Below are 54631 nucleotides of genomic sequence, written 5' to 3' on the forward strand. Positions count from 1 at the left end.
AACCAACAGCTTATACATCTGATTTTAATGGCATAGATACCAATTCAGGAGCATCCCGCCAGTCTGTTACAAGTGTATCGACCTACGCTGAACAAGAGGATACTGAGGGTAAAACATTCAGCCTGGATTTTGATTTGTAAATTTTTGAGGCTAAACTTCTAAGACAATAAAATTGCCTAAACCAACTACCTCTAAATCCTTTCTTATTTTGTAGAGCTTGGGGTAGCAACTCGCTCGTTAAGTTGGAGAAGTTGTTGGTTTAATTGCCTTTGTCGTTGAAGTAAAATCTCTAAATCTTCCTTTGTAGCTAAATCTGCTCTGTTAGCAGGAAGAACTTGATTTAGCTGATTTAAGCACGTATTCAAACCAGCCGCAAACTCATTGCGTATCAGCGGGCGCGAACCTCGATAAGTGTTATCAGGATACCCAGATAGGCAACCTGTCTTGTGAATTGGGGTGCGCCCGTTGCTTGATGTTTGTGACAAAGTTTTTGATGGATAGGCAATAATTGTTGCCAGTACCAAGGTAGTTGTCACAGTGGCAAATGGAACCAAGCCAGCAATTGATCGCATCCTAAACATTGGTCGCAGATCCCAGCTATTTACCTTATCTGTAATCTTCACTAAAATTAGCTTTCTAGAATCGGCAATTTCTAATCAAGATCGGTGTTTCGAGAAACCGAAATTAATCGTCTGGTTCTAAAAGCTTGCCGAGAGCTTCAACAGACTGCCGCCAGCCAGCTTCCATACCGCTTTTCACCATGCCGTCACGGTCTGACTGGCTCATTGCTGTGCTGTGTGTCCGAATTTGGGTTGTCTGTTCGTCAATGGCAACAAACTCAGCTTTTTCCAACATGACATGACCACGTTCCGGCATTCCCAAAAATTCAAATGTCTGGACAATGCGTTCATGGGGGGCGACTTCATGAAAACATCCTCTAAACTCATACTCGTTACCATCTTCTGATTGTTCAGCAATGTGCCAACTGCCGCCGTCTTGACAATCAAAGTGATATACTTTCATTTTGTTACCGCGACACCACCAACTGGCAAACAGTTTCTCTTGGGTATATGCTTCAAATACCTTTTCTAAGGCAGCCTTGATTGTAACCGTACCGAAGATATTTTGTGAATTTTCTGGAACTGTAACTGTAAGATGTGCCATACCTGAATCCTCCTACTTTTTCATTTGTCTTCTAGTAGTTTTTCCAGAGCATCAAAGCGCTCACTCCAGATTTTTTCATACTCGCTCAGATACGCTGCCGCCACTCTGATAGTTTTCGGCTGAATCTGAAGCACTTTCTCCTTACCAGTTCGACGCTTAGTAATGAGTCCAGCTTTCTCCAACACACTGACGTGCTTGGCGATCGCTGCTAAGGACATCGCATAAGATTGTGCTAAGGAGCTAATAGTATGTTCTGCTGTTGAAACTCGCTGGAGTATGTCTCGCCGCGTCACATCAGCCAGAGCCGCAAAAATTTGATCGAGGATCAGATTTGATTCAACCATTTGGTTGAATGATAACCAAGGCTACAGTTTGTGTCAAGTGTTCTTTTGGAGTTTATAGTATTTGTGTACTAGAATAAATCCACTTTTAGGTTTAAGATAATGTGCGGCATTTTGAACCACCAATGTCCACGCCCTTAAATACTACTCAAGCACAAGTAAATGCCACCCCGCACTACGAAAGCATCACAGGGGTAGTCGAACGCCTGACGTTTCATTCCGAAGAATCAGGCTACACCGTAGCGCGTTTAAAAAGTTCGCGTTCTACGGATCTCACCACAATCGTCGGCAGTTTTGCTAATATCCAACCAGGGCAAACACTTCAGCTAACGGGCTTCTGGCGAGAACATCCGCAATATGGCCCACAATTCCAAGTCACCAATTACAAAGAAACTAAACCAGCAACACTTACAGGAATTGAGAAATACTTGGGTAGTGGACTGATCAAAGGAGTCGGGCCGGTCAGTGCCAAACGCATTGTTGCACATTTCGGGCTAGAAACACTCGACATCATCGAGAACCAGATTGACCGACTAATCGAAGTTCAAGGCATTGCAAAAAAGCGGATCAAGCTAATCAAAAATGCTTGGGAGACACAGAAAGCCATTAAAGAGGTGATGGTGTTTCTCCAAACCCACGGCGTTTCAACAACTTATGCAGTGAAGATTTACAAGCAGTACCAGGACAATGCGATCGCCACAGTTACTTCTAACCCATACCAACTAGCAACGGATATTTACGGGATTGGCTTCCTGAGTGCCGACAAGATTGCGCGGAACTTAGGCGTACCAACGGACTCCTCTTTTAGATATTGTGCTGGTATCATCCACGCATTGAGTGAAGCAGCCGAAGATGGCCACTGTTACCTACCACAGCCAGAACTGATCGAGAAAGTCGCAAAATTGCTAACAACAGATGACCATCAGCCGACAGAGTTAGCGATCGCTGACATTATTAAACAGATGGGGGCAAAAGAAGAATTAATCAGAGAAATCGTGCAGGGCAATGATGGAGAGAAACTGCTACTGTGCTTTAAACCAACGTTCTTCCACACGGAGACGAATTTAGCACAAATGATATCCCGACGCTTAAGCCAGCCGATAGTACAGGATATGCCTCGTGTTCGAGCTTGGATAGAGCGTTTTACAACTAGTCGCAAAATTCAACTATCGCCACAACAGCAGCAAGCGGTAGAGAAGGCGGCTTATTCTCCAGTTATGGTTCTCACTGGTGGGCCGGGAGTTGGCAAGACCTTCACTACACATACCATCGTCAGTTTGTGGAAAGCAATGGGGAAATCCATTGCCTTGGCTGCGCCAACAGGCAGAGCAGCACAGCGATTAGCCGAGATGACGGGATTAGAAGCGAAAACCATACACCGCCTGCTGGAATTCGATCCAAAGACAATGGGCTTCAAGCGCGACCATGAAAATCCGTTGCCACACAACGCAATTATCGCTGATGAAGCATCGATGCTGGATCTCTTCCTGGCACATTCACTGGTGAAAGCCGTAGCCGAAGGAGCGCAACTATTATTAGTAGGTGATATTGACCAACTACCATCAGTTGGCCCTGGGAAAGTGCTGGCTGACCTAATTAATTCGCTTCAAGTACCAGTAGTACGGTTAACGCAAGTATTTCGCCAAGCCCAGCAGAGCGCAATTGTCATCGCCGCACACCAAATTAACCAGGGCGATTATCCAACTCTGGAGCCGATTAGCGACAAGCCCGTGTCAGATTGCTTGTGGCATGGTGGAGGTTATCAGCCAGAGCATGGGGTACAGGCAATTTGTGAATTGATTACTGATTTCATACTTCGGTTGGGTTTTAATCCTTTATATGATGATGTACAAGTGCTTTGCCCAATGTCACGAGGTTTAGTGGGAACTCGCAACTTGAATGCCGTGTTGCAACAGCTAATCAATCCCTTTGCGTCGGGAAAGGTAGAGATTAACCGAGGGGGGATGATTCTGCGGGAGGGCGATCGCGTCATCCAGCAGATGAATGACTACGACCGGGAAGTATTCAATGGGGACTTGGGAACCATCCTGAGTATCGACACGGAAGAACAGGAGGTCACTGTTGAGTATAGCGGACGACCTGTGGTTTACGACTATGGGGATTTGAATGAAATTACGCTAGCGTGGAGTATGAGTATACATAAAAGCCAGGGCAGTGAATACCCTGTAGCCATACTTCCACTGTATATGCAGCATTTTATAATGTTATCACGTAACTTGTTTTATACAGGGCTGACTCGTGCTAAAAAGTTGGCGATCGTAATTGGCTCAAACAAAGCGATATCTCTAGCTGTGCGGACTACAAACGATCGGCAGCGTTACACAAGGTTGTGGCAGAGGCTAATATTACCAACAATGTCAGTAAATATTTAATATTTATAAGGTACCTTATTAGCTCGACTTTATCCAAAATTAAGAACTCGGTTTTCTTAATCCGGCAAAAACTCTGGCTTTTTGGCAAATACTTTTTCCACATCACATATTATCGATGAAGCTAAAAAAGTAAAACTACTGCCCCATAAAGGTTTCAGCTTAGGTTTTCACGTTGCTACAAAAATGGATAAAGTCGAGATTAGGAAATATACAGAATCTTAATTAATAACCCAATGAAATATAATTTTAATTCCAAGATAAATTAATTAAAATTAAGTAGGTAGTGATGTGAAATAAATAAATTAAATACGCCATGAATAAAAAGTGGGCAGTCAAGCGGATTACGATTAATCTTGCGACTAGTGAAATGGAAAAGTTACAAGAATATTGTCAAAAAACAGGAAGACCCGCAACAGATGTCATCCGGGAGCTGATTCGTTCCTTAGAAACAAACTTCTCTATCGATCTAGCTGAAAATGCTATTCAACCAGAAAAATTGACTACCCACTATGGGAAGTTGTTAAATTGCCTTAAGTAGACTCTTGTAAATCCAAAAATTGCTGCACTAGTTGTTGAATGACTTCATCGTAAGTGTAACCAGTTTGCTGACAGTAATTGTCGATAATTTGGGCTTCATCAAAGTCTAAATATAACTCAACGGTGTTTTGAAGCAATAACGAAGACTGGGGCAAATTGCTATTAACAGGTATCATCATTGTACTAAGCTGCTAAATTCGAGAATGCTGAGAAAGAACAACTATTGAAAAAGTGCAACAGCACCAATAAAAGAGAACAAAATTTTATTCTCAATCCCAAGTTGTCAGTGTTGTGTGTTTGAAAATAAGTTCTCTAAACCTGTATTGAAAAATTCACTGTTATTTTTATTGTTAGAAAACTTTACATAGCTAAATAACTAATTGAGATTTTTCTCTTAACATAGAATAAGTAATATTAGTGTAATACTCAACTGAAAAACCTGATATTAATAGTGAAGTTAAGTGTTGGGCAAAATAGCTTAACTTTACGATTAAATGAAGTTGCTGATTTTAAGCCTCAAGCCAGCTGCATAGAAAACTAAAAGGAAAATCATAGATAAATATCTATAATACTGGCGAGATACTGCTTGTAAGTAAAAATAATAGAGAAATGAGAGAAATAACGATAAAGAAGCGATGGCTGCGCCAACGCACAAGAGCGAACGCACTGCAAATGTGCGGATGAATGAAGATAGCTCGTTAACAAGTACCGCACAAACACGGATTGATTCAATGGTAAGTTTCGGTAAAACTGCATTGTACAAGTTGTGAAGGCACATTTATGGTTGATATTGCAATGCTGCATATCCGTGAAAATAAGCAGATAAATTTTGAACCAATAGAAACAACAGTAGCCGCGACAGAAGAAGAGTCAGTAATATTAGCTGAAAAACTTACCCAAGTTGCAATTCCTTTAGAGGTTTTATTACAAGCTCTAAATATAGCAAAATACGATAAAGCAGCAGCTTTTCGCTATGCCGATAACTATTTAAACAAAGGTAAAAAGCTAAAAATGGTATTAATAAAATCCTTGTCCGCTGTCGAGAAAAGGAGCTTCAATAAAAATATTAAAAATACTTACCGTAATTTCTTAATGAAGCATTGTGATTATTATAGGTAGCCAGGATATTTAGCTAACAATGGCTAATTACATCTAGCCAAAGCATTAATAATTTTTCATCAAAAAATATGTAATTATTAGGAGAACTTAAATGAGACAGTTTAATCATAATCAAGAAAACCAAGAAAGCTTTATTTATACTCGGTATCGTTATTACGGAAGGGTTAAGCCGGAAAACCTAGCATTTAATGCTAATTTACAAGAATTCTCGCAAAAAGTTGCCTATATTGTTAATCTTGAAACAAATGGAAAGCTACCTCCTGAGGACGCTTTTAACCAAATTCAAGAACTTTGGGAGCAGTTAACACGTAGTAAAGATGGACTAATGATTGGGATAGATAACAAGTATTAGACAGATATTAAAATATTCAGCTACTTGCTTTTTTATTTTGAGCTTGCCGTAAAATCTGAGATTGATATTTCTGAATTTTCTCTAAAATCTCTTTGCGTTGTGGATGCCCTTTTAGAGATTTACTAATAGCAGCAAATTCGTCTAATATAATTACTCTTGGCTGCTCACTAGGATTGTTTGCGGCTGGGTCTTGGGAGTTCATGCTTTCTTCTTTTAAGGATGTTATTTCAGTAAAGTTAATAAAGATATTTTACTGATTATGTATTCGCTTGTTTTCACTCCAAATAACAAAACCAATACCTAAAATTACACTCAACCCTACTATAAATGCTGAAGCTCGACCACCAGTTATCAACAGCATAACTAAAAAGCCAAGCCCAACATAAGCTGTTAGCTTAAGCAGAAGAGCAAATTTATTTTTAACCTCAAAAATTTTCATAATTACCCAACCCAAGGACGACTACCAGCCCGATGAAGTTCTACAGCAATGTCAAATGCTGCGAACTTGTGCGGACATGAAATTACTTCTGGGAAATCTTTTTTAGTGTTGGGATTGACCCGGAAATGAGGGTTTGCGATTAAAGCTAATTGCCTAAAATAATATTTGATTAACTCAGGTTTCTGCATGGTTATACCTCAAAATATGCGATCGCCCTTCCATTGACCCACCGCAGCCGCGTCAAAGAACGCCACTACCCAACCCCGGAAACAACCGTCTCCAAACAGACCCTTTGCGACCTTCATCAGCAACCTCAAACACGCTACTCAAACCCTGACGATGGGCTTGCGTTTCCAGGGTATTGATGTCGTGAACCATCTGAGCTAATTCAGGGTTTTCGCTAATCAGTTCATCTTCTAAATCCAACTCTTGCTGTAACAGTTGAGCATTCCGACGCAAGAAGCGCCGCCGATCGTGCCGGCGGCGGATTTGTTCTTCTGTGAGCAGCAGTTCTTCTTCAAAGTTCAGGTCGTCGTACATTTGTCCTCCTCAATCAATCCAAAGTATTCGGCTGATATCTCCATCAGGTAGGTAAGAGCTAGACAGTTGCCGTAGTGGGTGTAGATTTGGGCTAAAGCTTTCAAAACTTCGGGCAAATTTTCGGGTGTGACTTGTTGGAACCGCGCAGCCAAGTGGTATACTGAGTGTTCGTTTTCGGGTTCCACAACTGGTACATCTTCTGCCCAGATTATGAGTTGGCGTCTGTTTAGCTCTGCCAAGCTTTCTGCATTGATAGTATCAACAATTGAGTCGGGTAGACAGCGAATTAAACAAGTCGGAAGTCGGAAGTCGGAAGTCGGAAGTCGGAAGTATAGTTTTGTAATGGGGATTTAGACCCCACCACAAAACTGACCGGTTATAGAACCGGGGGACTTAAACCCACCAAATTTGGTTAATAATTTAACTACCAAACTATACCCCCATATAAAAGCTCAAAACCAAGTTGTAAACGCTTGATATATTCTTCAGTATTTCGATTGCCCCACACTGGGTTAGTTCTACTTTTAATCCAGTTATTTGGAGAATGTGCAACTTCGTGGTGACATTTTTCGCATAGTGGGAACCAGTTAATTCCAAACTTATCGTTTTTGGTGTACTCGGTATGGTGCATTTGGGTGGCTTCTGCTCTTAAACAGCAACAACATTTACTATGGGCTTGTCGATGTTGTTTGTGAGCGATCGCCACCTTCTTCTTATACTTTTTGATATCACCATACCGCGCATTCCAGCCTAATTGTCTGAATCGGGAAAGCCGAGATTTTCTAGCAGTAAAGTCACTCCCTTCTCGTTGAGTTCTTGTCCTGTTAGTTCTTGCCATTTTTGCTTGATTTCTTGATCGCTTGGTTTGCGCCCTAGTTGTTGAAGCCACAGCTTAATTTCTTCATACCAATCAATATCAACACCTATCGAATTATCGGCACTGCTTTCATCTAGGGGCTGTTGTTTTTGCTCCATACCCTGAATATCAAATTCAGGAATTAGAGCGATGAATGGATTACCACGAGTTGGAATCACCAGCGCATACCTAACACCAGCCTTGTCCAACAACTCGCAAGCTTGGCGTAACATTTCCAAAACGTCTTTCTTCAGATTCACGAAATCTTGGGGATGCTCCAGAATGTAAGCAGATGTCTGACCCAGAGCCAAAAAGCAGACGTTTTTCAGTGAGGGACGGCTAAATCCAGTTTCCCCTGAAAGTGGGGACTGACCCATGAACACGCCATGTCCTTTAAGTCCAGCGGTAAATTTGATGATGTAGTTCCAAAATCCTTGCAGGTCTTTGGCAGTGTCAGGAGTGACCATTCCCGGTAGCCCTTTGCCACCACCGTAGACACTATCTACTTCATCCTGCAACAAGAATAATTCTGGTACGCCAACACAAGAACCACCAACAACAGCGACTCGCTTTTTTTGCTGATCGATCTGCTGTGTGGCAAAAGTAATCCAATTCGATAATTTCTCCATGCCATCAAACTTCTTGGTGAATCGACACAGCCACCGCGTCACTTCATCCTTTGGATCGCTCCCCAGTACAATTGCTGGTAACTGGGATTTAGCTGCAATCTTATTGACGATTACACCAGCCAAAGTAGATTTACCAGATTGTGTCCCGCCACTAATATAAAAATGGTGGTTAGCACGTTTAGTCATATCGTGGTTGACCGCAGCATCGCATAATTCATCAAGCCATGCAGCATCCAACCGAATATACTCAGGATACTGTTGTGCGATCGCCCTTAAAACTTGCAATGCGCCAGGATTGACTACCTGTTGCACGACATCTTCATCAATGTCGGCAATCTCTGGGTTAGGGATACCAGGACGTGGAGGTAATTGTTGTGCTGGTGGTGAGGGAAGAGTTACCAAACCTTGCAACTGATATTCAGCTATCCACCTGGGGCGCTCAGCAACAGGGAGACGATTCACATATTCTGCGACTCGCCGCTTGGCAGCGATCGCTGTAGTCACATAATTGTATGCTGCCTGACCTTGCAAATGTTGTTTGAGTGCTTTGAGGTCAGCTTCTAGCAAAGACTTGTAAACTTTTTCCTTACTTTCGCTGATTTGAGCGGATACTCCAAACAAGCCAGCACTGAGTGTCCCAGCGCCGAGTAAGATTCCGGTTGTTACTCGGTCAGTATTTAAGAAAAAAGGAGCAGACAGACATAAGACTGCACTCGCCCCTAAACCGCATAAGATAGTCCGTTCTGCATGAATTACACTACTGGCAGTTAGTCGTTCGAGTTCAAAGCTCATAATTTATCGCACCCCTAACGCAACACCAGCACAAACTAAAGTTAGAAAGGCAAGCAGAAATATTACCCCAGGCATCAAGCCGATGGTGAAAGTCTTGCGGTTAAATCCAAAACCTTTAACAACTAATCCACCAAAGTTGAATAACCCCAGAAATATACAACAAATCGAGATTATGCCGATAAACCAAAGAACATACCTACTGACTGGGCTGGCAACGGATAAATAACCCATTAGCATTGATAGCCCAACTCCACACACTGCATATCCAATGAAAGATAATTTTAGTTGCATATTTTAAGGAAGGTTTGGTTTTTTACCTTGTTTGATTGGGCAACCACGAGCAATAATGAATTGTTCTGAATTTTTCAGTTGATAACACAGATTATCGTACAGACCATAACAATAATTATTGAGGTCTGTGACTTGGTTAGAGCGCGTATTCAAGCCAGGAATAACGTGATTAATCACTAAGTAAAATTCGTGAGTCATAGTCAAAATCGGAATGAATCTCCCACTTCATCAAATGCTTTTTCGTAACCCCCAAGTTGCCGTTGTTGTTCAACAGAACCGAAAGCATGACGGATCACCGCCTCCCCATGTAGTGCCCTAGTTCGCTGCAAATCTTCCTCAACCTTCATGGCTTCTTGCGAATATGCCAATTGATTTTTATACATCTCTGCCAAAGACTGCAACTGCTTGAGCTTGTGGCGGGAGAACTTTGTATGTAGCCACTTCTGTGCTTTCAAATTGCCAGCCACTTCTGCTTGATCCAGAACCTGCTGTGCTGTAGTGTAAGCGGGTAATGTGTAGCGTTCGCGGATAGATGAAGGTAAATCACTTTCAATTTGGGTAGCATCCCCAACTCTTAAATCCGTTGATACTACTCCATCACCTTTACTACCAAATAAACCAGGAAGCCATTTACCTAACATTCTTTTCTCCTCTCTAACTACTAATTAAAGAATTCAGAAGCCAGAAGTCAGGAGCCAGAATAAAGAATTGTAGTACTGAATGAACAGGCTATAAAATATTGAATTTTCACTTTTCAAATCTACCTATTCAGTTCTCCTGAATTCTGACCCCTAACTCCTGACTCCTGTGTATAACTCTCCTGAACTTGTTGAACTTGTGAGCTGATATATCGGGTTATGCCATATATCCCTATGAATGAAAACATCAACACACTTATTGCTGCGATCGCAGTTTGAGCGATCATTCCCCTCTGCATCAATTCCTCAATCTGTCTATTGGAGTGCGATCGCGCTTTTGATTCATCAATAAGTTGCTGGACGACTAAGAACTCTTCTGTTGTCAGGTTTTCGAGTGTTAAGCCGGACAGGTTCAACTCGCCGTCCTTCTTCAGGTGAATATTGAATTGTTTGTGACGAGTTTGAGTTTGTTCTTGTTGTTGCTCCATGTATAGCCACGCCCAATACGAGAATTAATAGCAGCAGATTTAGTACTGCTGCTAATCCAATCAATTTATTCGGTCGCATCTGCATTGCTAGCAGAGAGATAGAACGATGCAATCTCCTGACCGAAACGAAAAAAGGCTTCTGGCTCCCCCTTGTAATCTCTGGCGTACTCCGCGATTTCTGCAAGATATTCGTTGGTTACACCATCTAAATCTTCAATAGTTTTTTGCGCCTCCCTATGGGCAAACTCTCTGACCCCTTGGCTAATGCCAGTGCTGAAAGCAGAAATTTCTTCTAACTTCTGTTTTGCTTGGTTGGCAAGAGCGATTTTGTAATCGTCCATACTCTCTTGCGCTTTCTTGGTTTTGGCTTTTGCTCTTTTAGCTGCTTTCCCATTCCTGCCATTAGTAGTAGCAAGTGTACCAGATTGTCCGCGCTCAAGAATTATTTGATCGGCGACAGACATAGCATCATCATCAGCTAATGCATCCCAATCAAGACCGCGCTTTTTTAACTCTGCCAATAACTCTTCATCTGACAGATTAATATCATTACCTTGCAATAAAGAACGTAAAACTTCCATCATTGACTCCTAGTTACGAATGTTCTGATTTTCCGGAAATCTAAATCTGGTCTGAGAAACTAATTTGACAATCCACTTTTGAATTTCATAACTTGTGTAAACTCTATCAACGCTAAAAGGGCATTTTATCTCCTGCCCCCAACGGTAAATAGTTGCTATAGAAGGATGTGGCTTTAATCGCTGGAGCGCAAGTCGTAACTCATCACCTTTACAAACTAACTTAGGAAGATTATCCAGAAAGAAACGATAGCGATTTACATCAGCGATTCTAATAGCTTTATAAGGATTGCGTTTCCTTAATTCCCCATAAGCCTTGACTTGCGACATAAAAGAGATATCGTTTTCGTCTTTGATGTTCAAGCGCTTTTTAACTCTTTGCCAAGTCCGGTCACATACCTTTGTGCCAAGCGATCTCTGGTACTCCAACCTCAATTTAGATGCCATTTCCTCCTCTTTTGCGACAAACAAGATTTTTTTTCTTAATCGCTTCTATCCCTTGGTCAATCAGGAATAGGACTCGCCGTGAGAACCTCTAATTGGATTTAATGATGAGAATTTTATTGGTCATAACCCCAAAACCCCTTTAATGCCATAAAATTTTGGTTAGTTTCGGCGACAAATTCTCATGGCTTGTCGCTTCATACATATAAAAATACCCGCTTTTGTTGGGCGGGTCATTACTTGATTAACTAATAGTTAATAAATAGGAGTTAGGAGTTAGAATTCAGTAATCAGAATGGTATTAGAGGTGGATTCAGACCTGCACTTTTCTTGTTGACCATACTTCCAACTTGTTTTGTTACCACCAACTTTTCTTATTTTGTGGATTGCTAGAATATCGGTTATTCATCTGTTCTTTGGTTAGAAGACCCAACTTACTTCTTTCTGACTTCTGACTTCTGACTTCTGACTTCTGGCTCGTGACTTCTGACTCCTATTTCGACAATTAAGCAACAAAATTTCGTTTAAGTTCATAGAGCCGAGCTATTAAAACAAACTTAAGCATATTCCGTGTTCTCTCAGGCATCTGAGGAAATTTAATGCCGGGCCCCCATTTGATCTGCACTGTTTTGAACGGTACATCCAATTCTCTTGAAAGAATTGAACAGTACTCTTTGAAAATTCCGCGTTCGCTCTCAAGGCATTCTACTGACTCCAGAGACATTCCAGTATAAGCAGATTTAATTTGTCTACAAAAAGTTAATGGAGATATATCTGGAATGCGCGTTTTTGGTAACATCTATAAATCCTCCAAGGTTTGTTGGGGGTAGTGCTTCGGCATGAGCGATCGCAGTCTTAACGCTACGGCGATCGCTTAATAAATTTATCGAAATAGAATTCAGCAATCAGGAGCCAGGAACTAGAAGTCAGAATACGATTCTGTGTTCCGACCGAAAAAGCTCATTTTTGACCCTCAGTAAAAAAAAACATATTTAGTGGTCAACTTTCCCATCTGTGGGGCTGAATTCTCTCTGCCTAATTCTGACTCCTGATTACTGACTCCTATTTTATTACCATACTGTACCATACGAAAATTTGCATCTATGACGTAAACTACCGTACCATCAGAAAACTAATTGCTCTGCCGAATATGCCGAAACCAGGATTTAAAACCATAACAGTTCCTGATTGGATTATTGAGGAAATTAAGAGACAGCCTGACTATAAAGGGAATCAAGCTGCCACTTTGGGGGCACTCGTTAGGGATGGTGTTGCGGCTCGTGGCGGGGAATTAGAAAACCCAGCCATATTCCTTGCAAAAGTACTGAATCACTTACCTAATTGGGAGCGGCGCGAATCCTGGGAGTTAGCGCTGACTATTTTAAGTTGGTTGCAAGAAACAGAGCGTCCTTCTAGTTAGGGCTTGCTGATATTACAGAGGTTTTCAATTGTATGATTTTGCTTTTACGCGAGCGCGCGACCCCGGAGCAACTTGAACTTATGCTGCAACAGCACAAGTTCTACATCAAAGCCGCAGTGGATATCGAGCGTCGGGTGCTGGTTGGTGGTGGTAGTCTACACGCTGATTGTGAAGAAAAATTGCTAGATGACGGCAGTAGACAACAAGATATTTGGGCTGCCAGTTTTATGCCAATAACTGGAAAAATTATTTATGAGTCGATGGTTAATCTTCGTCCCCGGCAAAATCGTTCAATGGAACTTTTAGACCCTAAAATTAGAGAAAGGGTAGCTCAACTGATTAACGAGTTCCTAGGAAATTTATGATCGAAGTGACACCAAAGCAAGAAATTTTTATGCAAGATGATGTGACTACACGTTTACGTCGTCTAGCTACACACTTGTCACAAATTCAATCTTTGTGGACTCAAGGCTCATCAAAGGATTTAATACTGGCTTTGGTTGATGAAAGCCGATACTTTATTGAGTGGACTGTACCAGATATGGTAAAGGCAGATGATATTGATCGAGCCTGTGAATTAGTTGATTTAGTTCGTCTTCTGACTCGTTGGCTATTCCATTGGGACGATATCTGGACTGATGCTGAACAAAAGCAATCTGCATCTGCTCAAATTTCGTATTGGTTAGAGCGAGTTTTAGAAATATCACGTACAGAACCGGAATCATTGACCGCATGACCCGCTCAGTGACGGGTAGTTTCCGCAGGCTCTTTTTGTTGTATGTGAGTTGGTTTTTGTTTGGTTTTGAGCGGAGTCACATATGCTACTGCACCAACTCCAATCATTCCACCGCCTATGATATACATAATATTTTTAGTCAAGTATTGAGAGCCAATGTATCCAAAGGTGATTGCTAAAACTATTGTGACGATCATTTGAGGTACTTTCATATCTAAACTGCCGTCGCTTGCTTATTAAATAAAGGAACGAGTAATTGCTACTGTGTGCAATTGATACTGTACTATTCATTAGTTTGTCGCTGAGGCTTTTCACCAAAAGAGGCACTAGCAACAAAGCTGGAAAACCCAATAAGCGTCCAGCCCAAGCAGATATGTTTTCGTATCTGCCATTCATATTGCTTGCTCTGGGAAACTGATTTTGTGTTCGCCTCAATAATCTCTAAGCCCCAACAAGAAAGTGTGCCTATACCAAACAAGCAACTACTGGCAATAGAGGCAATCCCTATTGTGTTTAGAATCCGATCGCTAAAATTCGGATTTCTTACAAGAGGCTTCGGTTGACGGCGAGTATGAACTAGGGCTAATTCATCTGTACCTAGACGTTTTATATGCTCTTGTTGAATCAGAGGGTAAGCAATTTGTTGGTTATTAGTCATTTGTCGTTACTAGTATGTAGTTTTAATTGCATCTATATCAGTGAACGTATGATAAGCCTCCGTTATAGGTTGCACTACATTCCACAGAGGGGTATCAAATTTTCTTTGGTAATAATTTAATTCCTGAATGCTGAATTCTTCTTCACAAAGCCTTCTTTTGCTTCATCAGCACGCCCGCCACCACCGATACTCCCCCTCTCCCCGATAGTTCAGAATCCGCAGCGCCTCTATTTATTGCATCGGAGAAACGTTTACTTTTGAGTCATCTGCTCCACACCATCAATTGCATTCAAGATTTCTCCTAAAATATTGGTTGCATCGTTTAAAACAACATCATCCGAAGTAGTAAAGTACTCGGAGGATTGGATTTGGCGATAATCCTGGCTACTTCCCACAAGCCGCAAAGTATATCATAACCCTGCAATATAGCCCGAATTTTTGATGTAGTTAGTCTCATTTTCATAGCTTATCTTCCTAAAATTTGTCCTGATGAATACTGAAACTTGCTCCAACCAAGGCAGTACCCAAAAAGGCGGAAAAACTCACCAGCATGACTCCCAAGCAAATATTTTTCTGCTGTTGCCAACCAGAGATGATTATGTTGGGATTAGCATTTGTCTCAATAATCTCCATACCCCAACAACCTATTGCTCCTACTCCTGAAAAAGCGGTGAAGAGTAACGATACAATTGCAAATATTTCTATAGTGCGGTCGATGAAAATCCTGGGGCTAAATCTTTTTCGAGTCCGACGAAGAATTAACTTATTTTGATTAGTTGAAGGCGTGGATGATTGGTAAACTATCTTTGGAGTTTTCATATCTCTTGCGTGGATTGATTGAAGAATCTACCTATTTATTAAGGCATTAAATCTATACAAAAGCGGTAGATTAATTAAAAATCTACCGCTTTTGTATCTGAAGTTTCTATTTTTTACTTAGCCAAGAACTAATTTTCTTGCATACTCTTGTGCTTCATCTGGGGATAAAGATTGAAAATTTTTAATTAGCGTTGCCGCACGAGTTCCTCGCGCACTAAGAAGCAGGCAATAGCAATGAGGTTCAGGCAGTGCGGGGTTTTTCATCTCTGCTATCCACAACCAACATGATTCTTCGCCTTCTTCAAATTCACGGCCATAATCGTAATGTAGTTTTTCTGCATTAGGCATTGTTTTTTGCTCCTACTTTTACCAAAAGTTTATATCTGCACCTTTACAATCACAAATGCCGCCAGAAGTTCTTGCTGATAGCCTTGAGACTGACTACTTTGGGTTCTGCTGTCGCTTCAGGGGCATGGCCAGCAGCCACCGCAGCAACTCGTGGTGCAGGTGTCGCTAATAGGGAATTGAGTAATTCCATTTGATAATCAACATCTTCTACTGAGCGATATACCCTGTATGGTTCGATTTGCATACCTAAAGGTGTTGTTACAATCTTTAGATATTGATTTAGGGCATTGATATAGGCAACTGAAAAATTTCTCTGCTCTACATAAGGACGAATAATCTCTAGCAATTCAATCGCTCTGTTAATTTCAGAAACTTCACAATTACTATCGATTTGTGACTGGCTTCTTCTGTAGCCTTTCATTATCTTTTCGGCTACCAGATTGTTGAATTTGCTAACGGCTCTCTGATGATTACCTAATGTGTGGACTTTAGTCTGCGCCTGATAACCGATTCTGCCCCACTGCACTGTTAAATTACCATCTTCGACAATGGCCGACCAGAATTTATTGCTGTTTCGGATAGTATCAACAAAGACTAAATAGATTTCCATGTTTTTAAATCCAATTAACTCGCAAGCTTTTGGGCATTGCCCCATCTAATTTGATGTTGTAGTGCTTCAAGTAATGTTTCAGCTTCGTCTGCCGTTAGTCCTTCTAGGACAGAGCAGACATTGGATAAATCTTTGGGAATAAAATCAGAGCGAAATCTCACGAACAATGCTTCTTTCAAAGCATCAGTTAGTGTATATCCACCAGAGTTACTCTTTTGCTCTTGTATGAAAACAAAGTGAGCTAAAGTCATTCGCAGTAACAGTTTGGTTCCTCTGTCTAACTTCTCTAGATAAGCACCATAATTATCAACCAGTTCGTTAATTTTTTCAGTTTGCCCGTAATAAGTCACTAAATCTGTTGTCATGTTTATTTGCCTTATTAACTATTAAAAAACTGCTGATATTACTAAAACAGCGATCGCCCTCCATAGGACGACCGCTATCAGCATCAGTTCATGTTGCGAAACTTAGCAGTACGCAAAGATTGAGTTTTCGCTGCGACAACAGGACTACTAGCTCTTCGGGCAGTGCTAGCCCACGCCTGCATTCGCTCAACTGCCGCCGCATCTTGGATCGCAAGCGGGGTAATGGTTTGACAGCAAGCTTCTAGGTCAGCAAGCGTTACCTGCTGCGGTCTATCCTCATCGAATGCCAGCAGTGCAGCTTCCGAAGCAAGGGTTTCCAGTTCTGCTCCTGAAAACTTTGCGGTGTTGGCAGCGATCGCTTCGAGATATTCGGATTCCAGGTAAATGCCAAAGCGTTGCAGATGAATACTTAGGATTTGTACTCGCTCTGGCTCAGATGGTAAATCGACGAAAAAGTTTTCATCGAATCTTCCCTTCCTCTTTAGCTCACTTGGCAGCGCAGAGGGGTCATTACAAGTTGCCACGACAAACACACCACACTGAGATTCCGACATAAACGTAAGAATATTGCCCAGAATCCTCTGTGAGACTCCACTAGTATCACCAGTCCCCGAAAGTGCTTTTTCTATCTCGTCCACCCATAAGACGCAGGGTGCGATCGCAGAGGCAGTTTTCAAAGCACGTCTGACATTCCCCTCAGACTCACCTACCAGACTGCCTAAGAGGGACGCAATGTCTAGCTGGAGTAGTGGTAAATTGAGAATGTTAGCAATATTCTTGGCTAGTAAAGTTTTTCCAGTACCGGGCGGCCCTGCAAGCAACACACCTTTTGGTTGAGGCAGGTGTAGCTCACGCGCGTCTTGTGTGAACAGCCGCCGCCGCCTCATCAGCCACTCGCGCAGAAGATCCAAACCGCCGAACGGGATTATCGCAGGTTTACCCAACTCGATACCCATTTGAGACAGTAGCCGAGTTTTGTACTCGACGGCTTTGGGGATGAAATCAGCACCGACAACGACACCACCATTAGTTAAGTTTTCTTTGACACTTAAGCGCAGAAAATCACTGATTTCTTCTAAAGTTAAACCCAGTGCTGCACGAGAAAGGGTTTCTTTTTGTGCATGTTCTAAGGAAATAGTAAAAGTCAGTTCCTGTTCAATAGCTGACTGTTGTAAGTCATGCAAGTAAGAATTGAGATGAAGTAGTATTTGGTCAATACTCGGTAAAGGGACTTCGCAATAAGGAATCAATCTGACTAGGGATTCGTGTAGTTGTATGTTCTGACCCAACAAGACAATGCGTTTATCTGTGGGTTTTAACCTGTAGTAAAGGTTTTTGACCTTGCTTAAAATCTCCCATGATAATTGTGGTGAGTTCTTAGCAATAAAGGGGTGAATATCTCCAAGGATAAATACACCATTTCCACTAAAGTTAGCAATGTAGTCGAATACGAATAGTAGTGGATCGGACTGTAGAGGTCTTTTGTACTCTGCAACTGGCTTAAACACCAATCCCCCATCTGCTGCAATTAAACATTGCTCCAGGGTTGATACCCCCAGATTCCAGAAGAACACTGGACATAAAAGCTTATTGTTAGCTTCAGTAGTCAGCCATTGAATAATCGTTGCTTCGTCGGGCGACAGAACATCAAGTGCTGCAATAGGGATTTGTGAATCGAGTGTAGAGAGCAGATTATATAGTTTCATTGTTTTTGAATTTGATAAGGAACTGGAGATAATTCGTCGTGTGTGTTTACGACTTTTACGATCGCCTCATAGGCTTCGGCATTGCCGTCAAAAACTTCTGCCATACCATTGCTCTCAGGCTGGGCGATCGCGCTGACAATAGCATTGAGTAGTACACACAAGCCTTCAATGTTGCCTTTGATAACTACGGGTTGCCTTAATTTTTGTTGGGCGTAAATGTGAATAAACGGGTATTCTTTGTGCAGTTCTGGCATAATTTAGCGGTAGGGGATTTGAATCAGTGAATAGTAAACAGTTATCAGTTACCACCGGAATTCTCTTAATTGGTCACTGATAACTGGTCACTGGTAACTGTTCACTGATTTAATTACTGACGCAAACGTATTTGACTGCTATTAGTAGTCCGAAGCTGCGGTGCTGATTCTTCCTTGAAAGTGCGTGAGCCCTCCACAACTCCCAAAGCTTCTTCAAATGGCTGAGTAGCTGATAAACAAGTTAGCCCTTCAAAACCTTCTGCTTCTACTTTCACTTCACCTGTAGCTGAATCAAAATGAATCAAAACTGAACGTTCCATATTTATCTGCGTGCATATTGTTGTATTTCTTGATGTCCAGCAAAAGTCAGCCGTAGAGTTTGTACAGTTCCGTTGGTTGATTGTGCGATCGCGCATTCCCCAAATTTCTCTTGTAATTTAAGAGCTTTAGCTCTCACCATGTGTTGTCCGTATGCAAGCATTAGTTTATTGCTGAAAAAGTCTTTGCCCAACTTTGGAACTGTCTCATAGCTGTCGTGTATTACCTCGTACGCGCCGCTTGATTGATTCCATTTGAAACCGATGTCTGCACGGGCTTTTATCGTGCGACCAGATACAATAATTTCAGCGCTTTGTCCTTGAGAACCACCGTAGTATCCTTTTAGTGATTGTGCTGTTTCATGTACTTGCGGATTCAGCTTCAAATCTTGTAAAGCTTGTACCAGGCATTCACGGTTAGCAAGCTTGGTTTTAACGGTTGAGAAGTGTGACATGAGAATTTTGTCCCTATATTAGGAGTGCGGTATTCTTTTTTGAAATGAATATTGCATTTTTCGTTAAGTACTTAGTCTTGGGCGAATGCACTCCGCCCAAGACTGTTTTTTACCTAAATTTGAATGACATAACGGTAGCTTTCGACAAGCCCACATCACCAGTTGCAAGCTGTTGCAGATTGCGCTGTTCATCTAGTAGCTTGGTGCGAATTTCTTGCATCTTTTGCTGCAAAAGGCTTTGCCCCTCACTACCAAGATTCTTCGACTCAATTGCCGGATCGTTAACAATCGAGTCAATGTGCGCCATCATCGCTTCTAAGTTACTACCAGCTTGGGGGTCAGCATTCGCTAGTAGTACCTGAACCTTCATTAGATGGCGTTCCATCTTCTTTTTAAATTGCACAGGCTTTCGTCCGGGTTCCCAGTCAGCCAACTCTTCAAGTAACTGTGCGGCGAGTTGTTCACCGCCAGCTACAGCCGCTTCCTTCAATCTTTGTTCCAAGTTTTGGTCGTACTGGTTGATGAACTGAGTGATTTGATTGAGGCAAAGAGCTTGTTGCTGCGACAGTTGTTCGGACAGTGCCGGGATAATCACTGGTCTTGATATTACCACTTGCAAACAGTCTTCCAATTCACCCAAAGTTGGGAATGCCTTCAGGAGATTAGTTTTTACTGATTCTTGCTTATCTTGTGGCAGTTCCCAAGTATTCAACGAGATGAAGTTTTCGATTCGCTGTTGATAATCTTCCAAGCCTTGCTCGTACTCATCTAGTAGTTTGGCGCGTAGTGTTGGTGCGATCGCATCTCTAATGTTGAGCAATTGACTCCACACTAGGGGTGCAAGGTCTATCGGACAAATCCAATCACCATTATCAGATGTCATCCATTCCTGAACAGATGCGATTTCTTGTCTGAGTTGACTTGCGGCTTCATTTAAAGCTTTGAATACTTTGATGCCACGTAGCCCAACCTCAGAATTCGTTACTTTGATGAGGTCGGATTCTGTGCCACTATCTTCAGCATGAAGTACATCTGCCCATTTTGGTGCTGCGCTTATGGTGCTGTTTTTAATTCGGATACTAAAGCGAATCCGGGTTTTATTTAATTTCGAGAAATTGATTGTTTCAACAGTTGCATTCTGCAAGAATGTTTCGTCTGGAGCAATTGTCTGTATCATTTTTTAGTACCTCAAATTTTCGCTTTCAATTAAGCGAAGCTTTTTATTAATCGGGTGAAACTTCGCTTGATAAAATTGGAATCACACTTAAACAACGACCCAATAAATACCTTCTTGCCGAACCATAAGACATTGTTTATTGATTCTGGTTGTTACCACTGCTTGATGAGTTTTGACTTGTTGAATATTTCTGATAGTTCGATAAACTATCTTTTGTGAATTTCCCCTCTGAACCTTAACAGGATATTTAACAACAGGTGGTTTGTGGATAGACATACTACAACAACCCCATCTGCACAACAGTTTGCTCTTTTGGCGGTTCGTAAGTTATTCCTTTTATCTCCTGACATCTAATCCCCAATTTTGTGGAATTAAAGGAAATCTCAGATGTCTTCCTTTGGTTTGGCAGGGGCGAAAATACATACTTGATATTTTTTCCACTACCATCACTTCGTACATATCTATAACGTGTACCCTCAATCATGTTTACTTTCGATTGGGTTAGGGTTTTTGGGTCATAAACAGGATTTAGTTCCATGACTTTTGCTCTAATTCCAAGTAAAAACCTGCGCCTGTATTTGCAACTTTAGCCAAGTTGCTATCCACTAATTTCTGAATTACGTCCCTACTAAAATTCAGTTGCGATAACTTAGCTCTTCCACCGCATCTCTGGAGATAGCGTAAGCAGGGATAATAAGAAGAAGCTGATTGAACACGTTTTTTTGACATACTTTTCTAGCTGAATACTTTGAGACACTGCGCTTTGCGCTTCAAATTCCCTTTACCATCATCACCATTGGTTGTAATAGTCGGCTGTTGAGAGCATTGGGAGCGATTACAAGTGAACTCCCAATGGTTAATTTGCGTTTTCTGCCGATGTTCTACTAGTACAATCTTGCCTTTGTAATTTGGGTCTTTTGCACTGATTAAATATGCATCACCCAAAGCATAAAACCCAGTGGCTACATAATGCCGTTTATCTAGCCCCATCAGTGCATTCCAAGCCTCTTGAAGCTGCTGTAGTTTACTCATTTGTTGTGTCCCAATTTTTTCCAATCATCCAATCCAAGCGCAGCATCAAAAACAATTCGCAATGGGCTACGCCCCGCTACGCTAACGCAATTCGCAGTTCGCAATTGAGTACAAGTAATTTTTTATTTTCTTTGCTAGACGCAACAGTTGTTATCTGTGCCATAATTTACCATTGAGTCGATTTTTCTCTACAGTTACACTTGATTTTGAGTAACTGTAGAGTTTTTCATACATCATCTGATCCTTTATTAAGCAGCAGCTTTTTCTTTAACTGGTTTAGATAACCTAGATGCACCGCTATTTGTGCGTTTGCGTTTAGACTTTGAAATCGCTGGATTGACTTTACCAAATGGAGTTTGAATCTTCAGATCGGCATTTAACTCTTCTTGCAGTAATACTAACTGAGTTAAATACCAATCAACTTCTTCCATGATTTCTGCTTCAACTTCTTTTGGTGAAAGCAGCGTAATCTGATGCGATTCGAGGTATTTCACGTCCTCAGAAAACCGAGAATTCATCACTAAATATCGATAGCCACTGCCACAGCTTTCAGCTAAGGCGCTATCAAGTGGTAGCACTTCAAAACCAATGATCTTACCTTGCTGCGTCCGTTGTCCTACGTTAAACTTTGGTTTTCCGTAGCCGATTGGTAGACTGATTGTTGGTTGCATTTTTGTTTCCTCTAATGAATAAAACGAGCAGAATTACTACAGATAAAAATGCTCGAAGATTTGATTTAACTTTGACTTCTCTTCATCTGGCAGTGCTTTAAAATTAAACTCTTTGGAGTCCCAAACTTCATCAACACTCGTGGACTCGTCAACAATGCTTGCAATCAAACAAGCCTCATCGTCGTAATCCCAACCGTTAGCCAAAAGCCACGGCAGAATTCCATTAGATTTGAGCAGCTTGGACAAGTCGAAATAGCCAGAAAACTGTTGTAAGTTCTCGACAGTTGGTTGAACAATCGTTGTGGTCATTCTTTTTATTGGTAGTAGTAAATTTACAGCACAGCAAGCTGTAGATAAGGCTGAAACAATTGATAGTAGAATTCGTTACAAGCCCTGCTTACAGCTAACTGATACATTCATACTTAAGACATACCTTTAAGCAAGCTTGTCAACTAATCTGCAATAATTGGTTTTTACCAAACTTTTGACTCAAAAGGCGGATTATTTCCGCCCTTTCTTGATTAGGATTTTCTGGTTAAAATACGATTTCATTCGCAGCCTTGGTTACAGCTATTGCTTGCTTACTGGTTTCTCGCCAGTCTGTTTGTTCATTATAGTTAGCCATAACTAACTCGCTTCCTATCCACACTCGACAGAACAACACGCTCTCGTCTGTCCCCGGCTGCGGTTGAATTGTAACTGGAGAATAAAGCTGTTGTGGTGTCAGTAGAGCGATCGCCGCTAACAACCCTTTTGCAAAGTGAGTATCATGACCAGACTCAAGGATGTATGTTCTGTCAGCGAGTATAGTAGCCAACAGTTTGTAAACTTCTTTCCCTCTGCGTTCACACTTCTCGAATTTGATTTCTCGCAGATATCCTGTTAAGGCAGTTTGGGCGATCGCACTTGGTTCACCATTACTGAGGGTGTACCACAGTGAACCGTTGTGGCGATTGCAGTAGATTTTGCAACTGCCAGCCTCAGAGTGCAATCCCAATTTCGGCTTATTGATTGCTGCAACTAACTGCTTGAGTAGTTCTTCTTGGCGCATTAAAGCAGCAAGTAATTCTGCATTATTTTCTTGAGAGGTCATTTGCTTATCCAATACATTTCACTGTCTCATTGGCGAAGCCGTTAATTTCAGATGTATCAAGTGCAGAGCAAATAAAACAGCGCTCTTGTTTGAACAAAAGCGCTTTTTCTTACTAATTATTTACAGTTACAGATTATTGATGTGAATTAAATCTTGCTAGCAAATCTTCACGAGATAATTCAAGAGATAGGGGAGTAAATTCTTCTGGTGTTAACTGCAACAAATTATCGACCACTCTTGAGAGTTCTTCATCCACAGAACCAAACCGGAATCTTAACAGGTTTTCTACGACTTGGCGTTGTCCTTCTAATCTTGCCTGTTGTTTAGTGGTATCTTCCCACTGCTGATAAGCTTGCGACAAATTCATAATCAGTTCCTGCTCATCCTCGGTTAAATTTTCTTGTTGAACTACAATGATCCGCAAATCAGTAATTAATTTCAGGGTATTTTGTCTTAATTGATTGCTTTCTGGTAGCCCTAACAATTCATTAACAGCAGTACGTTGTGTTTCGCCTCTACCCAAAATCCTTAGCCACAATGTTTCTTCTGTTATCGGTAGCTTATCAACTGCTACTATGGCAAGCCTAAAAATTTCAGGCAGAAAGTATATTCCAGTAGGCCAGTTCTCTAACTCTAATCTTGCGCCAAAATTGTTGAGTAGCTCATCTGAAGCTGATGGTACTACAATCCACGAACGCGGTAAATCATTTTCATCTAAAGTTTTACCTTCTGCTTGTGCCTGAGAATTTAAAGTGGAAAATACACTCAAAAGTTTGCGAAGACAGTTTCGGACATCTGTTTCATCAATTGGCTCACAATAAACTTCTATTGAACAATCACCCTGAGCAACTTTAGTGAGTAATCTAAGCGAGTGTTCTTCTGTTTGAGTTACTTCCTGCGGTAAAAACAGAACGATTCCTCGGCGTTCCTCATCAGTTAGTAAACCACTAACTGCTACAGTACCCAATGGTGAAAGTAGCTGTTCAAGGTAATGTTCAACAAATTGACTGTAGAATCTTTGGGTCATGTTTTAGCAAACTGCTAATCTGCGTCATCTCAATAAAATAATTTGCACCCATCCTGAACTATGTTTAAGAACTACTACCACCACGTAGTAACCTCAAAACTTCTTCTAACCCCGCGTTTAAATTCCGAATCTCAGATTTCATTTCTCGAATATCTGCTTTGACTTCACGCATATCAGATGCTAGTCCAGTAGCCAAGCTCAAGGTTCGAGCAACTGCTACTTGTGATGTGCCAATCGTTCCCGCTTGTATTTTTAGATTAGCCACGTCCTCTGTCAGTTCATTCAGGCGCAGGTAAATATCATCGAATCTGCTGTCGTCAGTCATCTGCTTACCTTTTTGAATTGGTTGGTCAATCACTTACTGTTTTTTTGTGTCTACTGAATATTTTAAGCTGTCAAAGATTGCCTTTTGGCATTGCTCCTAATTTTGTAACCCATGCTGATTGCTGGAAATCTCAGTGTAAGGTAATGTGTACTAATTCAGTAGTTGAAGTTGTGTTTATGACATTTGAAGAACTTAAAACAGGCGACTACTTCCGTATTCTAGGCATGACTATTGGTTACGTCTACAGAAAACCAGCGATGACTATTGCAGCTTGAACAATACTTTGCAGCCGATTCGCCGCCACACATCAGTTAAAAAGCTAACTGGGGATGAACTTATTGAACATTTGGCACAACAGACGACTGCTGCTGAACATAAGCCCAAACCCGTAGTTAGGTTAAAATCCCGACCTGTTCCCTCAAGAGAAAAAGCAGGCAGCACAAAATATGGCATTATCAACTAATTGGTAATCTCGTGTTACGGGCAAGTGTTTGTTCTTTCAATCCTTGCCTTTTTCACACAAAAACGAAATTAGTAGCCCCACATCTATCGACTAAAGCCTCACACAAATCAGTCGCCTTCACCCCAACAACCCCCGGCTGAATTTCACTAGTCAATCCATTGACGAGCGATTGAAAGTTGGGGTGGCTGTCGTTAATTTCTAGCTCTATCAAGTTTGGGGTTTGTGATGTGATTGTTGCCCAAGGGGGAAGATTTGGAGAAGCACTCGTCAAGTAAAGTTTCACTTTGCACCCTCTGATCAGTAGTAGTTTCTATAAACGGCTCGATACAGTCCATCGCTTCACCCAGATAATGCAGTACATCGCCCAAATGCGTTTTCATCTCTGGAGAGACATCATCACGATTTGCTAGTGCCAGCCATTGACTATCTTGAGCAATCGCTTGAAGTTGGATGTAGCAGAAGAGTGAATGTCTTGAGTATTTCACTCAGTTCCATTGTTCATGTTCCTTTGACAATTTCAGGAAAATCCGCAGGCTGTATTTGAAACTTGAACTAATTTGGGATCTAGCAAAGACTGAATAACTGTTATGTTCCATTGGTTGAATTTGGCACAAGTCGGAGTGACCAGTATCTGAGGCGATCGCCATAACAATTCGCAATTTCCAATTCGCTGCTTTTCGCAATTGAATTGAGGGTTTATCATGTAACAACCTTGTCTTTTTTGAGTTAGAAATGCTGTCTGAATAAGCTTTCTAGGTATTAAATTGTAAAAAGTTGTTTTTTGACAGACTCTAACTGCGAATTGCGAATTGCGAATTGCGAATTGCGAATTGGTATTACGCCGCTACAACTGGTCGCACTCCCAGATAAGCAATTGCCCTATCCGCAGTATCAGCCACTTGATTTCTTCCATACAGTCGTGGTCTTGAATACCAGCCTTCTGCATTGCACCCCACGAAGCCGACCAAACGGCCATCCTGAAAGATTTTGGTACTGAATGACAACCAATCAATCTCACCATGCGACAACCCATACTTACGACAGGCTTGTTCAAGTTCGTCAGATAATCGGTCGTTTCGCTGACGTGGGGTTTCTGGTTCAGCGATGGTTGGTTTAACTTGGGCTACTCGTGCGGCGAACCAATTTTTGTCGAAAGGCAATCTTCCGCCGCTCTTGATCTGCACCCATACAGTGATACCGCCTTCGATCCAGATAGTTTTGATTTGGTCGGGGGTGCTGTTGATGATGGTTGCGATGATTTGGCGATCGCGGTGGGTTAGTGGATCTTTGGCTGGGGCTACTGTCTCGGACTGGGTTACAAGAAGGTGATTTAGTTCTTCTTGTGCTACGGATTGCTCATCTACAGGGAGGGCTTGCTGTGTTAGTGTACTTTGCGTCATAATTAAAATCCTTTGTTGAAAGGGGAAAGGCGATCGCAGCAGTTGTCCAGACATGAGCGATCGCCTTTTGATTTGTGTACAAATTGACGTTGTGGTTTAGCACAACGCTTTCACAGAAATTTGGCGCAGCCTTACTAAAAAAATGCCCCGTGTCAATGACCGGAGCTTGCAACAGCAGCATCTCTTTTGATCCGGCGACAGTCGGATGAGAGCAGTTTCAAAGCGACTGTCGTACTACTGTGGCAATTTTTGATGATCGAATCCGTTTTCCCGATGTGTACCCTTCCCCTTCTCTGGTTGTGCCAGTGCCTCAGCTATCTCTCAATCGGTACTTCTGGATTCTCTTTTCATGGTTCTGTAATTCTGCTGCAAACCCTTGATTGCGTTCTGGTGCAGGCGGCTTGCTTTCCTTTGCCCATGTCATTAATTTACTAGTATGACTTATAAATGTCAAGTGCCACTTATAAATTATTGAGATATTATTTTAGGTGAGCCAAAAATTTCTTGAACATCATGCCCAAGGATTTGACAAATATACCTAAGCAATTGAAAAGATACATTTTGTGGAGCTTTCGGCATATTAGGGTTTTCTAAAAGCTGGATATATTGCTGAGAAACTTTATAATCAAATCTTGTTTGAATTTCCTCGGCAAGTGACCGCCTAGATACCTTGCCACGCATCTGCTTCAGCTTTTCTCCAAAAGCTGGCTTCCAGGCGACAGTGGTAATTAAATCTAGCTCTAACATAATATATTCTTTACTAGTGTCACTTGACGCATTCATAATATAATTGATAAAGTCATGCTAGTAAAGAGTAAATCACTCCCATTCAAAGCTTTCCAAATATTTGGTAAAGCTACACTTTTTATGACCTTGCCCCACATTAAAAGCGACCGCCCAAGACAAAGTTGTACGTTAGCGAAGCTTAACGAAGTTATCGCTGAGAATGGCAGGTAATGAGTAATTATTACTAGCCTACAGTTTTTGATTACAAAACTTAAAAATTGAAGCGGCATAGTTGCAATGCGGCGATAGTTCCATGCGTCAAAAACCAGGAGAAAGTATGGACGCGATTATCAACACTAAAAGCTACCCCAGCCCCTTTGACCAAATTAAACATATTGATAGCGATGGTTCTGAATATTGGCTAGCCCGTGAATTAATGCCTGTGTTGGGATATCAGCAGTGGCGACGGCTAGAAGATGCAATAGATAGAGCTATCACTGCTTGTAAAAATATTGGTCAACAGAGCAAGAGTCACTTTTTGCCATTGCTGGCAAAAAGTACCGGAGGCAGACCCAGAGACGATTTCAGGCTCAGTCGTTATGGTTGCTATCTAACAGCAATGAACGGTGATTCTCGTAAGCCAGAAATCGCCGCAGCACAAAATTACTTTGCAATAAAAACCCGTGAGGCAGAGTTAGCCCCACAAAATTCAGAACTACTCGCCCAACTCTTGGAGAAACTCGAACAGCAAAATAAGGTAATCGAAGAACAAGGCAAGGCGGTCGCTGACCTTCAAGCTCAAGTCCAAAACTTACTACCCCCATCAGCCGACTTCATGCCTCCCGGCTGGGATGCCGAAGTTTGGCGATCGCTTCCAAAGCAGGACAAACGCCACTTCAGGTTTTTGTACCGCCGTCGCAACTTCAAACCATCCCAAGAGAATCAACCATTAGCCCTAAGCGCGGCCACCGTTGAGCAGATGAAGGAACGGCAACGGGCTGAGGTTGAACAGTTGATAGGTGAAGTGTCGTCCGAAGACAAACAGCAATTTCAGGCGGCGAAACTCCAAAAGCTCAGAGAATTTTGGTCGCAAGCGTCCGAAGAAGAACAAGAAAATATGCCGTTTTAGATGTGGAGTAAAAATATGAGCAGTAAGTTAATCACTCCAGAATCGCCTCTGTTGGTTCCGCCATTACTGGCTACAGAGATTGGTTTGCCAGAGGCTATGATTCTCCAGCAAATCCATTACTTGAGCCAAATATCCAAGCACATCAAGTCTGATGGCAGACGTTGGTTTTGGAAGACACTCCAGGATTGGGGGCAAACACTGCCGTTTCTCAAAATCTCTACAATCAGACGTGCGATCGCCAACTTAAGAAACTTCGAGCTAATCGATGTGTGCCGCCACAGCCAAAAGACTTGGTATCAAGCTAACTGGTTAACCTGGAAAAGGTCGAAGCCCTATGGAATCAAATTTGTCAAAATCAGCAGATCGATGTGAGTCCTCTAAACATATCGAATTGCTCACCAACGGCAGATGATATCAAAGAGTTCACCCCTAAAGAGTTCTCTTCACAACATCATGCTGCTGAGGAAGAAAAAAATGAAGATGTGGAGCAAACCAAGATTTCGGATTACGAACCCGAATCAGTTTGTTTAACCCCCCAACCAGAGCAATCTCAGACTCTTCGCTTCGTTGATGAACAAGAACTCGATGACTCAACTAACGAGGAAGACCATCATGAGGACGAACTTTCCGGGGCGGAGGTTAAAGCTGATTTAAATGTGTCTAAGCAGGAAATTGCAGAGGTTTGTAACGAGTTGAGACGGTTACGAATTAATCCTCAGCCTTGCTTGGGGGTGGTCAAGAAACATTGGGATAATGTACAGGGTGCGATCGCTAGGGTCAAGGATGCGATCGCAGAGGGTTGGTGCAACAACCCGACTGGTCTATTTATCAACTCCTGTAAGAGTGGGGCTAAAGGCAAGAACACCGTTACCGCAGATGTTAGTGCTTGGTTCGAGTGGGCGAGGAAGCAGAGAATCGTGTTGGGGATGTCGGGTGGGGTTGTTTATACACCGGATGGGGAAGCTGTTAAATTGCTCTCGATGATGCGGCGGTTTCCGATTGAGGAGTAAGAATAAAAGTATAGTTCTGCCCGTTCTGAATCTTGAAAAGCCAAGTGCAGTGAGCAATCTTTAGACAAAAGTGCTTTTAGAATTGCTCAAAAAGCTCAAATTTGCCCATGGCCTTTAGAAATACTTGGCTGTTGGGAATTCTAAATAAAAGCACTATAAATAAAAAAGAATATGGTTGCATCTACAGAAAACAGGATTTCAGAATGGAAATTTATTGAAACAGAACCTTTAGGGATAAGTGGAGAAGCTGGAGAACAATTCGTTTGGCAAAAGGTTCGTGAGAGTTTTCACGATGGAGAGGGCGTTGCTTTTTGGAGCTATCGCACTTTCTCTCATCAACAGCAAATCAGGCGAGAAGCAGACATTCTAATTGTAAGCAAGGATTTAGGACTTATTATTATTGAAGTTAAATCCTTCACAATTGCCAAAATTGATGAGATTGAGGGTACTAGATGGAAGATGGTTCCTGGTTTCTTCAAAGATTATATTTATCCTTACCACCAAGCAGAAAAGCAGCTTTACGCCTTATTAAACAACTGCGACAAAGAATCAATACTTAAAAATAAGGTACAAGGGAGAGTTATAGTTGCTCTACCCATGATTACCAAGGTCGAATGGAATAACAAAGGCTTTGACGAATCACACCACACTTGTCCACCAATTCTTTTTAAGGAAGATTTCGAGAAACACAATTTAGTTAAAAAAATTCAAAATAAAGCCACCATTATTCAAGCAGGTTCTCCAAGTTTAAACGACCAACAGTGGAAACAATTGCTGAAAGTGATTGGGACTCCTAAAAATCCACCAGAGGATGAAGATGACAAAGATTCAGACATTAACTTAAAATCTCCTCGCGCTGAAGTTATTACTAAACTACAGGATTGGATTAGTGATATTGATTGGCAGCAATTGGAAATAGGGATGCAATTTCCTCCAGGCCCGCAGAGAATTCGTGGGATGGCTGGTTCTGGTAAAACTATCTTACTTTGCCAAAAAGCAGCCCGGATGCACTGGCGAAATCCAGAGATGGATATTGCGCTAGTATTCTTTACCCGTAGCCTTTACAGCTTAATACTTGAGTTAATAAATCAATGGTTGCGTTACTTTAGCGGTGGAGAATTCTATTACAATTCCCAAAATTCCAAACTGCGAGTTTTACACGCTTGGGGATCGGTAAATCAACCAGGGCTTTACAGCACTATTTGTAAGAAATCTGGTGTTCAGCCTTTAAATGCTAACCATTTTCCAAAGCAACTACCTAACGAAGCACTAGCTTTAGCTTGTAAAAATTTACTTCAAAGTAAAAGCATTACTCCGATATTTGATGCCATCTTAATTGATGAAGGGCAAGACTTAATTGTTGATAAGAATCTTAAATTTGAAGACAAACAGCCATTCTATTGGATGACTTACCAAGCCTTACGACCTGTTGACTCTAACTTGCCCGAACAAAAACGGTTAATCTGGGCTTATGATGAAGCGCAAAGCCTTAATAGTTTAGTAATCCCAACTTCTAAAGAAGTGTTGGGAACGGAATTAAGTCAGTTAATTGGTGGTAAAGGCGGTGCATTCTATGAAGGTCGTATCAGAAAGGCACATATTATTCGCCGTTCTTATCGCTGTCCTGGTACTATTCTTATGGCCGCTCATGCTATTGGAATGGGCTTGCTACGTCCGAATGGATTATTAGCTGGATTTACGAATCAAAAAGATTGGTTAAGAATCGGGTACGAGGTTACAGGAGATTTTAGAAGACTAGGCTCAATAATTACGCTACATAGACCAGTTGAAAATTCGCCGAATCCAGTACATACGCTTTGGGATGGAAAAGTATTAGAGTTTAATACCTACAATTCTCGTCACGCTGAACTAGAACAGTTAGTAGCAAGAATTAAAAGCAATATATTTGATGAAAATTTGAATCCAAGCCAAAATATTTTAGTGATTGTTCTGGGAGATACTCAACTGCAAGATGAAACTGCAACTTATTTAAAAAATTGCGGAATTGATTTTTATCTTCCTACAGCACCCAAGAATAATACCTTTTTAAAGAATAATGCTAGTTTCCCTAATAAATTTTGGAATGAAGGCGGTATTACCGTATCCCGCATTCATCGAGCTAAAGGGCATGAGGCAAACATAGTCTATATCTTGGGATTAGATAATGTAGCAAGGAATGAAAGCAGTATTGCACTTCGTAACCAGTTATTTGTAGCTTTAACTAGAACAAGAGGCTGGGCTTATTTGAGTGGAATTGGTAACTATCCAATGTATGAAGAAATCCGTCGAGTAATTGAAAGTAAAAATACAATTAACTTTACTTTTCAAAAACCAAAATTAGATGTAAGTGAATAAGCTTAGAAAATTGATTTCAGCCAGTATTTTCCCTTACATTGTTTTAATATTCTTTATAGTATATTTAATATTTTATATAGGTTAATATCTTTACATTTTAAGAAGTAGTTGTTATAAAATATTAATAAATTATAAAAAGATTAGTCTTATGTCTACTCCAAGTTCAAAAAATATAGCATCTGCGGCTCAAGTGGGAAGTATAGTTTCAAAAAGTTTACAAAAAATGGCTCCAATTGTTTCAGAAGCTTTTATTGAAGCAATGGAAATGGAACAAAAACAAAGTAATACATCTAGGAACAAATAATTAATATAATCAGGCTTAAGCTTATATTTATGTCAAGAAAACCGCTTTTAGGAAAAGCTCTACATCTATTTTCTGAAATTCAGAATCATCTCCATAATGGAACCATCTACCATGAATTAAGCCAGATTTCTAGGCATACAAGAGATAAAGAGATTTTAGATATTTGTCAACGAGCCGCAGACTGTTTAGAAATAGAAATAGATAGCAGTTTTAAAGAGAATAATGTAGATCAGCATTTTCATTCTTTAAAAACTCTTGTTAAGCATCTCCAAAAAGCAAATCAGATTTTCAATAGCATTTTAGAAATAATATCTGAATGTAATCCAAAATGGACAGAAGCTTTATTTAAAGCTACTGAGTCCCAAATTGTATCATTATCTAATTATTATGCACTTCTCGATAAAATACCAGATGTTACTGATATCAATGGTGAACCTGTAAAACCTGGGGATCTCGTATATGTTGAATGTCAGGATGAAGAAGGAAAAAATTATCAACATTACGGAATAGTCACTCCTAGTCAAAAAGGTTTTAGAGTTGCTCATTTCTTTACAGGAGCAACAGTAAAAGCTCAAAATAGCTTAGTGGAAAAAGGTTTTGGTTATGTTCATGAAGTATATTATTCTCCAGAATGGATAGTCAAAGAACATTTACCTGATTCTATTCCTTTCAGCCAAGTTGAGGGACGTATAAAAGAGTCGAGAAAGGAAGAAAGAAGACTTTGGAATAAACTTAGATATAACTGTGAACATTGGGCAAGACAAATGTTTAGTGGAGAAGCAAGATGTACCCAATTGGAAGAAAGGAGGAACAAAAAAGAAGCAACACTCAACTGCTGAAATTCTGAAGTTTAACAAGCTTTAGTATGGGAATTAATTTAGGCATTAGGGTTTTATTGTTAAGGAGCTGATAATAGCAACAGTAAGAGCGATCGCTCATATCCACCGCCCACCAACAGCCCTCACGCGACCCCAACAGTTTCATTGAAAGACCGCACAATAGAAACAATCCCGTCAGCATCATCAGCCCCAAAAACTCCGTCTAATCCCTCGTAGTGCAGATCGGTGAATGGCGGTTCATAGAGTAAACCTGCATCCATTACACCGTTTTGGGTGAGGTAATCAATGATGGTTTCCACAAAACGAATTTGAGTAGCATTGAAACTACTGCCCTCCAAATATCTACCAAATGCCTGCTTCGCAGCATTTCTGTCTAAACCAACCAACTGACGAATGAATAGCTTCAGGCTGAGATTTTTCCCGTAGACCTCTTCAAATCGCTCCTGGCTTTCGATTGCTTCAGCATTGAACAGCAGTTCTTCTAAAGACAGTAGATCGGACTCTGTTAACGGGACATTACGTTTGAGTTTGGCGATCGCAATATGATTTTCATGCTCCCGAATATAGGCCTCTACCTTCTTGCGGTACTGGTAAGGGCTGAAACCAGTTTGTTTTGTAGGTACATCAGTCTCGACAATTTCCCCTAGCTCATCCTCAAAATTGGTATAGACAATCTGCTGTTCTTGAGGATCGACAAATTTTACTAAATCCCGCAGTTGACGACGCATTTGTTCAATCAACTCTGGTGTTATATCCTGCCACCAAGATTCGGTTTGGATATCTGCAATCAACTCCAGTTTTGCTTTCACCATTGGGATAGTCTGCTTTTCTTCCAAGCGGTGCAGCAAATCTCGCACTTGGTCACGGAATTTGATAAAGTCCTTGGACTGTTTAAGAATAGTAATTTGCAGTCTCAAGCAAAGTAAATCAAAACGTTTAGCTAGATGATTTTCTTGCGGTAAACCGTTGGGGAGTTGGGCTAAAGATTGAGCAATAGCATCAACATCTGTTTCACTCAGGTCATTCCAACGCGATCGCTCGGAAAATTCCTCAACTTGTTGCAAGTGGCGACGAACTAGAAAATTATCCCGTGCCATCGTCGATACGTGCTGGTGCAACTCATCCAACACCTTGTCTCGTAAAGTAGCTTGGCCAGAGGTGTTTGTGTCTTGACGTAAAAGCTGACTCAACTCTAAGCGGGTTCTAACTAACTGGTTAGTGAGCGTTTCTGAAGGTTTAGCGTCTGCCTGGGCAATTTGTTGCTCGAAAAATTCAAAATTACCGCACAAGTCAAACACCAAAAATTCTGTTTTGTGGTTGCCTATGCCAAACAGGTCAGGGCAAAGGCGAGTGCCACGGCCAATCATTTGGTTAAACTTAACTTCAGAGTAAACGGGCTTGAAGAAAACCAGATTCACCACTTGGGGAACATCTACCCCGGTGTCTAGCATATCCACAGACACGGCAATTGTTGGTTCGTTGTTAGCTTCTGAAAAGTCATCCACAAGGTTTTCAGCGTAAGATATATCACTGTGAATTACCTGGGCAACTTTCCCTTTGTAATGGGGGTAGCTAATATCAAAGCGTTGAACGATAAACTCGGCGTGTTTTTTATTCCGGGCGAAGATGATTGTTTTACCGAGGCGATCGCCACCGTCTACTTTTAGCCCTCGCTGCATCAGCAATTCTAATGCTTGATCCACTGTGCTGATATTGAACAGCCAGTCATTTAGAGCAGCAGCGTTGATTTGGTCAGGGATAGCTCCAGTTTCTTCATTTCCAAATCTTGCTTCGTATTCTTCCTGTTCTTCAGGTGAGAGGTCAGCGTACCTAATACCTGTGCGAAGGAAGCGAAAGGGTACTTGCACTCCCCTAGCTGGAACAAGGTAGCCGTCTTTAATTGCATCATCCAGTTCGTAGGCAAAAGAAGGCACTCCCGGTTCCAGGTCAAAAATGCGGTAGGTGTCTCGGTGGACTTCATTACGGGGTGTAGCAGTCAATCCCACCAGCAGCCCATCAAAATATTCAAACAGAATACGGTATTTTTGGTAAATCGAGCGGTGGGCTTCGTCAACGATAATTAAATCAAAATGACCAGGGCCAAAAATTCTTTTCCAAGCATCAGTTTCATTGATACGGTTTAGTATTGTTGGGTAGGTAGACAGCACGACATTATCAGTTTCGGTCGCTTCATTTTTTGTTAAGTCTACGGCTGTGGCTGTAGGTAAATGCTTTTTAAAAGCTCGCAGTGCTTGGGTAATCAGTGCATTACGGTCGGCTAGGAATAAAACACGCTTGACCCAATTGGCTCTCATCAGCAGGTCAACCAGTGCGATCGCTGTCCGAGTTTTCCCTGTTCCAGTTGCCATTACCAGCAATGCCTTACGTTCTTTTCTGCTGTCAAAGGCTTCTGTAATGCCGCGAATCGCTAAATTTTGGTAACTGCGCTCTACAATACTGGGATTTATGTTGACTAAGTGTAAGCGTTTGCGATGGGTGCGGCGGAAGATTAAGCGTTCTAACTCGTCTTTTTTGAGAAAACCTTGGATTTGTCGGGGTGGGTAGTTGAGATCGTCCCAAATCCAGTAATCGTAACCGTTTGTATAGAAAATTAAAGGACGTTGACCAAAGCGTTGTTCTAAGCAATCAGCGTAAAGTTTAGCTTGGTGTTTACCTGCTTCTGGACTTTTGCGGGTGCGTTTGGCTTCTATTACAGCTAAGGGTTTGCCATCGTCACCCCAAAGCACATAGTCCACCCGTCCAATTCCTGTGTCGTTGGGCATTCCCTGTACTTCGTACTCCCTCCACCAGGCTTGCTCAATGTTCCATCCTGCTTCTTTTAGTAGTACATCTATTAAATAGTGACGAGTTGCAGCTTCGTTGTAATTGTGGGTATCTGGTACATCTGCGTTCTGTTGTTTAAGGGCAGAAACTTCTGCTTTTAGTGCAGTTAGTTCTTGTTCAGTTTGTTGTTGACGGGCTTCAGCAATCTGGCGCATTTGGTCAGCTTGCGAAAGTTGCGCCTCTAGAGTTTGCAACTGTTGTAGAGAAAGGTCTGGGGTACTAGTAGCCGGATGGGGTATGAGGTTGCGGTCGAAGTTGACTGATGGGTGATTTCTGGCGTTTAAGGAATAGGAGCGTGAAAGCCAGTACAGGAAATGAAATAATTCTTCAAGGGTGTGGAGAGCGTCTTTGTCCTTGATTGGTGTGGAATCGTGGACAGCAATGTTACCAATTTTCTGAATGGCGCGGATTTTGGGGAATAGCCCTGGTTTTAGGTTGTCTTTAAAAGTTTGTTCGTGAATGAGTGCACCTAAACTGTTGTCGTAGGGTAGTTTAAGGTACGCATCATTGGCATAAAGCCAGAGAACAGCTTGCTCTAAGGTGAAGCGGGAGTAGAAGCAGCTGGCACGGGGAGCAGTATAAACGAGGGTTTCGGCTTGGGTGGCGTGGTTAAATAGGTCGGGGTAATTTGCACTCAGAAAGTCAAAGTTAGATGGCATAATGATCAACCCTTTAACGGCTGCTGCACGGAAATCATCACTACTGGCATTGCCTGGTAGGTTTCTTCTTTGGCTCTCATGGTGAGGTTCCTAAAACCTTATGATTTACCTAATTTTGCAATACTCTATTTCAATTTATACCTATAATGCGAGACTGTCACATAAATTTATTTAAGTATTTCATGTTTTGATTCTCTAGCTTGGCTCCTTCTGGTTACACTCAATTTTGTGTGTAAATAGTTATCGGACTGTGGGATTAATAAGCTTTAAAATAATAGTTTTTATAGTAAAAATTATTTAAATAACCAAGTTATTTTTTAAATTTAAATCTCTCTTTTATAAGTACTGTTATTAAATTCTTTTCTTCTCTCGGCTTAGAGTTCTCCTTTAAATGCTCTTTGCAGTAAAGAATTGAAGAGGCTGTTACTATACTGGCAATATTTATAATTATATTCCTTAGAATCTGTAATATTCTTTTTTAACTTTACATATTCTTTTTGCAATAAAAGTGGCGGGAGCAATACTTTTGTGGACTTAACATTTGAAGTGCTAATTGTATTTAGCCCAGATGTAGTTTTACCAAATTGAGTTAATTGAGAACGGCCACCTTGAGAATTTAGAAATGCACTAATGTATACTGGTTCTGCTTTTTTTAAATCCAGCCTAACGCGGATTAAATGATTTTGGTGAGTACAATTTGGAATAGAATCGTCCCAGACTGATGAACGTCCTATTTCTTCTCTATTACCATGCCCTTCTACAATCAATAAATCTCCTATATTTAGGATTGCACGTTCTAATTCTTGTTGAGTTACTCGAATTAATTTGACTTCATCTAAAACAAGTTTGTCTCGGTAAACATTGGCAACTCGTAAATAAGGAACTTCTATAGGATTAATGTTTCGCTTGGTGGTAACTTGCAACCCACCTTGAACTCTTGATATATGTCCGAGTGAAACAACATCCCAATTCTTTGAATTTCTCACAGGATCGCCAAACATATCCAAGAAAGCCGACCGCAGTAATTCTTCTGTAAGTGCGATCGCTTCTTTGCGCTTCCGGCGAACAGCATCAGCTTTGTCAAGAATCGCAGCAATGCGGCGTTGTTCTTCTAGGGGAGGAACTAAAACAGGTACAACATGGATTAGGTTACGATTTAAAGTTGGCACACCAGTTCCCCTAGTGTAGGTTTCTAACTTCATCCACTTAAGTAGTCTTGCAATCCACTTTGGATCATTACCGTGAAAATCTTTTACCCAAAGAGCAGTATTTAAGGGCCAGTAATCATCTTCTACAAAATGGACTTCCCCTAATGTACCACTGCGTCCTGTAACCACTCCTGGGCCTTTTACTTTTGCTATATTGTGAGTCCCTAATTGTCCATTTGCAGCAAGTACAGGTATATTTCCAGGATTACGTTGATTAACTGGCAAATCAAATCCACGCTGTAATGTCGCAACTTCCCCTAAAGGTTTAAGTGACCAACCAAAAGGTATTGATGTCATCCCAACAACCCCTCCAAAGCATCCAAATCCGCCCGAATCTCATCTTCTAAATTTCGTAGCTTCTGCAAAATAACCTTGGGAGGCTCATACTTTACTTCCTGATACTCAATTTCTTTGTACCGATTAATTGAAAGGTCATAACCATTAGTTTTAATCTCATCCTTGGGTACAAAAAAGGCTTTTTCTGTACGGTCTGTATCCGTTTCAGTATTTTGCACTTTCCATCTCTGCAATAAATCAGGGATGTCGTTCTCTTCCACAGGCTGACGCTTATCATCTAGAGATAGACCATCAGCCTCCATGTCATAAAACCAAACGTAATCAGTTCCGCCAACCCCAGTTTTAGTAAAAATCAAAACTGCTGTAGACACACCAGCATAAGGCTTAAAAACCCCTGACGGCATAGAAATAACACCATCCAGTTTATGTTCCTCTACCAAAATCTCTCGAATTTTCTTGTGTGCAGTAGAAGAACTAAACAACACCCCATCAGGCACAATCACCGCCGCCCGTCCGCCGATTTTCAGCAGTCGCAGAAACAGGGCAATAAACAGCAGTTCAGTTTTAGTTGTGGAAATAACTTTACTTAAATCTTTAGCGATCGTCGATTTTTCTATCGACCCCTTAAACGGCGGATTTGCCAGAATCAGTGTAAACGCTTCGGTAATCCCAGCATGGTCTTCTGAGAGCGAATCTCGTGCTTCAATTTTGGGATCTTCAATACCGTGCAGCATCAAGTTCATGCTGCCAATTCGTAACATTGTCCCGTCAAAGTCAAAACCGTGAAACATTTCTTTATTGAAATGGTCGCGGTTTCCTGGCGCATTCAAAATTAGGTTGCCATCGCTATCCTTCAAATCACGAAGGTATCCAGCAGATGCTACCAGGAAGCCACCAGTACCACAAGCTGGATCGCAGATAATTTCTCTTGGCCCTGGAGCCATCAACTCAACCATCATTTTAATGATGTGCCGAGGTGTGCGAAACTGCCCATTAGTACCTGCCTGGGCAATTTTCGACAGCATATACTCATACAAATCACCCATGAGATCCACATAGGACTCATCCTTAGATACTTCAGCCTGCTTACGTAGAACTTCTAACAGTTCATCAATCTGCCCTACCACATTTGCTAACAGTGCAGGGTTAGCAATTAGGAAAACAGCATCTTTCATGTGGCGGACATAAGCACTGTCTTCCTTGGTTTGTCTCAAAGTCTTAATGAATGGAAATGCTTCATCCCGCACAATCCGCAGCATTTCCTCAGAATCAGTCAGGTTTTTGAAGTAAGACCAACGACAACGCTGCTTTTCGGGAGAGAAAATCGGGTTAGTAATGGGTTTATTCAGCCTGTTTGCTTTTTTCTCTTGGGCTAACTCCAGGTCATCTAAGCGTTTGATGAACAGCAGGTAAGAGATTTGCTCAATTACTGAAAGGGGATTGCTGATACCGTTATTCCAGAAAGTTGTCCAAAGGCGGTCAACCTTTGATCTCATCTCACCTGTGATCATCCGTTTAACTCCAAGGGCAAGCACCTGTGTCACCACAGCCGTGCAGTAGCAAAAACTAAATGTGTTAATATATCCTACACTAGAGATGCTTTAATGCAATGGTTTCAGCAGGGTTAGCTTGTACTATGGTTTAATGTTGCGAATTTTAATAGTAAAATTTACGGAAATTTGCATCTTTCAGTCGAGTTGCGCTCACTTCTTTACTTTTTGTTAGGTTTTTCATGAATGATTTTGACACATACATTTATATCCAAAACAACTAGGAAACTACTAAGTAATAATTTTGGTATTTGATAAATCAGTTATGTTTGCAAATAATCGGCAAGTCTGATAATACTGACGATTTTCACCCCATCCATAGCAAATGATCGGCGCAGTTGCATCTAATCGATGTCCTAGAAACAATGCAAGGTAAGCAGGACTTGTAAGAAAAAGGTGAATTTCTTGACAATTTGTAGATTGCAAGTGCCAAACAAGCTGTCTTTTAAGATTACCAATTATCCAATTTGCTTGATCTACTGAAGTAATCGGTTGTTCTCCTTGAATTTCCAACAGTGGTGCATCTGATAATCCAAATTTTGCTAAATTATGCTGTACATCTATAAGATTATTACAATGAATACTAATACTGACGACAAGGCTTTTACCTTCTCCTTCTATTAAGTTAGAAGTTAAAGGATATGGAGGAGTTTCAGTGTTTGGATGAGAATCAGTTGCCCAGTTTTCTCCACGGTAATCCATTTCAATGACATAACCTCGAACAGCAGAGAAAAAAGAACCGATCGCTAAACAAGCTGATAAACGACGATTACCTAAAAGTAAAATCCGCTTAGTGTTACGGTAGTTTTCAATCCATATTCTTGTGTTTTGAAGATCGATAAGAAGTTTATCCCACTGTTCAGGTGTCGGCATAACACGCATTTCACCACCTGAAAAACATTGCCAATCAAAGCGTAATCCTGGATGTAGTGGGTTATCTTCCGGCGTAGTGGCTGTGTAAATGGAAATTGAACGAAGGGGAGGTTTTTGGTTAATTGGGATCTTTTCTTGGAGTTTAGTTTCTAATTCTTTACGAGAGATAGGTCGGTTTATGCTCTTTCGTATAAACGTACTTAGATTATTGTAAATATCATCGAGGATTCTACCTGATAAATCACCATACTCTTCCAAATAGTCAATCAAAGTCTGCTTAAATATGGCTTCCCCGTGAGATTTCGCAGTATTCCAATCTGTTTCAACTGTCACTTTTTCTAAGAGGAAGAGTGCTTCCTCCTGAGTACCACCTTTCTCCTCAACCAATCGAATATATTCCTGAATAGAATTGTTTCTGACAGCATCATGCTCATCATAAAAATCCTGAGATCCCTGGACTCGTTTCAACCCATTAAGGAGTGGATGCAAATCTTTGGATGCACCTGCTCCAATTAAGGTAAAACGGCGATAGGTTTTTGGACTGCCGATATCTATCTGCTTAAATCGCTTAATTTCATGCCAGAACTCAGTAGGTTGAAGTATGTGATCTTTAACTTCAATTAAGTCTTTGATAAAGCTGAAACCAGGCACGAAAAATTTTGACTCAACGTCACCACTTGCTTCCTTGACCATTGCCGTAAAACCTTCCTGCGCCAACCATATAGGAATACGAACAAGGATGACTTGATCTTGAAAGGAAAACCCACTCTCTGCTATATCTCCACCTCGTGATTGAGGTTCTAAAAGAGAGGGTGTCAAATGAGGAGCTTTAGTGGTACGTTTTTTCACAATTTAGTAATTTTTTAGTGGTTTAACTAGGATTAGCGCGCCCTCCTTTAAGATTACTGTCGGAGGCATGGGATGATGGGCCTAACCACTTTCCAGTGTCAAGCCAGAGTTCATAGTAATAGAGCCATAACGCTGTCCAAGGAAGAATAGTTGTTGCGATAAACATATCTCGTCGCCAAGGACTTTCTTTCGGATAGAAAAGGCAGAGTGTTCCATCACCCCAGCGGTGTGGAGCTTTAGGAGCTAAAGCAGGAGAGATGACTTTGACATTAGGGCAACAATTAAGTTTGTAGTATATTGCTACTCGGTATTTTTGAGAAAGCGGAAAAGGCTGAAGCGTTCCTCGCCAGACTCCGATTCCACGTTCTCGCTTATAGGTAAACCCTGGAAACCTCCGCTGAATATGCAAGGTCTGGATTGCCAAATTCACTGTTGGCTTCAGTTTTAAATAGTCAAACTTGCTCAATCCCATGAAATTTAGTCAGTTGAGTAGGAGTGGATGAGCCTGAAGCCAGATAACTTGGCAAAATTAATCCGCTAGGACTGACGAAAGAGTTGCCAGGATATGCTTCATCAGCAAGCTTGGAAGCTGCTGTTTCTACTTCAGATGGAAAGTATTCCTCGCCAAAAATTTTCTGCCAATATGCGATTGCTTCATCTCGATTATCTGTTTCCAAAGCTTTCGCTGCCCAATTTCGTCCTTCCTTGATTCGCCGCATAAATGTCTCAAAATGATTACGGCTCCAGTTCCAAGAAATATTATGTCCTAATATTGGGTCTGGAATGTTTGGAGTAGCATCATCATTACGCCCAAGCAAGCATTGATATTGAGAATATATAGCATCCAGCAAGTCATGAAAAAGAACGGCCAATGGTTGAGACATATCTAGATTGCCTTTTTGAATGTGAAATACTAATAGCGCACCAAGCCAATAACTCTTGGGTTTTCGGCTTTTCATTTGCTGGTTGCGAAAGTGTTTCAGAAGGATTCCCAGAGGTTTAACTTTATTACTGTGTTCTTTTTGTAATTTATTGAGCAGATTGATATAGCCAATCGGGTGAGAAATAATCCATTTGTTGAATCCGCGATCGGGCACATAAATTACATTCTCAAATCCATCTGGAGCAACACAGGGTACAAAATCTAGATGAAAATCTTGGCTTTTAAAATAGACATGAATTGAACGCCTTGCTCGTTCAATATCAATTTCCGCTTCTGTATAACCTTCATAGCCAAGATAGGCTGGCAATTCATCTAGACATTTCTTTAAATCCCAGATTAATCGCTTTGCTTGTGGTTGATTTCTTTTCGGATCGCCAGGAACACGAACTAATGTGTCTACATCCTTGACATCCCCTGCTCCCATTTTTTGGGGATAAGAACCTGCCAGACGAGTATGAGGATCAATAGTAGGAAATTCGCTCTCCTGCAAGAATTTACGTACTATTGAGGGAATTTCTTGTGCTGCTTTGATTCTATGCTCTGGCGGACGGATATTCTTAAGCAGTTTCGTAAAATATGTAACCAGTGAGAACACAAAATTTTCCTTTTATAATAACCAAAACTTCGTCACAATGAATTTATTGCAGCCTTAACATCTTGATATGAACTTTCTTTATTAGCCTTAGTGTGGTAATGTCCTTTTCGTGCTAAAGCTAAAACTCTTTTATGGTCACTAAAACAAGCTTCAAATCGTTGAGGGTGGTGCATAGCTAAAGATTGCCAGAATGCTTGTTCTTCTTTGATGGTTGAAAATTCGTATCCTGTTACACAATGCCATCCAGTAGCAGCATACATTTCCGACCATTGAACAGGCTCAAAAGATGTACCTCCATTCCATTCAGCACTCAGTTGTTTATGTAACTTATGTTTCAACTTCTGTGATGAATCGTCAAGGTAACAAAGAAAAGAAGCTCCAGGAAAATGTTCACGAGCAATTTGAAGCGGTAAATTATGATTACCAAGTCTTACTGATAAATTATCAGCACTACCAATATAAAGCCAGCGTTCTTTATAGTTAAAAGCATACATTCCAGAGACGGTGGGAATATTTTTTAAATCTAGTGGTTGCCATTTTATTTCGTTCATTTCTCAGAAATTTACTGGTATATCTCTTTTAAAATTACAAGCTTTTTCCGAGAAGAACATCGTATAATTACGAGATTATTTTTTAGTTTTTTAGAAATACAATATTAATACAGTAAAATTACTGAGTAAGCAAAATAAGTATGCTGTTGTGGCCAAAAGATGTTGAGAGCAGTAGTCAGTGTATTTACTGGTGCAATAGCCATCTTAATATCTGTATTCAGTTTGTAGCAAAAATACACCAATCAAACTCCCATTGCCAACTCCAACAAGCCCAGCAATTTTTCCTCCAAATCCGTTAAATAAGGCCGTTTTAGCTTCCCCAACGATTCCAAAACTTCTGCACCGACTCCTCCAGCCCACTCGAATACACCTGTGAAATGCGATTGCAGATCGCCTGCACCTGCTGACATTCATCAGGTAGGGCGATAACAGCCAAAGTGATTCTCACAGTGCTGACTCTGATAATGAGCCAAATTCCCTAGAGAAAGTAGCACAAGCGATTGACGAACTTTACTCCAGTGATGAAACTGCACCTCCTGGCTGGCATTTGAAAGAACAGTTACGTAAAGAACTACGGCAAAAAGTTCGGACTTTGATGTTGAATTTAAAGCTGAAAAATTGGAAAGATATACCTAGTAAGGTTGATGAGTATACGCTCAAACATTACACTAGAAATTAAGTTATTACTTCTCAGATATGGCATTCCTTACCTATACTGAAATATATGATACTTATCGTAAAGAATTTAATTTTCGTGTAGAACAAGAATATTCTTGGTATAAAAAAGCTGACAGTTTAAGAAATGCTATCAATAAAGCTTTTCTTAGTCGAAATGAAAAGGGAGAAATTGAAGATCATCAATCCCGTTATGGTATTCCTAAGTGTCTACCATTAGCTGCTGAGGTTGCCTTAAGTTATTTTGATGCTCGGTGTATTAGTAATTTTGACAACTTTACAAGTATCTATAAATTTGTTCAGGATGTCAGGAAGGAAGTTAAAGGCTTTGGTGAATTAGCCAATTATGATGTGGCTATGCGTATTGCTAACTATCTGGGTTGTGGGGAAATTCAGGTAGTCTATCTTCATGCAGGTGTTAAAGCTGGATGTCACGCTCTAGGTTTGAATATAAAAAATAGACGTATCATCCCTGTAGAAGAATTTCCCGCACCCTTTAACAAGTTAAGCGGCGATCATTTAGAAAATTTACTTTGCATTTACAAAAAGGTGTTAGCTGATTCTTCAGCCGAGGTAGGTAAAACTTGCATTCGCCCAAAAACAAATTCTTCTTGCATCAGGAAGAAAGGCTGCTCTTAAAATGCTAATAATAAAGGGTTTGAGTCTGTCTAATTGCTAGCAGCCTCCGGTTTGTTCCCTTTAATTGCTATGCCTATCCTAGAAATCGGTCAAACCAGCATCCCCTACACGGTGCGCTATAGTAAGCGCACTAAAAACCAGCGCATCGTTGTTACCCCTGAAGCTGTAGAAGTTGTCCCACCACCTGATACTCCCTCAGAAAAAATTACTGCTTTTCTCGATAGCAAACGGCGCTGGCTATTTAATGCTGTAGAAGATTGTCGCCCAAGGCATTCCCCAGAAATTCCGCAGCGTTACGTGAGTGGGGCAAAAGTGATGTATCGGGGACGGCGCTTAATGTTGCGGGTGGAGCCTGCGGATGTAGAACAGGTAATAATTACTTGCAAAAGCCGCTTTTATATCCAAGTACCACAGCACTTGAGTAGAGATCAGCAACAAGATGCGATTGAGCAGGGTTTAATTGCTTGGAAACGCAATCGCGTTTTACACGACATTCAGCATTTCGCCAGAGTTTATGCACGTAAGTTAGCTGTCAAGCCAGTCGATATTAAACTTTCTGAGCAAAAGCGTGTTTGGGGAAGTTGTGGCCAAGACAAGATCATCCGCATTAACTGGCAATTAATTGAGGCTCCTGTAGCGGTTCTGGAATATGTAGTTGCTCATGAATTAGTCCATTTATTACACCGCCATCACGGTGATGCCTTTTGGAAAACGCTAGGTACTGTAATGCCAGATTGGAGAGAGCGTAAGTGTAGTCTTGAATCTTGGGAAGGTGACACTGTAGTTATATGAAGATTAAGCAATATGGCTCAGATGACAACTTGGTAGTAACCTTATAAGGTTATAAGTTAGTCGCTGATTTTGATTAAGGTTCTGTGCTTTCACCGCAACTAAAACGAGAAATTCGTCAACTGTGGGATTATTTTTGGTCGGGTGGGATTTCTAATCCATTAGTCGCGATCGAACAAATTACCTATTTGGTATTTTTGAAGCGGTTGGAGGACTTGAAGCCGAAAGACCTCGTTATTCCAGAGGAGTGTCGCTGGAGCAATTTTAAGCATCTTTCAGAAGATGCTTTACTGAAGCGGGTTCGGGGTGAGGTGTTTGAGTGGCTGCGATCGCTGGATACAGATGATCCACAAGCACAAAGGTCTGAAACTAAAAGTTCCGAAGACAGTGCAGACCAAAAGACGAGCGAGAAGCGTCACGGACGGATGAGCGATGCTGTCTTTTTAATTCCGAATGCAACATTACTGCGGCGGGCGATCGACACCATTGATAAATTGTTCATTGTCTCACACAATCAAGACACAATGGGCAACATCTATGAAAACTTGCTGAGTAAACTTGTTGTAGCTGGAAAAAATGGACAGTTTCAGACTCCCCGTCACATCATTCGCGTAATGTGCGATCTAGTGAATCCGCAATGGAACGATCGCATTTGTGACCCAACGTGTGGCACGGCAGGATTTTTGGTAAATGCGTATCAGCACATTCTTAAGACACATACCGATCCAGCAAATCTGGTATTTGAGGGAGATGGCACACCCATGAATACACTCGAAGGCAGACCCTTCAAGATACTGGGTGAAAATCTCTCTACTGAACAGTATAAATATCTCCAAGAAAACGCGCTCTATGGTTACGATTTTGACAAAACGATATTGCATCTGGGCTGGATGAACCTGATTCAGCACGGTATTAAAAAACCGAATGTTAATTACGCCAATACGCTCGGCAGTGCGTTTAATCAAAAGATTCAGTCTGGTGAAGTGGGTGATTTTAGTGTGATTTTGGCTAACCCACCATTTAAAGGCAGTTTAGATAAAACAGATATCGGTGAAAGCCTTCAGGATTTTAAAACCAGCAAAACCGAACTTCTATTTATAGAATTGATTTTGCAGCTTTTGGCAATTGGTGGCAGAGCGGCAGTGATTGTGCCGGAAGGGGTGCTATTTGGCTCAAGCAAAGCACACAAAGCCTTAAGAGAAAAGCTGGTTGCCGAAAACACTTTGAGAGGGGTGATTTCGTTGCCGGGAGGTGTGTTTAAGCCATATGCAGGTGTAAAAACTTCGATTTTGCTGTTTAACAAAGGTGGTACAACCGATGAGGTTTGGTTTTATGAGGTAGCAAAGGATGGGGAAACGTTGGATGACAGGCGGATTCCCAGACCGCAGGAAAATGACCTATGGGATTTAACACTGAAATATCGGCTGCAATTTGAAGAATCTGCCCCTGCATTTGTAGACGGGGAAACCTGGAAGCAATGGCAGACGATGGAACCCAAAAGACGATCAGTTTCTTATGCTAGACCCATCATCGAAGCTGAGATATTCCGCTCTGAGGAACCAGAAAAGCGCGAAATTGGCGACAGAATCAAAAAGATTAAGGCTCTATTTTATCTCTGGTACAAATCACTTCTACAAATCCAGAAAAAGCAGCTCAATAATTCTGAAAAACTGAAACTTTGGTTTTTCAGTTTCGGCTATCACCTCTTATTTGCCATTATCACCTTTACAGTTGATATTTTTGAAGGTGTGGAAACTGAAGAATTAACTGAGCCTAAAAACTGGTCAGCCTCTAAAAAAGACCTTTATGAAAACGATCATAGCCTCTCTGCTGAACACTACAAACCACTCACCTTAACTACTGAAAAATATGCTCCTCCAGCAGAGATTATCTCTGAATTGCAAGAATTAGAAAATATAATTCAATCTAAATTAGACTCTTTACTTTCGATGATTGAGGCTAATAAATGATTGATTTTAGTCGACTACCACTTAATTGGATAATAGTAACATTAGGTGAACTTTCTTCTTTAATCCAATATGGTTTGAATGCAACCGCAGAGCAAGAAGGTGAAGAATTTTTATATTTGAGAATCTCTAATATCAATGATGATGGCACTGTAAATTTAGCAAATCCAACGTACTTATCTCAAAAAATACAGGATTTAGCTAAATATATTCTTGAGCCTGGAGATATTGTCATAGCTCGTAGTGGTAGTGTTGGTCGCAGCTTTGTTTATCGGAGTTCCGACAAGCCCTGGGTTTTTGCATCCTATTTAATTAGATTTCGCATCAAGCAAGATTTAGCTGATCCCGATTATATTGGCTTTTTTATGCGTTCACTGTCTTATCGCAAATATATTGATAAGATGAGTATATCAGTTGCTCAAGCTAACATAAACAGTAAAGAACTATCTAAACTTCCGATTCCTCTACCACCATTATCGGAACAGAGACGAATTGTTGCTATTCTGCGGGAGGCTGATGAACTTCGTCATTTACGGCGAAAAGCAAAGGAGAAAACTCAAAACATCCTACCTGCAATTTTCTATGAAATGTTTCAAAATCCTAACGAATGGAAGAAAACTATTTCACTTGAAAAGTTGGTTAGCTTTGTAGGTGGAGGAACACCTAATCGCAAGATTCAAAGATATTTCGAGGGAAACATTCCTTGGGCAAAATTTAAGGATATAGGTTCTCGTTACCTAAATGATACTCAGGAACATATTACTGAAGAAGCGATAAAAAACAGTACTACAAATTTAGTACCTGCTGGAACAGTGTTAATTGCCGTTAAAAATAAAATTTTAGTTCCCTTATTACCAATTGGCATTACTACTCGTCCATTTTGTTTTGAGCAAGACATTAAAGGATTAATTTGCTTTACAAATGTCAAACCACAGTTTATTGCTGCTGCACTATCAGTACAGGCACGCCATATCCTCAACCAAACGCGAGGAGTTAATACCGAAGGATTGACTTTAGAAATTTTGAAAAGAATCCAAATCCCTGATGTTGACCTATCAAAGCAAGAAGAATTTACTAAGCGAGTAATTGAATACGATCAAATAGAAGAAAGTTCATTTAATTTTGCTCACAAATCTGAATCTCTTTTTCAATCTCTTATTGCCCAAGCTTTTACAGGTGAACTTACCGCAACGTGGCGAGAGCAACATCAAGAAGAATTGGCAGCAGCAAAGCGCGATCAATTACTTCAGATATCTCAGCCTGTGAATGTCGAGGAACTGGCTGACAAGGGAGCAAGGGAAACCAAGAGATTGCAACTGTACCGCGATCGCGATGAACTGTTACGAAGCTTAAGTAAGAGCCAATATAAAATTTATAAATTGGTAATTCAAGAAACTGCCTATTTTACTCCCGAACACTTAGAAGAAAAATATTCCATTCCCCGCAACATTGGTCAAAAGAATTTACAGTTATTAGCTGCTGTCGGGCTTATTGTCTCTGTCACTTTGCCGACTCCTACATCTAATGGATTAAACTATGAATCGGCTTATCGTAACTTAAACCAGGATGATGATAGTCGATATAGTGATGTTACATTGTTAACGAAGGACGCTGTGTGAGGTTACGCTATTTACATCTCTGGGGTACACCGCCGCTACAGGAACTAATAACTACCTTTAACCAGGAACAAATCCTGGGGCGGAAATGCGCTATTCGCTTTGTTGTTGGTGTAAACGGCACTGGCAAAACCCAACTGCTGCAAACCCTTACAGAAATTTTTCTGAGCCTGGAAAGAAAAAGATTACCACCCTTTCGGGTTACATTTGCCTACGACTTGGAAAAAATTGGCGAAGAAGAACGCCCTGCAACTATATATCTCCGTTATCCACAGGATACCCCTTCATCCACAGCTATCCTCGCTGTATTTGAACCACGCTTAGAGGATCAAGACTGGGAAGCATTAGAAAAGATTCCTATCGAAAATTTTGAAACCGAGGTTTCGGGAATTTCGTTCCTTATTCGTGGCGATCAACTCGGTAGTAACATTCGTCCCTATCTCCCAAAAGTTCTGTTAGCTTACACTTCAGGCGCAACAGAAACTTGGGCAACTTTGTTTGCTAATCAGCAGACCGAACGTGAAAATTTACCTGATGCCGTGTTTGAGGAAATTACCCTTGAGGAAGAACGTCCTCCTAACTGGGATCTGGGTCAAGAAAAACTTTATCGAGGACAGGAAGGATTAGAGGCTCTACTAGAACCAGAACTAACTTGTGATGAAGCGCAAACTAGCAGCATTGGCTATTATGTCTTTCCACAAGCACTTAAACTTGTCTTCTTTGCTGTTGCGCTACACCAAGCGCGAAAAGATTTCCAGGAAATGGCCACCGAACAAGGAGAACAAGCTTACCGCGATCGCATCGAGCAAGCTATCCAAAATCATGAACCGATGACTGGGCTGCGGGGACTGTTCAATAAAATTGACTGGCTTTGGTTGATTAGCGTCAATTTTCAGATTCTCTTTCAACCTACCCACTTTTCTCAGCAGAGCCGCCCACTGGCCCGTCTCTATCCTATAGCGACTGCCGTCATCCGCGAACCTGTTCCGAGCGATTGTCGGAAACTCGTCTTTGACCTGCGTCGCTCCCTGCCAAATCAAACCGATATCGATACTAGCACTTGCGCCGCACTCATCCGGGCAATCTGCGACAAACTCGATACTGCGATTGATGAGATTACCCCCTTTGATATCTTTAAGCAACTGCTCTCCTGGCAAGAACAAGGCTGGCTCCAAGACTTAACGATGACCTTCTGCAAACGGAATGTCGAAGATGTTTTGCTTTACAACTGGCTAAGTGACGGTGAACGGGTATTTTTGGGACGGATGGCATTATTTCAACTGCTGCGTGGCGAAAATGATGCCCTAATGATTCTGGATGAGCCAGAAACTCATTTCAACGACGTTTGGAAACGTGAAATTGTTGATATAATTGATACCAGCCTAAGAGATAATAACAGTGAAGTCATCATCTCCACTCACTCCAGTATCTCACTCACAGATGTCTTTGATACCGAGATAACTCTGCTCTATAAAAATGAAATTGATGGTGCGATCGCCATCATTGAACCAAGAATAACCACCTTCGGAGCTTCACCCAATGAAATTATGATTGATATTTTTGATGCCCCTGAGAGCGTAGGCAAGCGCGCTACAGAGTTCTTGGATCTAGTGTTGATGCTAGCTGCCCACCCAGATCATGTACAAACTGTTTGGGCAGTAATCGATAGTGAGCGTACTACAATTCTTCAGCTACGAGAATTTCAGCAACTTAGAGAATTTGTCCAAGAGTTACCTCATCAATATGATGGTAATGATTCTGAACAGCTTAATGACCAAATACTTAGAGTCTTGAAATCAATTCGTAAGTATACCCAAAGAAAACGAGATAAAGAAGATGTCAGCGTGACTGAAACCTTAGAAGTTCTTAAAGAAAAGATTGGCCCCGGATATTACGAATTTGAGTTTCGTCGTCGTTTAAGAGCATTACGAGAAAGGGAATCTAGTGTTTCATAAAATCAAATTTCCTGGTTGCGTTAATCAACTAGAAAAAATTGTTTCATTTCAACGTGAATTGTTAAATTTTGCTTGTAGTTCTAGTTCCTCCTTACCAATTACAGAGAGCCAACTTAAAACAGAGTTCGGCGATGAGATTGGTGAGTGGCTATGGGACAAGTTATGGACTAAGCGTAAAAGTGGCAAGAAGGCTCAATCAAAATTGCATAAAGCATTAGAAAAACTTATTAGATATATAGAACGCCACTCTACGATGAGTACAAAAATCATGGATGCTTTCGACCATGACATACAATTTCATAAACATTTAAATGACCCTAATTTTAACTTTAAGTACCGTGGAGAACTTAGCCTTACAGTTCAAAAGGTAGTGAAGGCATTACTTACAGCATTCTATACAGATCTTCTAGCATCTGGTTTTCCTTCAGTTATTCATGGGCAAACTCAAAAATTTAATCGAGATAAATTTATTTCATCTTTTTGGAGTGCTAATTCCAAGCTAGAAGTGTGTCCAGCTTGCGATCGCCCTCGTTCTCCGAAGGTAGATAATAAAGTTTATAGCGATGCGGATCACTTTCTTCCTAAATCAATTTATCCATTTTTGTCAGTTCATTATGCGAATCTTGTGCCGCTGTGCCTTGATTGTAACCGAAGTATGAAGGGTGACAGAGATCCTATCGATGAGCCAAGTAAAGAACCTTTAGTAAATACCTTTCACCCATACACTAATTCTGCAATTAGCCAGGTTAATGTAATAGTCAGCCGCGATCAAGTCGGCAAACGACAAGTTAGGATTGAAGACAAGGCTGGTATGCCATCTCGTCGTGTTGCTAGCTTAAATCGAGTATTTAAGTTGGAAAAACAATGGTTAGACCATTTAGATTACGTTGTCAAGTCTACTGTAGAAGATGTAATTGAGTTCAGACGAAGACTAACAAGGAGAAGACTTACATTAACATTAGAGGATTTGAAGGATGATTTAGAGGATAAGCTTACAGTAAATCTCACCAAGCTAGGAGAAAAACACTACTATGTTATGCAATGCAGCTATTTGCGTTATACCTTAACGAGTAATCAGGAATTAACTGAATTACTTATGGAGTCTATTAAGTAATAAATTTTATAAAACTTATTCACAAAATGCTACTAGACTTCGAGTTTACAACTTTTGGTCAAGTAATGCATTGTATTTCTACTCTTGGTCAACTAGTAATTTTCAGTAAGTTTTTCTAGTGCGATCGCCCTAACGCAAGAATAAACATTTCAGAGTCTATGTCACTTAAAGGAAAAGATAGTTCTTGTCAGCTTTTGGTGATGAAAAGTTACGCGCTTTAAAGCAGAAGACAGGAGGCAGAAGGGTTTTAAGATTTTGCCTGTGGTCGTAGAACTTGTGACAAAGATCCAGATCCAACTCAAGACTTTTCTTGTGATGTAGAGTTCTGTAACCCTTATACCACAGGGCTTCCTATAATTTTATTCTTTCTTTCTTCTGCCCTCTGCCCTCTGCCTTCTGCCTAAACCAGCCTACTATTGATCACCAAAAGTTGCCAAGAGCCGATAAAGTAGCCGCCCTAAAAACCTGCAATGCTTATTTTTGCGTCGTCCTACTTTACAAGCGATCGCCTGTGGTGGGCGATATGGTTTTCATGCTCTCGAATATACGCCTCTACCTTTTTGCTGTACTGGTAAGATATGAAACCAGTTTGCTTTGTGGGTACATCGCCTCAACTATCTCTCCTAGCTCATCCTCAAAATTAGTGTAGACAATGTACTGTTCTTGAGGGTTAATAAATTTCACTAAATCTCGCATCTGACGGAGCATTTGCTCAATCAACTCAAGTTTTGTTTTCACTATTAGGATGGTATGGGCTGTCTCTCTTCCAAACAATACAGCAAATCTGCTTGGGTTAGGCATCATAAGGCTTTTAGCCCTTTACGCTCTTATAAATGCAATTTTCTTGACAAATACACTTATAATTACCAATACCTTCGCCAAAAAAAGAGTATGAAGAGGTAGGGCTGCCGTAGTAGAGTTATTGTCTCTCACAACTACAACTCAAAAACTACTTTTCAGCCCATGCCGGACATCTTATCACTGTTACAATGCTTGTTACCGCAGATAAACGCTACAACTATGCGGCAATTGAACCAGATAATCATAGCCATGTTAGCAATGAGCGGGCGAGTCACCATGTTAGGAATCTCGCGTTGGGCAGGCTCTGGTGGTAGTTATCGGACGATATTGAGGTTCTTTCATACAGTAATCCCTTGGGCGACGTTGTTTTGGCTATTTTTCCGTAAGCATTTGTTCCGTGCAAATGAAGTGTATTTGCTTGCAGGAGATGAAGTTGTAGTGAGTAAATCCGGGAAAAAGACTTATGGTTTGGATAGATTCTTTTCTAGCTTAGTGTGACTTGAAGAAGATTTTGGACAGGTTGTCCAACTTTACCTTCCAAAAAGGATGTCCAACTTTACCTTCTGAAAACGTTTAAAAAATAGCATAAAGTAAAACTAAATTGCTCAAACCCTATACCTGTATGCAAAATGAAAGTTTTGTTAATAGCGATGCCTACGGCGGCAAGCTACGCAGCACGGGAGCAATGTTTGTGAAGAATGCGGTTCAAAGGAAAAGTCGCCCAAAAGTAGTATCAAAGCGGATCTGTGTCCATTTTCTTCTTCCATTTCTGTTATTGGTGTCCATTTTCTTTTTCCAAAAGAGCGATCGCGCTTATTAATGCCTTTACGAAGTTATAAGTATTCCAGCTTGCAACTTGTCCAATTTCTTCTTCAAAACCTGTCCAAAATCTTGTAAAAGTCACACTTAGTAAGCAAACCGATATTAGGGCTGTCTTTCTTTACATTATCATTAGTCAGCGTTGAACAAAGGCACTCGTTTCCAATTCAGATAGAACAGGTGATAAAGAGTAATGTAGAAGAAAATAGCCCATTACCAACTCAGTTTGTAAAACCTCAAGAAAAACGTAAGCGTGGACGACCAAAAGGAAGTAAGAACAAGAATAAAACGGAGGTGATTTTAACAACTGAATTATTACGGATTCAGAAAATGATTAATTCGCTTTTCAAGTTATTAGGTGATTTTATTCCTCTTACCTACTTAGTACTAGATGGTCATTTTGAGAACAACAATGCCTTGCAGATGGCTCGACAAGTTAATTTGCACATAATTTCCAAATTGCGCCATGATTCAGCCCTATATATACCTTATCAAAACCCTGGCTCCAATAGGTACTCTCGTCGTAAATACGGGGACAAAGTTGATTATCATAACATTCCTCAGAAGTATCTATGTAAAAGTTGCATTGAGGATGAGATCCAAACTGACATTTACCAAGCTACTTTACTTCACAAGGAATTCGCTCAAGCAATGAATGTAGTTATTTTAGTCAAAACTAATCTTAAAACTAATGCTCGTAGTCATGTAATCCTATTCTCTAGCGACCTAGATTTATTCTACGAAAAAATAATAGATTATTACAAACTGCGCTTCCAAATCGAGTTTAATTTCCGTGATGCCAAGCAGTTTTGGGGACTGGAAGATTTTATGAACTTAAGCCAAACTGCCGTGACTAATGCTGTTAATTTAGCATTTTTCATGGTCAACTTGTCCCATCATCTTCTCTTGGATTTTCGTCCCCTTAATCCCGACTCTGGCATTCTTGATTTAAAGACTCATTATCGTGGTTTTCGATATGTTCGTGAAATGTTAAAAATGCTTCCGAAATCCCTGAGCCTATTTTATTAACCCAGATTTTTGCCAAGC

At 40.9% G+C, this 54631-nt stretch carries 76 protein-coding genes and 1 pseudogene (1 of these 77 cut by a window edge); 24 read left to right on the plus strand and 53 right to left on the minus strand.

Annotation, left to right across the window (positions count from 1 at the left end):
* Positions 1-203 precede the first annotated feature (203 nt).
* From ACM0OY_RS13480 to ACM0OY_RS13490, 3 genes are all read right to left on the minus strand, one after another.
* On the minus strand, positions 204-623 hold the full coding sequence (locus ACM0OY_RS13480; protein WP_414569352.1) for an S-layer homology domain-containing protein: 420 nt from the start codon (positions 621-623) through the stop codon (positions 204-206).
* A 61-nt stretch (positions 624-684) separates the two neighbouring features.
* Positions 685-1164 (minus strand): SRPBCC domain-containing protein, encoded by a 480-nt coding sequence (locus ACM0OY_RS13485; RefSeq protein ID WP_414569353.1) that lies wholly within the window; start codon positions 1162-1164, stop codon positions 685-687.
* A 20-nt stretch (positions 1165-1184) separates the two neighbouring features.
* A complete protein-coding gene (locus tag ACM0OY_RS13490; protein WP_414569354.1) occupies positions 1185-1508 on the minus strand; it encodes an ArsR/SmtB family transcription factor in 324 nt (107 codons plus the stop codon).
* A gap of 122 nt (positions 1509-1630) precedes the next feature.
* Here ACM0OY_RS13490 and ACM0OY_RS13495 point away from each other — a divergent pair, with 122 nt between their 5' ends.
* Positions 1631-3898 (plus strand): ATP-dependent RecD-like DNA helicase, encoded by a 2268-nt coding sequence (locus tag ACM0OY_RS13495; RefSeq protein WP_414569355.1) that lies wholly within the window; start codon positions 1631-1633, stop codon positions 3896-3898.
* A 313-nt stretch (positions 3899-4211) separates the two neighbouring features.
* Positions 4212-4436 (plus strand): ribbon-helix-helix protein, CopG family, encoded by a 225-nt coding sequence (locus ACM0OY_RS13500; protein WP_414569356.1) that lies wholly within the window; start codon positions 4212-4214, stop codon positions 4434-4436.
* Here ACM0OY_RS13500 and ACM0OY_RS13505 read toward each other — a convergent pair.
* Complete coding sequence (locus ACM0OY_RS13505; RefSeq protein WP_190952897.1) at positions 4429-4614, minus strand: hypothetical protein; 186 nt, start codon at positions 4612-4614, stop codon at positions 4429-4431. The two genes, ACM0OY_RS13500 and ACM0OY_RS13505, sit on opposite strands and share 8 nt — an antisense overlap.
* 456 nt (positions 4615-5070) lie before the next feature.
* Between ACM0OY_RS13505 and ACM0OY_RS13510 the strand changes: the two genes are divergently transcribed.
* The 3 genes from ACM0OY_RS13510 to ACM0OY_RS13520 all read left to right on the plus strand — a co-directional run bounded on the left by ACM0OY_RS13510 (position 5071) and on the right by ACM0OY_RS13520 (position 5906).
* Positions 5071-5205, plus strand: coding sequence for a hypothetical protein (locus ACM0OY_RS13510; RefSeq protein ID WP_277927992.1), 135 nt, complete (start codon positions 5071-5073; stop codon positions 5203-5205).
* Between the two features lie 10 nt (positions 5206-5215).
* Positions 5216-5554 carry a hypothetical protein gene (locus ACM0OY_RS13515; protein ID WP_414569357.1) on the plus strand — a complete coding sequence of 113 codons (339 nt, stop codon included), beginning with the start codon at positions 5216-5218 and terminating at the stop codon, positions 5552-5554.
* A gap of 91 nt (positions 5555-5645) precedes the next feature.
* Positions 5646-5906 (plus strand): hypothetical protein, encoded by a 261-nt coding sequence (locus ACM0OY_RS13520; RefSeq protein ID WP_414569358.1) that lies wholly within the window; start codon positions 5646-5648, stop codon positions 5904-5906.
* Between the two features lie 16 nt (positions 5907-5922).
* Here the strand turns inward: ACM0OY_RS13520 and ACM0OY_RS13525 are convergent, their stop codons facing one another.
* From ACM0OY_RS13525 to ACM0OY_RS13590, 14 genes are all read right to left on the minus strand, one after another.
* Positions 5923-6108: a hypothetical protein gene (locus ACM0OY_RS13525; protein WP_414569359.1), complete on the minus strand. Its 186-nt coding sequence runs from the start codon at positions 6106-6108 to the stop codon at positions 5923-5925.
* 48 nt (positions 6109-6156) lie between these two features.
* On the minus strand, positions 6157-6345 hold the full coding sequence (locus tag ACM0OY_RS13530; RefSeq protein WP_414569360.1) for a hypothetical protein: 189 nt from the start codon (positions 6343-6345) through the stop codon (positions 6157-6159).
* A gap of 2 nt (positions 6346-6347) precedes the next feature.
* Positions 6348-6533 carry a hypothetical protein gene (locus tag ACM0OY_RS13535; protein WP_414569361.1) on the minus strand — a complete coding sequence of 62 codons (186 nt, stop codon included), beginning with the start codon at positions 6531-6533 and terminating at the stop codon, positions 6348-6350.
* 52 nt (positions 6534-6585) lie between these two features.
* Positions 6586-6885, minus strand: a complete 300-nt coding sequence (locus ACM0OY_RS13540) for a hypothetical protein (RefSeq protein ID WP_414569362.1) — start codon at positions 6883-6885, stop codon at positions 6586-6588.
* Entirely contained in the window at positions 6870-7124 is a 255-nt protein-coding gene (locus tag ACM0OY_RS13545) for a hypothetical protein (RefSeq protein WP_414569363.1), read from the minus strand. Before ACM0OY_RS13545 ends, ACM0OY_RS13540 begins: the two co-directional genes overlap by 16 nt.
* Before the next feature lie 185 nt (positions 7125-7309).
* Entirely contained in the window at positions 7310-7723 is a 414-nt protein-coding gene (locus ACM0OY_RS13550; protein ID WP_414569364.1) for a hypothetical protein, read from the minus strand.
* The gene (locus tag ACM0OY_RS13555) at positions 7636-9162 is read right to left on the minus strand and encodes a hypothetical protein (protein WP_414569365.1); all 1527 of its coding nucleotides are present in this window, start codon (positions 9160-9162) and stop codon (positions 7636-7638) included. The genes ACM0OY_RS13550 and ACM0OY_RS13555 overlap by 88 nt, the downstream gene beginning before the upstream one ends.
* Before the next feature lie 3 nt (positions 9163-9165).
* The gene (locus ACM0OY_RS13560; RefSeq protein ID WP_414569366.1) at positions 9166-9453 is read right to left on the minus strand and encodes a hypothetical protein; all 288 of its coding nucleotides are present in this window, start codon (positions 9451-9453) and stop codon (positions 9166-9168) included.
* A gap of 3 nt (positions 9454-9456) precedes the next feature.
* Complete coding sequence (locus tag ACM0OY_RS13565) at positions 9457-9651, minus strand: hypothetical protein (protein ID WP_414569367.1); 195 nt, start codon at positions 9649-9651, stop codon at positions 9457-9459.
* 2 nt (positions 9652-9653) lie between these two features.
* Entirely contained in the window at positions 9654-10094 is a 441-nt protein-coding gene (locus tag ACM0OY_RS13570; protein ID WP_414569368.1) for a hypothetical protein, read from the minus strand.
* Positions 10095-10213: 119 nt separating this feature from the next.
* Positions 10214-10579: a hypothetical protein gene (locus ACM0OY_RS13575; RefSeq protein ID WP_414569369.1), complete on the minus strand. Its 366-nt coding sequence runs from the start codon at positions 10577-10579 to the stop codon at positions 10214-10216.
* A gap of 65 nt (positions 10580-10644) precedes the next feature.
* Entirely contained in the window at positions 10645-11163 is a 519-nt protein-coding gene (locus tag ACM0OY_RS13580) for a hypothetical protein (RefSeq protein ID WP_414569370.1), read from the minus strand.
* A 6-nt stretch (positions 11164-11169) separates the two neighbouring features.
* Positions 11170-11604 carry a hypothetical protein gene (locus ACM0OY_RS13585; protein ID WP_414569371.1) on the minus strand — a complete coding sequence of 145 codons (435 nt, stop codon included), beginning with the start codon at positions 11602-11604 and terminating at the stop codon, positions 11170-11172.
* A 746-nt stretch (positions 11605-12350) separates the two neighbouring features.
* Positions 12351-12506, minus strand: coding sequence for a hypothetical protein (locus tag ACM0OY_RS13590; RefSeq protein ID WP_414569372.1), 156 nt, complete (start codon positions 12504-12506; stop codon positions 12351-12353).
* A 245-nt stretch (positions 12507-12751) separates the two neighbouring features.
* Between ACM0OY_RS13590 and ACM0OY_RS13595 the strand changes: the two genes are divergently transcribed.
* Genes ACM0OY_RS13595 through ACM0OY_RS13605 form a run of 3 tightly spaced genes read left to right on the plus strand, consistent with a single transcriptional unit; the run spans position 12752 to position 13757 of the window.
* Positions 12752-13021, plus strand: coding sequence for a hypothetical protein (locus tag ACM0OY_RS13595; RefSeq protein WP_414569373.1), 270 nt, complete (start codon positions 12752-12754; stop codon positions 13019-13021).
* 32 nt (positions 13022-13053) lie between these two features.
* The gene (locus tag ACM0OY_RS13600; RefSeq protein ID WP_414569374.1) at positions 13054-13386 is read left to right on the plus strand and encodes a DUF5674 family protein; all 333 of its coding nucleotides are present in this window, start codon (positions 13054-13056) and stop codon (positions 13384-13386) included.
* Complete coding sequence (locus ACM0OY_RS13605) at positions 13383-13757, plus strand: hypothetical protein (protein ID WP_414569375.1); 375 nt, start codon at positions 13383-13385, stop codon at positions 13755-13757. Before ACM0OY_RS13600 ends, ACM0OY_RS13605 begins: the two co-directional genes overlap by 4 nt.
* A 5-nt stretch (positions 13758-13762) precedes the next feature.
* Here the strand turns inward: ACM0OY_RS13605 and ACM0OY_RS13610 are convergent, their stop codons facing one another.
* The 21 genes from ACM0OY_RS13610 to ACM0OY_RS13710 form a co-directional block, all read right to left on the minus strand.
* Complete coding sequence (locus tag ACM0OY_RS13610) at positions 13763-13954, minus strand: hypothetical protein (protein ID WP_414569376.1); 192 nt, start codon at positions 13952-13954, stop codon at positions 13763-13765.
* Positions 13955-14040: 86 nt separating this feature from the next.
* Entirely contained in the window at positions 14041-14415 is a 375-nt protein-coding gene (locus ACM0OY_RS13615) for a hypothetical protein (RefSeq protein WP_414569377.1), read from the minus strand.
* 251 nt (positions 14416-14666) lie between these two features.
* Positions 14667-14810, minus strand: a complete 144-nt coding sequence (locus ACM0OY_RS13620) for a hypothetical protein (RefSeq protein ID WP_414569378.1) — start codon at positions 14808-14810, stop codon at positions 14667-14669.
* Between the two features lie 79 nt (positions 14811-14889).
* A complete protein-coding gene (locus tag ACM0OY_RS13625) occupies positions 14890-15234 on the minus strand; it encodes a hypothetical protein (RefSeq protein WP_414569379.1) in 345 nt (114 codons plus the stop codon).
* Positions 15235-15351: 117 nt separating this feature from the next.
* On the minus strand, positions 15352-15582 hold the full coding sequence (locus tag ACM0OY_RS13630) for a hypothetical protein (protein WP_414569380.1): 231 nt from the start codon (positions 15580-15582) through the stop codon (positions 15352-15354).
* A gap of 49 nt (positions 15583-15631) precedes the next feature.
* Positions 15632-16192 carry a WGR domain-containing protein gene (locus ACM0OY_RS13635; RefSeq protein ID WP_414569381.1) on the minus strand — a complete coding sequence of 187 codons (561 nt, stop codon included), beginning with the start codon at positions 16190-16192 and terminating at the stop codon, positions 15632-15634.
* Between the two features lie 14 nt (positions 16193-16206).
* Complete coding sequence (locus ACM0OY_RS13640; protein ID WP_414569382.1) at positions 16207-16557, minus strand: hypothetical protein; 351 nt, start codon at positions 16555-16557, stop codon at positions 16207-16209.
* An 83-nt stretch (positions 16558-16640) separates the two neighbouring features.
* Complete coding sequence (locus ACM0OY_RS13645) at positions 16641-18263, minus strand: AAA family ATPase (protein WP_414569383.1); 1623 nt, start codon at positions 18261-18263, stop codon at positions 16641-16643.
* Positions 18260-18517, minus strand: coding sequence for a hypothetical protein (locus ACM0OY_RS13650; RefSeq protein ID WP_414569384.1), 258 nt, complete (start codon positions 18515-18517; stop codon positions 18260-18262). The genes ACM0OY_RS13645 and ACM0OY_RS13650 overlap by 4 nt, the downstream gene beginning before the upstream one ends.
* Before the next feature lie 113 nt (positions 18518-18630).
* Positions 18631-18837: a DUF2997 domain-containing protein gene (locus ACM0OY_RS13655; protein WP_414569385.1), complete on the minus strand. Its 207-nt coding sequence runs from the start codon at positions 18835-18837 to the stop codon at positions 18631-18633.
* Between the two features lie 2 nt (positions 18838-18839).
* Positions 18840-19289 carry a DUF1257 domain-containing protein gene (locus ACM0OY_RS13660; protein ID WP_414569386.1) on the minus strand — a complete coding sequence of 150 codons (450 nt, stop codon included), beginning with the start codon at positions 19287-19289 and terminating at the stop codon, positions 18840-18842.
* A 109-nt stretch (positions 19290-19398) separates the two neighbouring features.
* A complete protein-coding gene (locus ACM0OY_RS13665) occupies positions 19399-20466 on the minus strand; it encodes a hypothetical protein (protein ID WP_414569387.1) in 1068 nt (355 codons plus the stop codon).
* An 87-nt stretch (positions 20467-20553) separates the two neighbouring features.
* Positions 20554-20742 (minus strand): hypothetical protein, encoded by a 189-nt coding sequence (locus ACM0OY_RS13670; protein WP_414569388.1) that lies wholly within the window; start codon positions 20740-20742, stop codon positions 20554-20556.
* A gap of 1 nt (position 20743) precedes the next feature.
* Positions 20744-21004, minus strand: coding sequence for a hypothetical protein (locus ACM0OY_RS13675; protein WP_414569389.1), 261 nt, complete (start codon positions 21002-21004; stop codon positions 20744-20746).
* Entirely contained in the window at positions 20995-21195 is a 201-nt protein-coding gene (locus ACM0OY_RS13680; RefSeq protein ID WP_414569390.1) for a hypothetical protein, read from the minus strand. Before ACM0OY_RS13680 ends, ACM0OY_RS13675 begins: the two co-directional genes overlap by 10 nt.
* 6 nt (positions 21196-21201) lie before the next feature.
* A complete protein-coding gene (locus ACM0OY_RS13685) occupies positions 21202-21498 on the minus strand; it encodes a hypothetical protein (RefSeq protein WP_414569391.1) in 297 nt (98 codons plus the stop codon).
* Between the two features lie 248 nt (positions 21499-21746).
* Entirely contained in the window at positions 21747-22169 is a 423-nt protein-coding gene (locus ACM0OY_RS13690) for a hypothetical protein (RefSeq protein WP_414569392.1), read from the minus strand.
* A 36-nt stretch (positions 22170-22205) separates the two neighbouring features.
* Positions 22206-22478: a hypothetical protein gene (locus ACM0OY_RS13695; RefSeq protein ID WP_414569393.1), complete on the minus strand. Its 273-nt coding sequence runs from the start codon at positions 22476-22478 to the stop codon at positions 22206-22208.
* A gap of 226 nt (positions 22479-22704) precedes the next feature.
* Positions 22705-23262, minus strand: a complete 558-nt coding sequence (locus ACM0OY_RS13700) for a hypothetical protein (RefSeq protein ID WP_414569394.1) — start codon at positions 23260-23262, stop codon at positions 22705-22707.
* Between the two features lie 133 nt (positions 23263-23395).
* Positions 23396-24289, minus strand: coding sequence for a hypothetical protein (locus ACM0OY_RS13705; RefSeq protein WP_414569395.1), 894 nt, complete (start codon positions 24287-24289; stop codon positions 23396-23398).
* A 64-nt stretch (positions 24290-24353) separates the two neighbouring features.
* Positions 24354-24647: a hypothetical protein gene (locus ACM0OY_RS13710; protein ID WP_414569396.1), complete on the minus strand. Its 294-nt coding sequence runs from the start codon at positions 24645-24647 to the stop codon at positions 24354-24356.
* Positions 24648-24757: 110 nt separating this feature from the next.
* Here ACM0OY_RS13710 and ACM0OY_RS13715 point away from each other — a divergent pair, with 110 nt between their 5' ends.
* Positions 24758-24889, plus strand: coding sequence for a hypothetical protein (locus tag ACM0OY_RS13715; RefSeq protein ID WP_414569397.1), 132 nt, complete (start codon positions 24758-24760; stop codon positions 24887-24889).
* A complete protein-coding gene (locus ACM0OY_RS13720; protein WP_414569398.1) occupies positions 24886-25077 on the plus strand; it encodes a hypothetical protein in 192 nt (63 codons plus the stop codon). Before ACM0OY_RS13715 ends, ACM0OY_RS13720 begins: the two co-directional genes overlap by 4 nt.
* A 191-nt stretch (positions 25078-25268) precedes the next feature.
* Here ACM0OY_RS13720 and ACM0OY_RS13725 read toward each other — a convergent pair whose 3' ends face one another.
* The 4 genes from ACM0OY_RS13725 to ACM0OY_RS13740 all read right to left on the minus strand — a co-directional run bounded on the left by ACM0OY_RS13725 (position 25269) and on the right by ACM0OY_RS13740 (position 27224).
* Complete coding sequence (locus ACM0OY_RS13725; protein WP_414569399.1) at positions 25269-25562, minus strand: hypothetical protein; 294 nt, start codon at positions 25560-25562, stop codon at positions 25269-25271.
* On the minus strand, positions 25563-25787 hold the full coding sequence (locus ACM0OY_RS13730) for a hypothetical protein (protein ID WP_414569400.1): 225 nt from the start codon (positions 25785-25787) through the stop codon (positions 25563-25565).
* 126 nt (positions 25788-25913) lie between these two features.
* Positions 25914-26531 (minus strand): hypothetical protein, encoded by a 618-nt coding sequence (locus ACM0OY_RS13735; protein WP_414569401.1) that lies wholly within the window; start codon positions 26529-26531, stop codon positions 25914-25916.
* 414 nt (positions 26532-26945) lie between these two features.
* A complete protein-coding gene (locus ACM0OY_RS13740) occupies positions 26946-27224 on the minus strand; it encodes a hypothetical protein (protein ID WP_414569402.1) in 279 nt (92 codons plus the stop codon).
* A 292-nt stretch (positions 27225-27516) separates the two neighbouring features.
* Between ACM0OY_RS13740 and ACM0OY_RS13745 the strand changes: the two genes are divergently transcribed.
* The 6 genes from ACM0OY_RS13745 (at position 27517) to ACM0OY_RS13770 (ending at position 32840) form a co-directional block, all read left to right on the plus strand.
* Complete coding sequence (locus tag ACM0OY_RS13745; RefSeq protein ID WP_414569403.1) at positions 27517-28332, plus strand: BRO family protein; 816 nt, start codon at positions 27517-27519, stop codon at positions 28330-28332.
* 15 nt (positions 28333-28347) lie between these two features.
* Entirely contained in the window at positions 28348-28704 is a 357-nt protein-coding gene (locus ACM0OY_RS13750; protein ID WP_414569404.1) for a hypothetical protein, read from the plus strand.
* A complete protein-coding gene (locus tag ACM0OY_RS13755) occupies positions 28701-29342 on the plus strand; it encodes a hypothetical protein (RefSeq protein ID WP_414569405.1) in 642 nt (213 codons plus the stop codon). Before ACM0OY_RS13750 ends, ACM0OY_RS13755 begins: the two co-directional genes overlap by 4 nt.
* 171 nt (positions 29343-29513) lie before the next feature.
* A complete protein-coding gene (locus tag ACM0OY_RS13760; RefSeq protein WP_414569406.1) occupies positions 29514-31697 on the plus strand; it encodes an NERD domain-containing protein in 2184 nt (727 codons plus the stop codon).
* Between the two features lie 148 nt (positions 31698-31845).
* Positions 31846-32001, plus strand: a complete 156-nt coding sequence (locus ACM0OY_RS13765; protein ID WP_414569407.1) for a hypothetical protein — start codon at positions 31846-31848, stop codon at positions 31999-32001.
* A gap of 29 nt (positions 32002-32030) precedes the next feature.
* Positions 32031-32840 carry a hypothetical protein gene (locus tag ACM0OY_RS13770; protein WP_414569408.1) on the plus strand — a complete coding sequence of 270 codons (810 nt, stop codon included), beginning with the start codon at positions 32031-32033 and terminating at the stop codon, positions 32838-32840.
* 122 nt (positions 32841-32962) lie between these two features.
* Here the strand turns inward: ACM0OY_RS13770 and ACM0OY_RS13775 are convergent, their stop codons facing one another.
* From ACM0OY_RS13775 to ACM0OY_RS13810, 8 genes are all read right to left on the minus strand, one after another.
* Complete coding sequence (locus ACM0OY_RS13775) at positions 32963-36343, minus strand: DEAD/DEAH box helicase family protein (RefSeq protein ID WP_414569409.1); 3381 nt, start codon at positions 36341-36343, stop codon at positions 32963-32965.
* 374 nt (positions 36344-36717) lie between these two features.
* Entirely contained in the window at positions 36718-37848 is a 1131-nt protein-coding gene (locus tag ACM0OY_RS13780) for a restriction endonuclease subunit S (RefSeq protein WP_414569410.1), read from the minus strand.
* Entirely contained in the window at positions 37845-39359 is a 1515-nt protein-coding gene (locus tag ACM0OY_RS13785; RefSeq protein ID WP_414569411.1) for a type I restriction-modification system subunit M, read from the minus strand. The genes ACM0OY_RS13780 and ACM0OY_RS13785 overlap by 4 nt, the downstream gene beginning before the upstream one ends.
* Before the next feature lie 270 nt (positions 39360-39629).
* Positions 39630-41120, minus strand: coding sequence for an SAVED domain-containing protein (locus tag ACM0OY_RS13790; protein ID WP_414569412.1), 1491 nt, complete (start codon positions 41118-41120; stop codon positions 39630-39632).
* Between the two features lie 22 nt (positions 41121-41142).
* A complete protein-coding gene (locus tag ACM0OY_RS13795; RefSeq protein ID WP_414569413.1) occupies positions 41143-41592 on the minus strand; it encodes a hypothetical protein in 450 nt (149 codons plus the stop codon).
* On the minus strand, positions 41573-42658 hold the full coding sequence (locus ACM0OY_RS13800) for a nucleotidyltransferase (protein ID WP_414569414.1): 1086 nt from the start codon (positions 42656-42658) through the stop codon (positions 41573-41575). The genes ACM0OY_RS13795 and ACM0OY_RS13800 overlap by 20 nt, the downstream gene beginning before the upstream one ends.
* Before the next feature lie 32 nt (positions 42659-42690).
* On the minus strand, positions 42691-43209 hold the full coding sequence (locus ACM0OY_RS13805; RefSeq protein WP_414569415.1) for a hypothetical protein: 519 nt from the start codon (positions 43207-43209) through the stop codon (positions 42691-42693).
* Positions 43210-43451: 242 nt separating this feature from the next.
* Entirely contained in the window at positions 43452-43619 is a 168-nt protein-coding gene (locus tag ACM0OY_RS13810) for a hypothetical protein (RefSeq protein ID WP_414569416.1), read from the minus strand.
* A gap of 286 nt (positions 43620-43905) precedes the next feature.
* Here ACM0OY_RS13810 and ACM0OY_RS13815 point away from each other — a divergent pair, with 286 nt between their 5' ends.
* From ACM0OY_RS13815 to ACM0OY_RS13840, 6 genes are all read left to right on the plus strand, one after another.
* Positions 43906-44523 (plus strand): hypothetical protein, encoded by a 618-nt coding sequence (locus tag ACM0OY_RS13815; RefSeq protein ID WP_414569417.1) that lies wholly within the window; start codon positions 43906-43908, stop codon positions 44521-44523.
* Positions 44524-44592: 69 nt separating this feature from the next.
* Positions 44593-45315, plus strand: coding sequence for a M48 family metallopeptidase (locus tag ACM0OY_RS13820; RefSeq protein WP_414569418.1), 723 nt, complete (start codon positions 44593-44595; stop codon positions 45313-45315).
* Positions 45316-45398: 83 nt separating this feature from the next.
* Positions 45399-47282 (plus strand): N-6 DNA methylase, encoded by a 1884-nt coding sequence (locus ACM0OY_RS13825; protein ID WP_414569419.1) that lies wholly within the window; start codon positions 45399-45401, stop codon positions 47280-47282.
* Entirely contained in the window at positions 47279-48898 is a 1620-nt protein-coding gene (locus ACM0OY_RS13830; protein WP_414569420.1) for a restriction endonuclease subunit S, read from the plus strand. The genes ACM0OY_RS13825 and ACM0OY_RS13830 overlap by 4 nt, the downstream gene beginning before the upstream one ends.
* The gene (locus ACM0OY_RS13835) at positions 48895-50850 is read left to right on the plus strand and encodes an AAA family ATPase (protein ID WP_414569421.1); all 1956 of its coding nucleotides are present in this window, start codon (positions 48895-48897) and stop codon (positions 50848-50850) included. The genes ACM0OY_RS13830 and ACM0OY_RS13835 overlap by 4 nt, the downstream gene beginning before the upstream one ends.
* Positions 50840-51964: a hypothetical protein gene (locus tag ACM0OY_RS13840; RefSeq protein ID WP_414569422.1), complete on the plus strand. Its 1125-nt coding sequence runs from the start codon at positions 50840-50842 to the stop codon at positions 51962-51964. Before ACM0OY_RS13835 ends, ACM0OY_RS13840 begins: the two co-directional genes overlap by 11 nt.
* A gap of 552 nt (positions 51965-52516) precedes the next feature.
* Here the strand turns inward: ACM0OY_RS13840 and ACM0OY_RS13845 are convergent.
* A complete protein-coding gene (locus ACM0OY_RS13845; RefSeq protein ID WP_414569423.1) occupies positions 52517-52768 on the minus strand; it encodes a hypothetical protein in 252 nt (83 codons plus the stop codon).
* 159 nt (positions 52769-52927) lie between these two features.
* Here ACM0OY_RS13845 and ACM0OY_RS13850 point away from each other — a divergent pair, with 159 nt between their 5' ends.
* Positions 52928-53263, plus strand: coding sequence for a transposase (locus tag ACM0OY_RS13850; RefSeq protein WP_414569424.1), 336 nt, complete (start codon positions 52928-52930; stop codon positions 53261-53263).
* Between the two features lie 274 nt (positions 53264-53537).
* On the opposite strand, the gene ACM0OY_RS13855 is transcribed toward ACM0OY_RS13850, so the two are convergent.
* On the minus strand, positions 53538-53669 hold the full coding sequence (locus ACM0OY_RS13855; protein ID WP_414569425.1) for a hypothetical protein: 132 nt from the start codon (positions 53667-53669) through the stop codon (positions 53538-53540).
* On the opposite strand from ACM0OY_RS13855, the pseudogene ACM0OY_RS13860 reads away from it, so the two are divergent.
* Positions 53666-54631, plus strand: a pseudogene (locus tag ACM0OY_RS13860) (transposase); its annotated part runs 53 nt beyond the window's last position; the annotation flags it as partial. The gene ACM0OY_RS13855 and the pseudogene ACM0OY_RS13860 sit on opposite strands and share 4 nt — an antisense overlap.

Source organism: Nostoc sp. CCY 9925, from assembly GCF_963920935.1.
Classification (GTDB): Bacteria; Cyanobacteriota; Cyanobacteriia; order Cyanobacteriales; family Nostocaceae; genus Nostoc.

Coding starts and splice junctions, on each gene's coding strand:
- ACM0OY_RS13735 (WP_414569401.1), bottom strand. CDS start 26,531: ATGTCTGGACAACTGCTGCGATCGCCTTTCCCCTTTCAACAAAGGATT.
- ACM0OY_RS13525 (WP_414569359.1), bottom strand. CDS start 6,108: ATGAACTCCCAAGACCCAGCCGCAAACAATCCTAGTGAGCAGCCAAGA.
- ACM0OY_RS13535 (WP_414569361.1), bottom strand. CDS start 6,533: ATGCAGAAACCTGAGTTAATCAAATATTATTTTAGGCAATTAGCTTTA.
- ACM0OY_RS13605 (WP_414569375.1), top strand. CDS start 13,383: ATGATCGAAGTGACACCAAAGCAAGAAATTTTTATGCAAGATGATGTG.
- ACM0OY_RS13565 (WP_414569367.1), bottom strand. CDS start 9,651: ATGACTCACGAATTTTACTTAGTGATTAATCACGTTATTCCTGGCTTG.
- ACM0OY_RS13580 (WP_414569370.1), bottom strand. CDS start 11,163: ATGATGGAAGTTTTACGTTCTTTATTGCAAGGTAATGATATTAATCTG.
- ACM0OY_RS13830 (WP_414569420.1), top strand. CDS start 47,279: ATGATTGATTTTAGTCGACTACCACTTAATTGGATAATAGTAACATTA.
- ACM0OY_RS13665 (WP_414569387.1), bottom strand. CDS start 20,466: ATGATACAGACAATTGCTCCAGACGAAACATTCTTGCAGAATGCAACT.
- ACM0OY_RS13495 (WP_414569355.1), top strand. CDS start 1,631: ATGTCCACGCCCTTAAATACTACTCAAGCACAAGTAAATGCCACCCCG.
- ACM0OY_RS13705 (WP_414569395.1), bottom strand. CDS start 24,289: ATGACCCAAAGATTCTACAGTCAATTTGTTGAACATTACCTTGAACAG.
- ACM0OY_RS13745 (WP_414569403.1), top strand. CDS start 27,517: ATGCGTCAAAAACCAGGAGAAAGTATGGACGCGATTATCAACACTAAA.
- ACM0OY_RS13680 (WP_414569390.1), bottom strand. CDS start 21,195: ATGTCAAAAAAACGTGTTCAATCAGCTTCTTCTTATTATCCCTGCTTA.
- ACM0OY_RS13810 (WP_414569416.1), bottom strand. CDS start 43,619: ATGTCAGCAGGTGCAGGCGATCTGCAATCGCATTTCACAGGTGTATTC.
- ACM0OY_RS13820 (WP_414569418.1), top strand. CDS start 44,593: ATGCCTATCCTAGAAATCGGTCAAACCAGCATCCCCTACACGGTGCGC.
- ACM0OY_RS13585 (WP_414569371.1), bottom strand. CDS start 11,604: ATGGCATCTAAATTGAGGTTGGAGTACCAGAGATCGCTTGGCACAAAG.
- ACM0OY_RS13795 (WP_414569413.1), bottom strand. CDS start 41,592: ATGGGATTGAGCAAGTTTGACTATTTAAAACTGAAGCCAACAGTGAAT.
- ACM0OY_RS13850 (WP_414569424.1), top strand. CDS start 52,928: ATGCCGGACATCTTATCACTGTTACAATGCTTGTTACCGCAGATAAAC.
- ACM0OY_RS13550 (WP_414569364.1), bottom strand. CDS start 7,723: ATGGCAAGAACTAACAGGACAAGAACTCAACGAGAAGGGAGTGACTTT.
- ACM0OY_RS13655 (WP_414569385.1), bottom strand. CDS start 18,837: ATGGAACGTTCAGTTTTGATTCATTTTGATTCAGCTACAGGTGAAGTG.
- ACM0OY_RS13650 (WP_414569384.1), bottom strand. CDS start 18,517: ATGCCAGAACTGCACAAAGAATACCCGTTTATTCACATTTACGCCCAA.
- ACM0OY_RS13640 (WP_414569382.1), bottom strand. CDS start 16,557: ATGACAACAGATTTAGTGACTTATTACGGGCAAACTGAAAAAATTAAC.
- ACM0OY_RS13740 (WP_414569402.1), bottom strand. CDS start 27,224: ATGTTAGAGCTAGATTTAATTACCACTGTCGCCTGGAAGCCAGCTTTT.
- ACM0OY_RS13510 (WP_277927992.1), top strand. CDS start 5,071: ATGGCTGCGCCAACGCACAAGAGCGAACGCACTGCAAATGTGCGGATG.
- ACM0OY_RS13645 (WP_414569383.1), bottom strand. CDS start 18,263: ATGAAACTATATAATCTGCTCTCTACACTCGATTCACAAATCCCTATT.
- ACM0OY_RS13785 (WP_414569411.1), bottom strand. CDS start 39,359: ATGATCACAGGTGAGATGAGATCAAAGGTTGACCGCCTTTGGACAACT.
- ACM0OY_RS13600 (WP_414569374.1), top strand. CDS start 13,054: ATGATTTTGCTTTTACGCGAGCGCGCGACCCCGGAGCAACTTGAACTT.
- ACM0OY_RS13780 (WP_414569410.1), bottom strand. CDS start 37,848: ATGACATCAATACCTTTTGGTTGGTCACTTAAACCTTTAGGGGAAGTT.
- ACM0OY_RS13595 (WP_414569373.1), top strand. CDS start 12,752: ATGCCGAAACCAGGATTTAAAACCATAACAGTTCCTGATTGGATTATT.
- ACM0OY_RS13805 (WP_414569415.1), bottom strand. CDS start 43,209: ATGAACGAAATAAAATGGCAACCACTAGATTTAAAAAATATTCCCACC.
- ACM0OY_RS13760 (WP_414569406.1), top strand. CDS start 29,514: ATGGTTGCATCTACAGAAAACAGGATTTCAGAATGGAAATTTATTGAA.
- ACM0OY_RS13540 (WP_414569362.1), bottom strand. CDS start 6,885: ATGTACGACGACCTGAACTTTGAAGAAGAACTGCTGCTCACAGAAGAA.
- ACM0OY_RS13570 (WP_414569368.1), bottom strand. CDS start 10,094: ATGTTAGGTAAATGGCTTCCTGGTTTATTTGGTAGTAAAGGTGATGGA.
- ACM0OY_RS13770 (WP_414569408.1), top strand. CDS start 32,031: ATGTCAAGAAAACCGCTTTTAGGAAAAGCTCTACATCTATTTTCTGAA.
- ACM0OY_RS13520 (WP_414569358.1), top strand. CDS start 5,646: ATGAGACAGTTTAATCATAATCAAGAAAACCAAGAAAGCTTTATTTAT.
- ACM0OY_RS13555 (WP_414569365.1), bottom strand. CDS start 9,162: ATGAGCTTTGAACTCGAACGACTAACTGCCAGTAGTGTAATTCATGCA.
- ACM0OY_RS13690 (WP_414569392.1), bottom strand. CDS start 22,169: ATGCAACCAACAATCAGTCTACCAATCGGCTACGGAAAACCAAAGTTT.
- ACM0OY_RS13635 (WP_414569381.1), bottom strand. CDS start 16,192: ATGGAAATCTATTTAGTCTTTGTTGATACTATCCGAAACAGCAATAAA.
- ACM0OY_RS13560 (WP_414569366.1), bottom strand. CDS start 9,453: ATGCAACTAAAATTATCTTTCATTGGATATGCAGTGTGTGGAGTTGGG.
- ACM0OY_RS13715 (WP_414569397.1), top strand. CDS start 24,758: ATGTGTACTAATTCAGTAGTTGAAGTTGTGTTTATGACATTTGAAGAA.
- ACM0OY_RS13750 (WP_414569404.1), top strand. CDS start 28,348: ATGAGCAGTAAGTTAATCACTCCAGAATCGCCTCTGTTGGTTCCGCCA.
- ACM0OY_RS13660 (WP_414569386.1), bottom strand. CDS start 19,289: ATGTCACACTTCTCAACCGTTAAAACCAAGCTTGCTAACCGTGAATGC.
- ACM0OY_RS13505 (WP_190952897.1), bottom strand. CDS start 4,614: ATGATGATACCTGTTAATAGCAATTTGCCCCAGTCTTCGTTATTGCTT.
- ACM0OY_RS13845 (WP_414569423.1), bottom strand. CDS start 52,768: ATGATGCCTAACCCAAGCAGATTTGCTGTATTGTTTGGAAGAGAGACA.
- ACM0OY_RS13670 (WP_414569388.1), bottom strand. CDS start 20,742: ATGTCTATCCACAAACCACCTGTTGTTAAATATCCTGTTAAGGTTCAG.
- ACM0OY_RS13530 (WP_414569360.1), bottom strand. CDS start 6,345: ATGAAAATTTTTGAGGTTAAAAATAAATTTGCTCTTCTGCTTAAGCTA.
- ACM0OY_RS13765 (WP_414569407.1), top strand. CDS start 31,846: ATGTCTACTCCAAGTTCAAAAAATATAGCATCTGCGGCTCAAGTGGGA.
- ACM0OY_RS13775 (WP_414569409.1), bottom strand. CDS start 36,343: ATGCCATCTAACTTTGACTTTCTGAGTGCAAATTACCCCGACCTATTT.
- ACM0OY_RS13500 (WP_414569356.1), top strand. CDS start 4,212: ATGAATAAAAAGTGGGCAGTCAAGCGGATTACGATTAATCTTGCGACT.
- ACM0OY_RS13630 (WP_414569380.1), bottom strand. CDS start 15,582: ATGCCTAATGCAGAAAAACTACATTACGATTATGGCCGTGAATTTGAA.
- ACM0OY_RS13815 (WP_414569417.1), top strand. CDS start 43,906: ATGGCATTCCTTACCTATACTGAAATATATGATACTTATCGTAAAGAA.
- ACM0OY_RS13485 (WP_414569353.1), bottom strand. CDS start 1,164: ATGGCACATCTTACAGTTACAGTTCCAGAAAATTCACAAAATATCTTC.
- ACM0OY_RS13515 (WP_414569357.1), top strand. CDS start 5,216: ATGGTTGATATTGCAATGCTGCATATCCGTGAAAATAAGCAGATAAAT.
- ACM0OY_RS13575 (WP_414569369.1), bottom strand. CDS start 10,579: ATGGAGCAACAACAAGAACAAACTCAAACTCGTCACAAACAATTCAAT.
- ACM0OY_RS13490 (WP_414569354.1), bottom strand. CDS start 1,508: ATGGTTGAATCAAATCTGATCCTCGATCAAATTTTTGCGGCTCTGGCT.
- ACM0OY_RS13610 (WP_414569376.1), bottom strand. CDS start 13,954: ATGATCGTCACAATAGTTTTAGCAATCACCTTTGGATACATTGGCTCT.
- ACM0OY_RS13695 (WP_414569393.1), bottom strand. CDS start 22,478: ATGACCACAACGATTGTTCAACCAACTGTCGAGAACTTACAACAGTTT.
- ACM0OY_RS13700 (WP_414569394.1), bottom strand. CDS start 23,262: ATGACCTCTCAAGAAAATAATGCAGAATTACTTGCTGCTTTAATGCGC.
- ACM0OY_RS13685 (WP_414569391.1), bottom strand. CDS start 21,498: ATGAGTAAACTACAGCAGCTTCAAGAGGCTTGGAATGCACTGATGGGG.
- ACM0OY_RS13625 (WP_414569379.1), bottom strand. CDS start 15,234: ATGAAAACTCCAAAGATAGTTTACCAATCATCCACGCCTTCAACTAAT.
- ACM0OY_RS13675 (WP_414569389.1), bottom strand. CDS start 21,004: ATGGAACTAAATCCTGTTTATGACCCAAAAACCCTAACCCAATCGAAA.
- ACM0OY_RS13615 (WP_414569377.1), bottom strand. CDS start 14,415: ATGACTAATAACCAACAAATTGCTTACCCTCTGATTCAACAAGAGCAT.